Here is a 55,288-nt window from a genome sequence, read left to right on the forward strand (position 1 = left end):
GTTGGCGTCTGGGCCGTTGCGTAGGTCGGTCTGGGACTGAGTCATAGGACGCTCCAGGAAGGAATGGGTGTAGGAAACAATGACGGCCACTCTACCCCTGACGCAGTGGCCTGAAAACCGATAAGATCGCTGCAACATGTCAGGAAAACTCACATATGAGCCGCGACCTTCCGCCCCTTAACGCCCTGCGTGCGTTTGAAGCCACTGCGCGATTGAACAGCGTCAGCCAGGCAGCCGAGAGGTTGCATGTGACCCACGGCGCGGTCAGTCGCCAGTTGAAGGTGCTGGAAGAGCACTTGGGCGTGAGCCTGTTCGTCAAGGACGGGCGTGGCCTTAAACTCACAGATGCCGGTGTGCGCCTGCGCGATGCCAGTGCCGAGGCGTTCGAGCACTTGAGGGATGTGTGTGCAGAGTTGACCCAGGCCAGCGCCGACGCGCCGTTCGTGCTCGGTTGTTCAGGCAGTTTGCTGGCGCGCTGGTTGATTCCGCGCCTGGGCCGCCTGAATGCAGACCTGCCGGATCTGCGTCTGCACCTGTCGGCGGGTGACGGTGATCTTGACCCACGGCGTCCGGGCCTGGACGCCTTGCTGGTGTTCGCCGAACCACCGTGGCCGGCGGACATGCAAGTGTATGAACTGGCCAGCGAACGCATCGGCCCGGTGCTGAGCCCACGCTTTGCCGGCTACGAGCGGCTGCGGCATGCGCCCGCCTCGGCCTTGTGCGGCGAAGCGTTGCTGCACACGACTTCGCGCCCGCAAGCCTGGCCCAGTTGGGCACAGCAACACGGCATTGAGCCCGGCGCGTTGAAACACGGCCAGGGGTTTGAGCATTTGTATTATTTGCTGGAAGCAGCGGTGGCCGGGTTGGGCGTGGCGATTGCGCCGCAGCCGCTGGTGGCCGAGGATTTGCGCGCGGGTCGCCTGGTGGCGCCGTGGGGTTTCAGCGAAACCCCGGCGCACCTGGCGTTGTGGCTGCCCAAACGCGCCGCAGACGGGCGCGCCGGGAGACTGGCGCAGTGGCTCAAGGCTGAGCTTGAGCACCCGCCGGTTTAGTCACCGCGTTTGCACAGCAAGTAAGCAGCCAGCAGACCCAATGCACCTACCGCCACACCGGCTGTAGTCCATGGGTGCTCCTGCGCGTAGTCCCGGGTTGCAACACCGGTTTCGCGGATTTTCACTTTGCTTTCTTCGTAGGCATCGCTGATCAGGTGACGGGAATGCTTGAGGGCATTCTCGGCGTTGCTTTTCAGGGCCTTCAAGGTCTTGCGCGACTCGTCGGACGCGTCGTCCTTGAGGCTTTCCAGAGACTTGAGCAGGCTCGAAATCTCGGCTTCCATGCTTTCCAGCGACGCTTTGCGTAAAGAAGTGTTGGCCATGTGGATTCTCCTGAAGTGATTGAGTGGCGTGTGTAGATACCGACTCCAGCGCTTTCAGAAAGTGCAGTAAATCTGAACTTTCGCGTAGGAACGGTCGCCAGAAGCAGTATGAACATTGACTGCTAGGCTTTATTGACGACCCTCAGGAGAAACACCATGTCTGATCATCACACCTACAAAAAAGTGGAATTGGTGGGCTCGTCCACCTCCAGCATCGAAGACGCCATCAACAATGCGCTGGCCGAGGCCAACAAGAGCATCAAGCACCTGGAGTGGTTCGAGGTGGTCGATACCCGTGGGCATATCAAGGATGGCAAGGCCGCGCACTTTCAGGTCACGCTCAAGGTGGGGTTCCGAATCGCCAGTAGTTGATCGCCGCGGTTGAACTTGCCGACTGGCCGATTGCCATAACCTGCGCTACAACCAATGGGTGCCGACGCCATGCGCGTCGGCACGCTCTTTTTGAACAGCGCAAGGAAGGTAACGGATGAAGAAGTTTCTGCTAGCGGTAGGTTTGTTGAGCATTGCGGGTACGGCCCTGGCAGCGGGCAAGCCTTGTGACGAGCTGAAGAGCGAGATTGCAGCGAAACTGGATGCCAAGGGCGTTGCGCACTATTCCCTGGACGTTGTGGAGAAAGGTGCTGCGGGCGACGCCAAAGTAGTTGGCTCGTGTGAAGCCGGCACCAAGGAAATCGTCTACAAACGCGGTTGACCCCGTGTTGCCGGCACCTGTGGCGAGGGAGCAAGCTCCCTCGCCATAAGTGCGTTCTTCAGCCCTTCATCAACTGCGCCAGCAGTTCGTAGGAATGAATCCGGTCGGCGTGTTCGTACAGGTCGCAGGTAAAGATCAACTCGTCTGCACCGGTTTGTTCGATCAGCACTTCCAGTTTGGCGCGGATTTTTGCCGGGCTGCCGACCATCGCCAGGCCGAGGAAGCTGCCGACGGCATCTTTTTCATGGGGTAGCCACAGGCCGTCCATGCTGTTCACGGGTGGGCGCTGCACCAGGCTTTGCCCGCGCATCAGCGCGAGGATGCGCTGGTACACCGAGGTGGCCAGATAGTCGGCTTGCTCATCGGTGTCCGCCGCCACCAGCGGAATGCCGAGCATCACGTACGGTTTATCCAAGACGGCTGAAGGCTTGAAGTGATTGCGGTAGACGCGAATCGCCTCGTGCATCAAACGCGGTGCGAAATGGGAGGCGAAGGCGTAGGGCAAACCGCGCTCACCAGCCAGTTGTGCACTGAACAGGCTGGAACCGAGCAGCCACACCGGCACATTGGTGCCGGTGCCGGGTACGGCGATGATGCGTTGGTCCGGGGTGCGCGGGCCGAGGTACGCCATCAGTTCGGCGACGTCCTCGGGGAACTCGTCGGCGCTGCCGGAGCGTTCACGGCGCAGGGCGCGGGCGGTCATCTGGTCGGAGCCGGGCGCGCGGCCCAGGCCCAGGTCGATACGGCCGGGGTAGAGGCTTTCCAGGGTGCCGAACTGCTCGGCAATCACCAGCGGCGCGTGGTTGGGCAGCATCACGCCGCCAGAGCCGACGCGAATCGTCGAGGTGCCGCCGGCCAGGTAGCCGAGCAACACCGAGGTGGCCGAGCTGGCGATGCCGTCCATATTGTGGTGTTCCGCCACCCAGAAACGGTTGTAGCCGAACTTTTCCACGTGCTGGGCCAGGTCCAGGGAATTGCGCAACGACTGCGCCGGGCTGCCGTTGGCCCGCACGGGCACGAGGTCGAGGGTCGAGAATTTCACGTCGGACAGCGATTTCATAAGCCTGCTTCTCCAAGGGGGCGCGCAGGCTGTGTAGACGAACCAAGACCTGGCGCTTCATGTGCATGTTCTATGCAATGAGGGCATATACCCGAGATTCAATAGCGCGGCAGGAAATTTCCTACTTAATTGCTAGGTTTCTCCGACAGGATGAACTTTGCCTGTCCGACTATCCTCAGAACCCTTACTGACGCAAAACCATCGTTCGAGGAGACCGCTATGAGTATCGTGAAAAAAGCATCCGCACATTGGGAAGGTGATTTGAAGACGGGCCTGGGTTCCATTTCCACGGAAACCGGTGTACTGCGCGAAGCGCCCTACGGCTTCAAGGCGCGTTTTGAAGGTGGCAAGGGCACCAATCCGGAAGAGCTGATCGGCGCGGCCCACGCCGGATGTTTCTCCATGGCGTTCTCCATGATTCTCGGCGATGCCGGGCTCAAGGCTGACAGCATCGACACCCAGGCTGAAGTGACCCTCGATCAAGTCGATGGCGGCTTTGCGATCACGGCGGTGCATCTGATCCTCAAGGCCAAGATCCCGGGCGCGAGCCAGGCGCAGTTCGAAGAACTGAGCAAAAAGGCCAAGGAAGGCTGCCCGGTGTCCAAGGTACTGAATGCGAAAATCAGCCTGGATGCGACGCTGGTTAGCTGACACCGCAGGTCAAAAAATGTGGGAGCGGGCTTGCTCGCGAAGGCGCAGTGTCAGTCACCGAATGTGTTTCTGATACCGCGCCTTCGCGAGCAGGCCCGTTTCCATATTGGTTTTGCGTTAAATCAGAACCTGCGTGGGCAAACTATGGTCCTATAGCCATTGCAGCCTAGGCGCACACCCGTGCGCAGTGCATTCAGGGAGCTTCACACATGAAACGTTTTGCTTTGGCGATCATCTGCGGTGTGTTGGCCACTTCGGCCGTGGCCGCCCCCAAAGATTGTGAAGAGCTCAGGAAAGAGATCGAGATCAAGATCCAGGCGAACGCCGTGCCGTCCTACACCTTGGAGATCGTGACCAAGGAAGAAGCCGACAAGCACGATGTAGCCATGGTCGTCGGCAGCTGTGAGAACGGCACCAAGGCCATCATCTACCAGAAGAACAACGACTGATCAGAGGCAGTTGACGCTGCGCTCCTCGGCCAGCAGCTTGCGCGCGGCGTTGTACAGCCGGATGTTCGGGGTGTACGCCAGCGAGCGCCCTTCCAGCACATAGCGTTGGCCTGCCTGGAAGTGGTCGTACTGCAACGTTATGAAGCAGGTGCGCTCGGCAGTCTGCCCCAACCCGCCGAAACCGCCGCCAGTCGGCACCTCGAAATCAAAACGCACCATCAGTTCGTGGCGCCCGGGTGGCACTTGGAAGAAGCGCCCATCGTTGAGGTTTTTGCCGTCCAGGCGCTGTGCCATGAGCAGTTTGGCGCCCGGTGTCGGGGTGGTGAAATCGACCCAGGCCTGTTGCGGATCGACTGCCGGTAACGGCGTCGAGGTGCAGGCGCTGAGCAGCAGGACGGCGACGGGAAGCAAGAGCTGACGCATGGCGGGCACTCAATGAAAGAAATGAATTGAGCCTGACGCTGCAGACTCCCCATGAGTATAAACACCGCAGGCCATGGAAAAATTCCGTGCCGGCGCGATAGTCTTGCGAGCAAATCACCCAGGAGCGGTTGGGGCATGGTCAGGCGTTTTCTTCCGGGGTTGATGGTGCTGCTGCTCAGCGGCTGCTCAAGTGTCAGCTATTACGGCCAGTTGGCTAGCGGCCAGTGGCAATTGCTGCGCGCTCGCGAGCCGGTTTCCGCGGTCATTGCCGACCCCTCTCGCCCCCAACTGCTGCGTGAACACCTGGCGCAAGCGCAAAAGGCGCGGACCTTTGCCAGCGAACAACTGCATTTGCCTGACAACCAGAGCTACAGGTTGTACGCCGACATTGGCCGGCCCTATGTGGTGTGGAATGTCTTCGCCACGACAGAATTTTCCCTGTCGCCTGAAACCCACTGCTTTCCCATCGCCGGTTGCGTCGCCTATCGCGGCTACTACAACCAGGGCGCTGCACGGGGTGAAGCGGCGTTGTTGCGCCAGCGAGGCATGGACGTGTCGATTGGCGGCGTCGAGGCCTACTCGACCCTGGGCTGGTTCAACGACCCGATCCTGAATTCGATGATGAACTGGGGTGACGAGCGCCTGGCCACGCTGATCTTTCATGAGCTGGCGCACCAGCGTTTCTATGTGAAGGACGACACCGAATTCAACGAGTCATTTGCCAACTTCGTCGAGCAGGAAGGCACGCGCCAGTGGCGGGCCGCACGGGGGCTGGCGCCGCTCGGCGATGGGGCGTTGCAGCAACGTGACCAGTTTATCCGGCTGATTCTCGATACTCGCCAGCGTCTGGAAAAGCTCTACGCCCAACCGCTGTCGAAGGAGGCGATGCGGGCGGCCAAAGCGCTTGAGTTTGAGCGCTTGCGCAGCGATTACCGGCAGATGCGTGACAGCCAGTGGGCGGGCGACAAGCGTTATGACGCCTGGATCAACCAGCCGATGAACAATGCGCGGCTGTTGCCATTCGGGCTGTATGACCAGTGGGTGCCGGCGTTTGCGGCGTTGTTTCGGCAAGAAGGTGGGGATTGGCTGAGGTTTTATGCGGCGGTGGAGAGGATGGGGGCGTTGCCGGTGGAGCAGCGCAAGGTGGCGTTGAGGCAGTTGGAGATGGAGGGGCTTTAGGGCCTCATCGCGGGCAAGCCCGCTCCCACATTTTGATGTGTGAATACAGTCGGATGTGGGCGCTGGTTTGCCTGCGATGGCGGTTTCAAGGCTGCTGCAAAAACGCCTGATGCATCTCGGCCAACGTCTCGAAGTGCCAAGTCGGCGCCTCGGCATGCAACTCTTCAAAGCTGCCAAATCCATAGCCTACCGCCGCCGAATCCAGCCCGTTGCTACGCGCACCGATCAGGTCGTGCTTGCGGTCACCAATCATCAGGGTGGTCGCCGGGTCCAGGCTTTCTTCGCGCATCAAATGGGCAATCAGCTCGACTTTGTTCGTGCGCGTACCGTCCAGCTCGCTGCCGTACATCACCTTGAAGTGCTTGGCAAAGTCGAAATGCCGGGCGATCTCGCGGGCGAATTCCCACGGCTTGGAGGTAGCCACGTACAACTGGCGGCCCTGGCTGTTCAATTCTTCCAGCAACGGCATCACCCCGTCGAACACGCGGTTTTCATATAGGCCGGTGACTTTGAAGCGCTCGCGATAGAAGTTCACCGCTTCCCAGGCCTTGGCTTCGTCGAAACCGTAGAACTGCATGAAGGCTTGCAGCAATGGCGGGCCGATAAAGTGTTCGAGCCTGGTCAGGTCCGGCTCGTCGATACCGAGCTTGGCGAGGGCGTACTGGATCGAACGGGTAATGCCCTCACGCGGGTCGGTGAGGGTGCCATCCAGGTCGAACAGTACGGTTGGGTAATGCAGGGTCATTGATCGAATCCTTCAGCCAGGTGCAGGTCTTTGAGCTTCACGTAGTTCGCCGCACTGTAGGTGAAAAACGCGCGTTCCTTGTCAGTCAGTGGGCGGATTTGTTTAACCGGGCTGCCCACATACAAAAAGCCGCTTTGCAGTTTCTTGCCTGGCGGCACCAGGCTACCGGCGCCGATGATCACGTCATCCTCCACCACAGCACCGTCCATCACGATGCTGCCCATGCCGATCAGGACCCGGCTGCCCACCGTGCAGCCATGCAGCATGACCTTGTGGGCGATGGTCACGTCATCGCCGATCAGCAGCGGAAAACCGTCCGGGTTGAAAGGCCCGGCGTGGGTGATGTGCAACACGCAGCCGTCCTGCACGCTGGTGCGCGCACCGATGCGGATGCGGTGCATGTCGCCACGGATCACGGTCAGTGGCCATACGGAGCTGTCGGTGCCGATTTCGACATCGCCGATCACCACCGCCGAAATATCGACAAAAGCCCCGGCGCCCAGGGCTGGCGTGTGGTTCTGATAGGTGCGAAGGGTCACGATAGCTTCTCTCTCTTCTGCTGATAGCTGCGGTGGGCGTTGATTGTAATTAAGATGGCCCCATCTTTGTTCTTACATGTCTTCAGCCAAGGTACCCACCGTGAGCGCGAACAACCCTCTTCTGCAGCCCTACGACCTGCCGCCGTTCTCGGCGATCCGTGCCGAGCACGTACAGCCGGCCATCGAACAGATCCTCGCCGACAACCGTGTCGCCATCGAAGGCATCCTGCAAAGCCAGGGGAAAAATCCTACGTGGGCCGGGTTGGTCTTGGCCATGGACGAACTGAATGACCGCCTGGGCGCCGCCTGGAGCCCGGTCAGCCACCTCAACGCCGTGTGCAACAGCGCTGAACTGCGCGAAGCCTACGAAGGCTGCCTGCCGGCGTTGAGCGCCTACTCCACCGAGATGGGCCAGAACCGCGAGCTGTTCCAGGCTTTCGAAGCCCTGGCCAACAGCCCGGAAGCGGCCGGTTTCGACGTTGCGCAAAAAACTATCCTGGAACACTCCCTGCGCGACTTCCGCCTGTCGGGTATCGATTTGCCGCCGGAGCAGCAAAAACGCTACGCCGAAGTGCAGAGCAAGCTTTCCGAGCTGGGCAGCAAGTTCTCCAACCAACTGCTGGACGCGACCCAGGCCTGGACCAAACACGTTACCGATGAAGCCACCCTCGCCGGCCTGACCGACTCGGCCAAGGCGCAGATGGCTGCCGCTGCCCAGGCCAAAGGCCTCGATGGCTGGCTGATCACCCTGGAATTTCCGAGCTACTACGCGGTAATGACCTACGCCCAGGACCGCGCCCTGCGTGAAGAGGTCTACGCGGCCTACTGCACCCGTGCGTCAGACCAAGGCCCGAATGCCGGTCAGAATGACAACGGCCCGGTGATGGAAGAAATCCTCGACCTGCGTCAGGAGCTTGCTCAACTCTTGGGCTACGCCTCGTTCTCCGAACTGAGCCTGGCCACCAAGATGGCCGAGTCCAGCGACCAGGTGCTGAGCTTCCTGCGTGACCTGGCCAAGCGCAGCAAGCCGTTTGCCGCCCAGGACCTGCAACAGCTCAAGGCCTATGCTGCCGAGCAAGGCTGTGCCGACCTGCAAAGCTGGGACAGCGGTTTCTACGGCGAAAAACTCCGTGAGCAGCGTTACAGCGTGTCCCAGGAAGCGCTGCGCGCCTACTTCCCGATCGACAAGGTGCTGGGCGGCCTGTTCGCCATCGTGCAACGCCTGTACGGCATCGAGATCGCCGAACTGAAGGGCTTCGACACCTGGCACCCGGATGTGCGCCTGTTTGAAATCAAGGAAAACGGCCAGCACGTTGGCCGCTTCTTCTTTGACCTGTACGCCCGCGCCAACAAGCGTGGCGGTGCCTGGATGGACGGCGCGCGCGACCGTCGCCGCAAGATCGACGGCGTGCTGCAAAGCCCGGTGGCCAACCTGGTGTGCAACTTCACCCCGGCCGACAGTGGCAAGCCTGCCCTGCTGACTCACGATGAAGTGACTACGCTGTTCCACGAATTCGGCCACGGCCTGCATCACCTGTTGACCCGCGTCGAGCACGCTGGCGTGTCCGGCATCAACGGCGTGGCCTGGGATGCGGTGGAGTTGCCAAGCCAGTTCATGGAGAACTGGTGCTGGGAGCCGGAAGGCCTGGCGCTGATCTCCGGTCACTATGAGAGCGGTGAGCCGCTGCCCCAGGACCTGCTGGAAAAAATGCTCGCGGCGAAAAACTTCCAGTCCGGCCTGATGATGGTGCGCCAGTTGGAGTTCTCGCTGTTTGACTTCGAGCTGCACGCCACCCACGGCGACGGCCGCAGTGTGGCCCAGGTGCTCGAAGGCGTGCGCGATGAGGTGTCGGTGATGCGTCCGCCTGCCTACAACCGTTTTCCGAACAGCTTTGCGCACATTTTCGCCGGTGGTTATGCGGCTGGGTACTACAGCTACAAGTGGGCCGAAGTGCTCTCCGCCGATGCCTTCTCCAAGTTCGAAGAAGACGGCGTGCTGAATGCCGAAACCGGCCGCGCATTCCGTGAGGCGATCCTGGCACGCGGTGGCTCCCAGGCGCCGATGGTGCTGTTCGTCGACTTCCGCGGACGTGCACCGTCGATTGACGCACTCTTGCGCCACAGCGGCCTGAGTGAGGGCGCGGCAGCATGAGTGAAGGACCTGTGGTGACCAAAAAGCAATTTATCGCCGGCGCGGTCTGCCCGGCGTGCAGCGAGCCGGACAAGTTGAAGATGTGGACTGAAGACAGCGTGCCGCACCGTGAGTGTGTGGCCTGCGGTTATACCGACACGCTCAATGATCAGGGTCTGTCGGTACCCAAGGAATTGGGCACGCGGGTGAATACCTCGGCGCTGAAGGCGCCGGACCCGAAGGTGCAGGCGGTACAGTTTTTTCCTAACCCGAAACTGAAAAAAGACTGACGCCCACTCAGGGTTTTATCGCCAATCCCGTATCGTTCGTTGGTTCAACACGGCCGGTTCCAGCCGTGTTGAGCCAGCTCTTCATCGAGCACAGTGCAAATGCACTGGTGCTGCAATCGCCATTCGCCAGTGCTGTACGCAACTTGTCGATATCGGCCTTCATCATGTAGCGAACCCCGTCCTTGAAGCCATTGCTGGTGCCAAAGCCGCCCAGGGTCATCTCGTTCAGCGCCTCTTCCTTGCTCCATCCCTGCACCACCACGCGATACATCGCGGCCATCAGGCCGGTACGGTCGGAGCCGTGTTTGCAGTGCATCAGCACCGGGCCGTTGGCCTCGGCTTCCTTGATTGCTCTGAGTGCTGCCAGCACGTCGGAATCATCCACATGATTGGTGCGATAACTCAGTTGGACCTGACGGATGTCCGTCGCCTTCAGCCAGTTGCCATCCGACTCGGGCAGGAAGTTGATCACGGTGCCGATCTTGAGCTTTTGCAGGAGTGGCACGGCGCTGCTGTCCGGCAGAGCGCTGCGATACAGCGTCGGCGTCATCTGGTGCAGGTTGTATTGGCTGCCCACGGGCTGCGCCCACTCGGCTGAGCGTATGGAAGGGCTGTCATCGGCTTGGGCATAAACCGGAGCGAACAGTGCCGTAAGTGCCAGGCCGAGTGCTGGCAGCCAGCGATGCTTGAACATGGGTAACGTCACCGAATGGGCTGTGGGTAGATAGCGCGCAGATTGGTCTGCGGGGGGTCAATGGGGCGTGAGGCGCCCGTCAAAAAAGCGTGAATCCTCAGTCTTTAGTCGCTGAAACGATTCTGTTGATGGTTAGGCTGCTATCATTTGTAACTATTGATTGCCGCTGTGTTCTATCCAACACGCTGCCCGCACACCCCAAGCCGCTCCCAAGAAGCGGCTGTCGAACCCGTGACCACATGATGAGGTGCACCCATGTCTGATCAAGATCAAGACAACCCCCGGCGTGACTTTTTGCGCAAATCCTTGACCTTGATCCCGGTGGTCACGGTTGCCAGTACCGGCCTTGGCGGTTCGATGTTGATGGCTACGCCCGAGCCGGCACAGGCCAGCCCGGCTAAGGCGCCGGTCAACGAAAAGACCTACGAGCCAAGCTACTTCACTGCCGAAGAGTGGGCGTTTATCAACGCCGCCGTCGCGCAGTTGATTCCTACCGATGCCCAGGGCCCAGGCGCCGTGGAAGCCGGTGTGCCGGAATACATCGACCGTCAGATGAACACGCCTTACGCCAGTGGTGCGTTGTGGTTCATGCAGGGCCCGTTCAATGCCGACGCGCCGCCTGAGATGGGCTGGCAGAGCAAACTGGTGCCCAAGGACATCTATCGCCTGGGCATCGCCGCGACGGATGCATGGTCGAAAGCGTTCAACGGCAAAGTGTTTGCTGCGCAAGACAGCGCTACCCGAGACGATATGCTGCGTCGCCTGGAGGCTGGGGGCAGTGAGGTGACCGCGCATTTCGACGCGGTGCCGCCGAAGATTTTCTTCAACCTGCTGCTGCAAAACACCAAGGAAGGCTTCTTCTGCGACCCGATCCACGGTGGCAACAAAGGCATGGTCGGCTGGACCATGATCGGCTTCCCCGGCGCTCGCGCCGACTTCATGGACTGGGTTGAACGCAACGAGCAATACCCCTTCCCGGCAGTTTCCATCCGCGGCGAGAGGGCATAAACGTGGCGACCATCATGAAGAAAGTAGACGCTGTGATCGTAGGCTTCGGCTGGACCGGCGCGATCATGGCCAAGGAGCTGACTGAAGCGGGCCTCAACGTGGTAGCGCTGGAGCGCGGCCCGATGCAGGACACGTACCCGGATGGCAACTATCCGCAGGTCATCGACGAACTGACCTACAGCGTGCGTAAAAAACTCTTCCAGGACATCTCCAAAGAGACGGTGACCATTCGCCATAGCGTGAATGATGTGGCCCTGCCCAACCGCCAATTGGGTGCGTTCCTGCCGGGCAATGGCGTTGGCGGTGCGGGCCTGCACTGGTCGGGCGTGCATTTTCGGGTCGACCCGATCGAGCTGCGCATGCGCAGCCATTACGAAGAGCGTTACGGCAAAAACTTCATCCCCAAGGACATGACCATCCAGGATTTCGGCGTCAGCTATGAAGAGCTGGAGCCGTTTTTCGACTACGCGGAAAAAGTCTTCGGCACCTCCGGCCAGGCCTGGACCGTCAAAGGCCAGTTGGTCGGTGAAGGCCGTGGCGGCAACCCGTATGCGCCGGATCGCTCCAACCCGTTCCCGTTGGAGGCGCAGAAAAACACCGTCTCCGCACAGCTGTTTCAGAAAGCGGCTAGCGATGTGGGTTACAAACCCTACAACCTGCCGTCGGCCAACACCTCGGGGCCCTACACCAACCCCTACGGTGCGCAGATGGGCCCATGCAACTTCTGCGGGTTTTGCAGCGGCTACGTTTGCTACATGTACTCCAAGGCTTCGCCGAACGTGAACATCCTGCCGGCGCTGCGCCAGGTGCCGAACTTCGAGCTGCGGCCCAATTCCCACGTGCTCAAGGTCAATCTCGACAGCACCAAGAGCAAGGCCACCGGCGTGACGTATGTCGACGCCCAGGGCCGGGAAATCGAGCAGCCGGCGGACCTGGTGATCCTCGGCGCGTTCCAGTTCCACAACGTGCGGTTGATGCTGCTGTCGGGTATCGGAAAACCCTACGACCCGATTACCACTGAGGGGGTGGTGGGCCGGAACTTTGCCTACCAGAACATGGCCACCATCAAGGCGTTCTTCGACAAGGACACCCACACCAACAACTTCATCGGTGCGGGCGGCAATGGCGTGGCGATGGATGATTTCAACGCCGACAACTTCGACCATGGTCCCCATGGCTTCGTTGGCGGCTCGCCGATGTGGGTCAACCAGGCTGGCAGTCGGCCGATTGCCGGTACGTCCAACCCGCCGGGCACCCCGGCCTGGGGCAGTGCGTGGAAACGTGCCACCGCCGATTACTACACCCACCAGGTGTCGATGGATGCCCACGGTGCCCATCAATCCTACCGGGGCAACTACCTGGATCTAGACCCGGTTTACCGCGATGCCTACGGCCTGCCGTTGCTGCGGATGACGTTCGACTGGCAGGAAAACGACATCAAGATGAACCGCTTCATGGTCGAGAAAATGGGCAAGGTTGCCGAGGCGATGAACCCCAAGGCGATTGCCGTGCTCGGCAAAAAGGTCGGTGAGCATTTCAACACCGCGTCGTACCAGACCACCCACCTCAACGGTGGCGCGATCATGGGCACCGACCCGAAGACCAGTGCGTTGAACCGCTACCTGCAATGCTGGGATGTACACAACGTGTTTGTCCCGGGCGCTTCCGCTTTCCCACAGGGCTTGGGTTACAACCCTACCGGCCTGGTGGCGGCGTTGACCTACTGGTCGGCCCGCGCGATCCGCGAGCAGTACCTGAAAAACCCCGGCCCACTGGTTCAGGCATAAGGAGCGATGACCATGAAAGCACTTGTTATCGCGACGTTTGCACTGTTCGGCAGCTGCTCGGTGAGCGCCGCTGAAACCGACCTGGTCAAGCAGGGTGAATACCTGGCCCGCGCCGGTGACTGCGTGGCTTGCCACACCGCCAAGGGCGGCAAGCCGTTCGCTGGTGGCCTGCCGATGGAAACGCCGATTGGCGTGATCTATTCCACCAACATCACCCCGGACAAGACCGGCCTGGGCGACTACAGCTTCGAGGATTTCGACAAGGCCGTGCGCCATGGCGTCGCCAAGAGCGGTAGTACGCTTTACCCGGCGATGCCCTACCCGTCTTACGCGCGCGTCAGCGACAGCGATATGCAGGCGCTGTATGCGTACTTCATGAAAGGGGTGGAGCCGGTCGCTCAGGAGAACAAGGCGAGTGATATTCCCTGGCCGCTGAGCATGCGCTGGCCGCTGTCCGCGTGGCGTTGGATGTTCGCGCCGGAGGTTGCCGAGCCGCAGCCAACTGCGCAGGCCGACCCGGTGATCAGCCGTGGCGCCTATCTGGTGGAAGGCCTCGGCCACTGCGGCGCATGCCATACGCCACGGGCTCTGACCATGCAGGAAAAAGCCCTGAGTGCCACTGATGGCAGTGCATTCCTGTCCGGCAGTGCGCCGCTGGAAGGCTGGGTCGCGAAGAACCTGCGTGGCGATCACAAGGACGGCCTCGGCGGCTGGAGCGAGGAGCAACTGGTGCAATTTCTCAAGACCGGCCGCAGTGACCGTAGCGCGGTGTTTGGTGGCATGAGTGATGTTGTCGTCCACAGCATGCAGTACATGTCGGAAAACGACCTGACCGCCATCGCCCGTTACCTCAAGAGCCTGCCGGCGGTGGACCCCAAGGATCAGCCGCATCAGTACGACAAGCAGGTCGCCGACGCTTTGTGGAAAGGCGATGACAGCCGGCGCGGCGCGGCGGTGTACATCGACAACTGCGCGGCCTGCCACCGTACCGACGGCCATGGCTACACGCGGGTGTTCCCGGCGCTGGCGGGCAACCCGGTGCTGCAGACGGCGGACGCTACCTCGTTGATCAACATCGTGTTGAACGGCGGCACCTTGCCCGCTACGCACACGGCGCCCTCCACCTTCACCATGCCTGCGTTCGCCTGGCGTCTGTCGGACCAGGAAGTGGCGGATGTAGTCAGTTTCATCCGTGGCAGCTGGGGCAATAAAGGCGAGCCAGTGAAAGCGGGCGACGTGGCGCACTTGCGCCAGAAGCACTGATCCTTCCCTGGCCGCCAAACGGCACTGGTCAGAACCCGCGCGCCTCGATACTGTATATAAAAACAGTATCGAGGCGTTTTCATGTCTACTGCGCTGCCACCCCGTGGCCGAGGTACGGCCACCAACCTGCACAACCGCTTTGCGCCGACCGTCAGCGTGGCCGAGGACGACGGCTGGTATCAGGAAGTGCCGCCGACCCAGGGCACCGAGGTGCGGATCGAGACGGCCAAGACCATCATCACCCGCAACAACTCGCCGGACCTGCCGTTCGACCGTTCGATCAACCCTTATCGCGGTTGCGAACACGGCTGCATTTACTGCTATGCGCGGCCCAGCCATGCGTATTGGGACATGTCACCGGGGCTGGATTTCGAGACCCGGCTGATCGCCAAGAGCAATGCCGCAGACGTGCTGGAACAGCAACTGTCGAAACCGGGCTATGTCTGCGCGCCGATCAACCTGGGCTCCAACACCGACCCGTACCAACCCATCGAGCGCGAATACCGGATCACCCGGCAAACCCTTGAAGTGCTGCTGCGCTACCGGCACCCGGTGACAATCATCACCAAGGGCTCGCTGATCCTGCGCGACCTCGACCTGTTGACCGAATTGGCCAGGCAGCGCCTGGTGGCCGTGATGATCAGCCTCACCAGCCTGGACGACGAGCTCAAGCGCATCCTGGAGCCGCGTACGGCGGCGCCCAAGGCGCGATTGCGGGCGATCCGCGTAATGCGCGAGGCAGGCATCCCGGTGGGCGTGCTGTGCTCGCCGATGATCCCGATGATCAACGACAGCGAACTGGAGAGCCTGCTTACCGAAGCCCACGCTGCCGGGGCACAAAGCGCAGCGTACATGATGCTGCGCCTGCCGCTGGAGGTGGCGCCGCTGTTCGAGGAGTGGCTGGCGGCCCATTACCCGCAGCGCGCCGCCCATGTGATGAGCCTGGTGCGCCAGGTACGCGGTGGCGAGGTATACGACAGCCGCTTCGGTGTACGCATGCGTGGCGAGGGGCCGTTTGCCGAATTGCTGGCCCAGCGCTTCAGCAAGGCCATCAAACGCCTGGGGCTCAACCGTCGGGAAGGATTCAACCTGGATTGCACGGCGTTCTGCCCGCCGGGCAGGCAGATGGCGTTGTTGTAGAATGCTGGGAAAGGTGTACTTTTTCTGTAGGAATAGTCTCACTTTGACATCACTGAAACCCGCGATCTAGAGCGGTTCATTCAGTTTGAGTTAAGTTTCGGCGGCTACCTTGTTCAGCGAGTGACTGATGAGTCGGCAGTCTGATTTGTGGCATTTGCAACAAATTGCATTGGCCTGGCGTCGAACTGGCTTGAACACTCCCCTGCATTAACCAAGAGGATGAATCATGAGTGATAAGGATAAACAGCCGTTGGCTGCGTCGGCTTCAGCCCCTGAGGTGGCGGAATCCGCCGATGCAGCGCTAAAGCATATCGTTGACGGCTTTTTGCATTTCCATCACGACGTCTTCCCCCAGCAGGAAGAACTCTTCAAGAAACTCGCCACGGCCCAGAGCCCACGGGCGATGTTTATTACCTGCGCCGATTCGCGCATCGTCCCCGAGCTGATTACCCAGAGCTCACCGGGCGACCTGTTCGTGACCCGTAACGTCGGCAACGTGGTGCCGCCCTACGGCCAGATGAACGGGGGTGTTTCCACTGCCATCGAGTACGCCGTACTCGCCCTGGGCGTCCAGCACATCATTGTCTGCGGGCACTCCGATTGCGGTGCGATGCGTGCGGTGCTCAACCCCGACAGCCTGGAAAAAATGCCGACGGTGAAGGCCTGGTTGCGGCATGCCGAGGTCGCCAAGACCATGGTCCATGACAACTGCGACTGCGCCAACGAAGGCGAGAGCATGAAGGTGCTGACCGAAGAAAACGTCATCGCCCAGCTACAACATTTGCGCACCCACCCCTCCGTGGCTTCGCGCATGGCCAATGGTCATTTGTTTATCCATGGTTGGATCTACAACATCGAGACCAGCGAAATCCGCGCCTACGATGCCGATCAGTCCACGTTCAGACCGCTGAACGGCGAAGGGCCGATTCCTTGCGCGACGCCTAAAGCGCGCTTCTAAAACACTTCCCTGCCGGGTGATGCGGTGGCTGCCATGGATGCAGCCAGGCATTACCGCGCCCGGCGAATGCCTCGGGAGAGTCATCATGCGTGCTGCTCAATTGAAAGCTGTATTGCCACGGGAGCTGCTCGCCTCGGTGGTTGTGTTTCTGGTCGCCCTGCCCCTGTGCATGGGCATCGCGATTGCTTCCGGGATGCCGCCGGCCAAGGGGTTGATCACCGGGATTATCGGTGGCCTGGTGGTCGGTTGGCTGGCTGGCTCGCCGCTACAGGTCAGCGGTCCGGCGGCGGGTCTGGCGGTGTTGGTGTTCGAGTTGGTGCGCCAACACGGAATGATGATGCTGGGGCCGATCCTGCTGCTGGCGGGCTTCCTGCAACTGGTGGCTGGGCGTTTGCGCCTGGGCTGCTGGTTCCGCGTGACGGCACCGGCGGTGGTGTACGGCATGCTGGCGGGGATTGGCGTGCTGATTGTGCTGTCGCAGATCCATGTGATGCTCGACGGCGCGCCCAAACCCTCCGGGCTGGATAACCTGGCAGGTTTCCCGGCTGCGGTGGCGCAAGCGATTCCGAGCCTGGGCTGGCAAGCCGGCTTGCTTGGCTTGTCGACGATGCTGGTGATGTACCTGTGGGACAAATTCCGCCCGCAATCCCTGCGGTTTGTGCCCGGCGCGCTGTTGGGTGTGGGGCTGACCACGCTTGTCAGCCTGTTGCTGGTGTTGCAGGTCAAGCGGGTGGAGGTCCCGGAAAACCTCGCCGATGCCATCGATTGGCTGCGCCCCAGCGACCTGCTGAACCTGGCTGATCCGCAGCTGTTGATCGCCGCCTTTGCCGTGGCGTTTATCGCCAGTGCCGAAACCCTGCTCTCCGCAGCGGCGGTGGACCGCATGCACAGCGGCCAGCGCTCGGATTTCGACAAGGAGTTGTCGGCTCAAGGTGTCGGCAACATGCTGTGTGGTCTGGTTGGCGCCCTGCCGATGACTGGTGTGATCGTGCGCAGTTCGGCCAACGTGCAGGCCGGCGCCACCACGCGCTTGTCGGCCATGTTCCATGGCCTGTGGCTGCTGGCCTTCGTGTTGTTGCTGTCGAGTGTGCTGCAAAGCATCCCGGTGGCGAGCCTGGCGGGCGTGCTGGTGTACACCGGGATCAAGTTGGTGGACATCAAGGCGTTCAAGGCCCTGGGGCGTTACGGGCGGATGCCGATGTTCACCTATGCGGCGACTGCGCTGGCGATCATCTTTACCGACCTGCTGACCGGTGTACTGGTGGGGTTCGGGCTGACGCTGGTCAAGCTGGCGCTCAAGGCCTCGCGTCTGAAAGTGAGCCTGATCGACTTGCCGCAGGACGGTGAGATGGAGCTGCGTTTGAGTGGCGCGGCGACGTTCCTGAAAGTGCCGGCGCTGACCCAGGTGCTGTCGGCGGTGCCGGCGGGGACGACCGTACATGTGCCGCTGAACAACCTGAGTTACATCGACCATTCCTGCCTGGAGTTGCTGGAGGAGTGGGGGCGGGCCAATGCGGCGAAGGGGTCGAAGCTGGTGATCGAGGCGCGTGGGTTGAAGCGGCGGTTGGAGGGGCGGGTCAGAACGACGACGGGGATAGGCTCCGCACCCGCAACAGGCTGACGAAACCGAATCAAAAATGTGGGAGCGGGCTTGCCCGCGAATACGGTGGATCAGTCAATTATTCAGCAACTGACACGCCGCATTCGCGGGCAAGCCCGCTCCCACATTTGATCGTTTGCGTAGCAGGAAATCAGGCCGGCTGGTCCAGCGCCAACTCAACCCCCAACTGCCGCGACAGGCACGGCCAGCGTTTCCACGCAGCTTCCGTGTCCGGGCTCTTGAGGGTTTCGCGGTAAGCCTCCACCGACTCCAGCGCAAAGCTTTCTTCGTTGAGCATCTCATCCACCGCCAAATGCACGGCCTCATCCAGGCTGTTGGCAAATTCTTCGCCAATCAGCTGGTGCGCAATCACGTTGGCCACCGTGGTGTCGGCCGGGATCAGCGGCTGGCCGAAATGCTTGATATACAGATCGTTGACTTCTTCCACCAGGCGGTGCGCCAGGTAGGCCTCATCCAGCAGGCCGTCGAGCCCCTCGTGCCCGGCGAGGATCGCCGGCGGTTGCAGGAAGAACTGTTCGGCGATCTTCAGCACCGGCTTGATCTGGCTTTCGATGCCAGCCTCGCGGGCCACGTCATTGGCGGCTTCGAGCAGGTCCGGGACGAGTTCGATGTAGGCTGTGACGAAGCGCGTCATGACAATGTTGCGATCACCGTCGGCCAGGGCGATGGCCGAGTGCAGACGCGGCAATTGGCTTGCCAGTTGTTGGGCCAACTGGCCCGTGCTGGCTTCGTGTTGATGGGCACGGGAAATCTGCTCGCGCAATGCGGCGGTGTTCATGAGGGCTCCAGTGAAACAGGTGTAGGAAAAGGGAGATGACAAGGTAGCTCGTTTATACGAGCGCCTCAGACGCATTTGTCATAATTATTTCACGGTTATGCACCTGCGTTATATCGAAACGCCATCGTTCGTCGGATAAACGATTCTGCTCCCGGTTTTATTGGCTCCGCCTGTCCGTTTTTGCTGATTTGCCCCTACACATTGCGGGGTTGCAGACCCTGTCTATACTCGGATTTGTACGCAATTAGCTGATGACGCCAGACTGCATAAGCAGGTGAGGCTAAGCGGTTGTAAGCAGTATGGAAGCCGCTCCCTTCGACGCAGGTGCAAACCGGCGGGATAACAAGAACGATAAGGGGAACCCGCAATGACGCGACATCCACATGTTTGGATGGGCCTTCTGTTGTGGTCGGTATTCGGTCAGGCGCACGCCGCCTGGACAACGAATATGGCGCCAGGGGCGACTGAAGTCAGCCACGCTGTGTTTGACCTGCACATGACCATTTTCTGGATCTGTGTGGTGATCGGCATCATCGTGTTTGGCGCGATGTTCTGGTCGATGATCCTGCACCGGCGCTCTACAGGCCAGGTGGCGGCCAAGTTCCACGAGAGCACGACCGTGGAAATCCTCTGGACCGTGGTGCCCTTGCTGATCCTGATCGCGATGGCCATCCCGGCGACCAAGACCCTGATCAATATCTACGACAGCACCGAGTCGGACATCGATATTCAGGTCACCGGCTACCAGTGGAAGTGGCATTACAAATACCTGGGCCAGGACGTGGAGTTCTTCAGCAACCTGGCCACTCCCGCCGAGCAGATCCACAACAAGGCGACCAAGGGCGAGCATTACCTGCTGGAAGTCGACCAGCCGCTGGTGCTGCCGGTGGGGGCGAAAGTTCGCTTCCTGGTGACCGCCGCCGACGTGATCCATTCCTGGTGGGTGCCGGCCTTCGCGGTCAAGCGCGACGCCATCCCCGGGTTCGTCAACGAGGCCTGGACCCGCATCGAGAAGCCCGGCATCTACCGTGGCCAGTGCGCCGAACTGTGCGGCAAGGACCACGGCTTCATGCCCATCGTGGTCGAGGTCAAATCCAGGGCCGACTACGACACTTGGCTCGGTGAGCGCAAGGAAGAGGCTGCCAAACTCAAGGAGCTGACCTCCAAAGAGTGGACCCTGCAAGAGCTGGTGGCCCGTGGCGACAAGGTCTACCACACCACCTGCGTGGCCTGTCACCAGGCCGAAGGCCAGGGCCTGCCGCCGATGTTCCCGGCGCTCAAGGGCTCGCCAATTGCCGTCGGGCCCAAGGAGGACCACCTGCATCGCGTCTATTTCGGCAAGCCCGGCACCGCCATGGCGGCGTTTGGCAAGCAGCTCTCGGAAGTGGACATCGCCGCCGTGGTCACCTACGAACGCAACGCCTGGGGCAACAACAAAGGCGACATGGTGACGCCCAAGGATGTGCTGGCTCTGAAACAGGCGGAAAGCAAATGACTTCCTTCATTGCATCTGCCCTGAACCACCCCGCCCACTCGTTTGCAGGAGAACGGCCATGAGCACTGTGATCGATGACCATGGTCACGCCGACCACGCCCACGGTCCCGCCAAGGGCCTGATGCGCTGGGTGCTGACCACCAACCACAAAGACATCGGCACCATGTACCTGTGGTTCGCCTTCACCATGTTTTTGCTCGGCGGCTCGTTCGCCATGGTGATCCGTGCCGAGTTGTTCCAGCCCGGCCTGCAGATCGTCGAGCCGGCGTTCTTCAACCAGATGACCACCATGCACGGCCTGATCATGGTGTTCGGCGCGGTGATGCCGGCGTTCGTCGGCCTGGCCAACTGGATGATCCCGCTGATGATCGGCGCGCCCGACATGGCCCTGCCGCGCATGAACAACTTCAGCTTCTGGCTGCTGCCGGCGGCGTTCCTGCTGCTGGTGTCCACCTTGTTCACCCCCGGCGGCGGGCCGAATTTCGGCTGGACCTTCTACGCCCCGCTCTCCACCACCTATGCGCCGGAAAGCGTGACGTTCTTCATCTTTGCCATCCACCTGATGGGCATCAGTTCGATCATGGGCGCGATCAACGTGGTCGCCACCATCCTCAACCTGCGTGCCCCGGGCATGACCTTGATGAAAATGCCGCTGTTCGTCTGGACCTGGCTGATCACCGCGTTCCTGCTGATTGCGGTGATGCCGGTGCTGGCCGGCTGCGTGACCATGATGCTGATGGACATCCACTTCGGCACCAGCTTCTTCAGTGCGGCCGGTGGCGGTGACCCGGTGCTGTTCCAGCATGTGTTCTGGTTCTTCGGCCACCCCGAGGTGTACATCATGATCCTGCCGGCCTTCGGTGCCGTCAGCTCGATCATCCCGACCTTTTCGCGCAAGCCGCTATTCGGCTACACCTCGATGGTCTACGCCACGGCAAGCATCGCGTTCCTGTCGTTTATCGTGTGGGCTCACCACATGTTCGTGGTCGGCATTCCGTTGGTGGGCGAACTGTTCTTCATGTACGCCACACTGCTGATCGCGGTGCCGACGGGGGTGAAGGTGTTCAACTGGGTCAGCACCATGTGGCAGGGCTCGCTGACGTTCGAGACGCCGATGCTGTTTGCCGTGGCCTTCGTGATCCTGTTCACCATCGGCGGTTTCTCCGGGCTGATGCTGGCGATCGCGCCGGCGGACTTCCAGTACCACGACACCTACTTCGTGGTGGCGCACTTCCATTACGTACTGGTACCCGGTGCGATCTTCGGCATCTTCGCTTCCGCCTACTACTGGCTGCCGAAATGGACCGGCCACATGTACGACGAAACCCTGGGCAAGCTGCACTTCTGGCTGTCTTTCGTGGGCATGAACATGGCGTTTTTCCCGATGCACTTCGTCGGGCTGGCCGGCATGCCGCGCCGGGTGCCGGACTACAACCTGCAGTTCGCCGACTTCAACATGGTCTCGTCGATCGGCGCGTTCATGTTTGGCGCCACGCAGATCTTCTTCCTGTTCATTGTGATCAAGTGCATCCGTGGCGGCCCGCCAGCGCCGGCCAAACCGTGGGATGGTGCCGAAGGCCTGGAGTGGAGCGTGCCCTCGCCCGCGCCGTACCACACCTTCACCACGCCGCCGGAGGTCAAATGAGCACTTCGGCCACCCAGCCACCGCAAATCCCCTGTGGGAGCGGGCTTGCTCGCGAAAGTGGTGTATCAGTCGCCACATGCAGTGCCTGGCACACCGCATTCGCGGGCAAGCCCGCTCCCACATTGATCGCGTTCACTTTGGGTGGTCGTTATGGCTGAGTCCGTACCGATCAGGCGGCTGGTGACGCGCCTGTTGATCCTGGTGGTCGCCATGTTCGCCTTCGGCTTCGCCCTGGTGCCGATCTACGACGTGATGTGCAAGGCGTTCGGCATCAACGGCAAGACCGCCGGGCAGTACGAGGGTGAGCAGGTAGTGGACCCCTCGCGGCAGGTGCGGGTGCAGTTCCTGTCGACCAATGCCATCGATATGGTCTGGGAGTTCCACGCCAAGGCGGATGAGGTGGTGGTCAACCCGGGCGCCGTCACCGAGATGCTGTTTGTCGCCTACAACCCCACTGACAAGGCGATGACCGCCCAGGCGGTGCCGAGCATTTCCCCGGCCGAAGCGGCGATGTATTTCCACAAGACCGAGTGTTTTTGCTTCACCCAGCAAGTGCTGCAACCCGGCCAGCGCATCGAAATGCCAGTACGTTTTATCGTCGATCGCGACATGCCCAAGGATGTGAAGCATTTGACCCTGGCGTACACGCTATTTGATATCACTGCGCGCCAACCGCCGGTGGCTGTCCACACCGGGGGCTAGCTACTGTTTGCCCCCTCAATCAGGAGAGCGAATACATGTCGACTCATGATACGTACTACGTACCAGCACAAAGCAAATGGCCGATAATTGCCACGTTTGGCATGTTGGTCACCGTGTACGGCCTGGGTGTGTGGTTCAACGATCTCAAGGCTGCACGCCCGGAATCCCACGGCCCGTGGATCTTTTTCGTCGGCGGTCTACTGCTGGCCTACATGCTGTTCGGCTGGTTCGGGGCGGTGATCAAGGAAAGCCGCGCCGGTTTGTACAGCCCGCAGATGGACCGCTCGTTCCGCTGGGGCATGACCTGGTTCATCTTTTCCGAAGTGATGTTCTTCATCGCGTTCTTCGGTGCGCTGTTTTATGTGCGGCACATGTCGGCGCCCTGGTTGGCGGGCGAAGGTTCAAAGGGCATTGCGCACATGCTGTGGCCGAATTTCGAGTTTGCCTGGCCGTTGCTCAACAACCCTGATCCAAAACTGCATCCCGCGCCCGAGGGCACGATCAGTCCGTGGGGGCTGCCGTTGGTCAACACCATCCTGCTGGTCAGCTCCAGTGTGACCATCACCATCGCCCACCACGCCCTGCGCAAGGGCCATCGCGGCGCGCTGAAAATCTGGCTGGCGCTGACCGTGTTGCTGGGCTGGGCGTTTCTGGGCTTCCAGGCCGAGGAATACATCCACGCCTACAAAGAACTGGGCCTCACGCTGGGCTCTGGGGTGTACGGCGCAACGTTCTTCATGCTCACAGGCTTTCATGGCGCCCACGTGACCATCGGGACGATCATTTTGTTTGTGATGCTGATGCGCATCCTCAAGGGGCACTTCAATGCCGAGCACCAGTTCGGTTTCGAGGCGGCCAGTTGGTATTGGCACTTTGTGGATGTGGTCTGGATCGGGTTGTTTTTCTTTGTCTATGTGCTGTGAGGCGAATTACCACGGCGCGTGAGAAACCAACTGGCCACTGAAGAAGCCCCAGGTGATCAGCGCCAGGGTGATCACGGCCAGCACCACACGCACGGTCAGGGCGGTGACGAGGCGATTGGAGTGGCCCTCGTCCTTGACCAGGAAGAACAGACCACTGAACAGGCTCACGACAGTCGCGATCAGCATCAGGGCAATGGCTGCTTTGAGCATGGTCGGGCTCCTGGGGTTCAAGGGGGAGGCGGGCAATGAAAACAAGTATAGCCAGCGCCAGGAAACGCTTTCATCCAGGGATCGCCCCCACGTTGGTGGTGCTGGTGCTGCTGCCGTTGATGGTGGGATTGGGGTTTTGGCAGCTGTCCCGTGGCCATGAAAAACAGCTGTTGGTGGACAGCTACGTCGAGCGGCGTGCGGCTGAGCCGATCAGCAGCGCGCAGCTGGTGGATATGGCTGATCCGGCTTTCCGCCGCGTGCGCCTGCGCGGCCAATTCGATGCCGAGCACAGCGTGCTGCTCGACAACCGCATGCGTGACGGCAAGGCCGGTGTCGAGCTGTTGCAACCTTTCCACGACAGGGCCAGTGGTCTATGGCTGTTGCTCAATCGTGGCTGGCTGCCCTGGCCGGACCGCCGTACCCCGCCCGCCTTCACCACCCCGGACCAGCCGGTGAACCTTGACGCCTGGGTGTATGTCGCCCCTGGCGAGACCTTCCAACTGCATGCCGACCCCGCGACCGCGCAATGGCCGCGTCTGCTCACCGCCCTGCACCCTGCCGTGTTGTGGGCCGAGTTGGGTCGCAGCGGCTTTGCCTACGAACTGCGTGCAGAAGCCGGCCCTGGTACGTACGACACCTCTTGGGCCGTAGTCGCCATGGGCCCGGAAAAACACCTCGGCTACGCCGTGCAGTGGTTCGCCATGGCGTGCGCACTGCTGGCGCTTTACCTCTATCTCGGCTGGCACAACACAAAGGAGAAGTCCCATGGGAGCGGCCATGAATCCACCAGACATGTCTGAGGCACCGGACCGCCGCAAAGGCCGCTGGCAACTGATCCTGATCTTGATGATGGTGATCGGCCCGATGGCGCTGGCCACTTTCATGTACAAGCTGCAGTTCTGGGTGCCGGACAGTCGCAGCTATCACGGCGAGATGATCGGCAACGGCCAGACTCGCGCCGACATCGGCGTGCAGGCCGATGAACAGCGCTGGCAACTGCTGGTCACCGCCCCCGCTGCCTGCGCTGCTGATTGCCAGCAACTGGTGTACCTGGCGCGCCAGCTGCAAATCAGCCTGGGGCGTGATGCGTCCCGTGCCAGCCATGCCTTGGCCAGTGCGCAACCGGTGAGTGTCGACTACGAAGCCAAGCTGAAAGCCGAATACCCGCAGCTGCAACGCTACCCGCTGGACCTGTCGACCTTTACCAAAGGCGCCGCCGCGCCGGGTGATGCGCAGCTATGGATTGTCGATCCCCACGGCAACCTGGTGTTGCGTTACGACGCCACGGTCAAGGGCAAGGACTTGCTCAACGACCTGCGCCACCTGTTGAAACTGTCGAATATCGGATAAGGGCATCGTCATGGCCAAACCAGGATTTCGCCTCGCGTTGTTTGCCACCCTGCTGGCGCTGATTGTCGTGCTGCTGGGCGCATATACCCGCCTGACCCACGCCGGGCTCGGTTGCCCGGATTGGCCGGGTTGCTACGGTTTTATCAGCGTGCCGCAAAGCGAAACCCAGCTGGCCCATGCCGAGTTGCACTTTCCCGACACGCCGGTCGAGGCGGACAAAGGCTGGAGCGAGATGATCCATCGCTACTTCGCCGGCACCCTGGGGCTGTTGATCGTGGTGTTGGCGGCGCGCTCGTGGAGCCACCGGCGCGATCCGGGCCAGCCGGTGAAACTGCCGCTGTTCCTGCTGGCGGTGGTGTTCGCCCAGGCGGCGTTTGGCATGTGGACGGTCACGTTGAAGCTGTGGCCGCAGGTGGTCACGGGGCATCTGTTGGGTGGGTTTGCCACGTTGAGCCTGTTGTTTCTGCTGACGCTGCGTTTGTCCGGGGTGTTGCCCGCGCTGATCGTGCCCAAGCGCCTGCAATATTGGGCGACGGCCGGGTTGGTGCTGGTGATCGGCCAGATTGCCCTGGGCGGCTGGGTCAGTTCCAACTATGCCGCAGTGGCCTGTATCGATCTGCCGACCTGTCATGGCCAGTGGTGGCCGGCGGCGGATTTTGCCAACGGCTTTCATCTTACCCAGCACATTGGGCCCAACTACCTGGGTGGGCAGTTGGATAGCGAGGCGCGCACGGCGATTCATCTGACTCACCGCATCGGCGCGGTCGTGGTCACCCTGGTGCTGCTGGGCCTGGCCTGGCAACTGCGTGCGGTGGGCATGAGCCGTCTGGCGGGCCTGCTGCTGAGCGCCCTGGGCGCACAAATCTGCCTGGGCCTGAGCAACGTATATTTCCATCTGCCGCTGCCGGTCGCGGTGGCCCATAACGCGGGCGGTGCCGCGCTGTTGCTGAGCCTGGTGCTGGTCAATTATCACGCGCGCACCAGCCTGGTCCGCGTGCGCAACCAGTTGCCGTTCGGCTGGCGTTTCATCCCGCGCAAACATGTCTCGGGCCTCATCACCCTTAAAGGAGAGATGCCATGGCGACCTTGATCGGCGCGCACCGCGGGCGGGCAATCTGGCGTGACTACCTGGAGCTGACCAAGCCGAAAGTGGTGGTGCTGATGCTCATCACCTCGCTGGTGGGGATGTTCCTTGCGACCCGCGCCGGGGTGCCGTGGACGGTGCTGGTATTCGGCAACCTGGGGATCGCCCTGTGTGCGGGCGGTGCGGCGGCGGTCAACCATGTGGTGGACCGGCGTATCGATGCCGTGATGGCGCGCACCCATAAACGGCCGCTGGCAGAGGGGCGTGTGTCGCCCTTGGCGGCGCTGGCCTTTGCATTGTTGCTGGCGGTGGCCGGGTTGGCGCTGTTGCTGGCGTTCACCAACCCACTGGCCGCGTGGCTGACGCTGGCTTCGCTGTTGGGCTACGCCGTGATCTACACCGGTTTTCTCAAGCGTGCGACGCCGCAGAACATTGTGATCGGCGGTCTCGCGGGGGCGGCGCCGCCGTTGCTGGGCTGGGTGGCTGTCACCGGGCATGTCAGCGCCGAGCCGTTGTTGCTGGTGCTGATCATCTTCGCCTGGACCCCGCCGCACTTCTGGGCCCTGGCTATCCATCGCAAGGAGGAGTACGCCAAGGCCGACATTCCCATGCTGCCGGTCACTCACGGCGAGCACTACACCAAGGTGCATATCCTGCTCTACACCTTCGCCCTGCTGGCGGTGAGCCTGATGCCCTACGTCATCCATATGAGCGGCCTGCTGTACCTCGCCTGCGCGCTGGTATTGGGTGGGCGCTTTCTGCATTGGGCCCTGGTGTTGTACCGTGGCGGTCGGCCGCACGCGGCGATCAACACCTTCAAGTACTCTATCTGGTACTTGCTGCTGCTGTTTATCGCCTTGCTCCTAGACCACTACCTATTGTTGAACCTATGACCCGAACTCAAAAAACCGTCTTTATCCTGGTGGCCATCGTCGCGTTGATCATGGGCCTGACCGTTAATAAAGTGCTCAACGGCAAAGGCCAGGGCGACCCTACTGCGCTGATCGATGCTGGCATCATCCTGCTGCCCCAGAGCCGCCAACTGCCGGCGGTGAGCATGACAAACCAGGACGGCCAGCCTGTATCGGTCAATGAGTTGAAGGGCAAGTGGAGCCTGCTGTTCTTCGGTTACACCTTCTGCCCGGACATCTGCCCGACCACCCTGGCCCAACTGCGCCAGATCAAGAGTGAGCTGCCCAAGGAGGCGGTGGACAAGTTGCAGGTGATCCTGGTCAGCGTTGACCCGCACCGCGACACGCCGACCCAGCTCAAGCAATACCTGGGCTACTTCGACCCGCAGTTTGTCGGCCTGACCGGCGCGAATGTGGAGGAGGTGCAGAAGGTGTCGAATGCGGTGAGCATCCCGTTCATTCCGGCGGACACCAGCAAGCCGAACTACACGGTGGATCACAGCGGCAACCTGGCGCTGATCGGGCCGGATGGGATGCAGCGTGGGTTTATCCGGGCACCGTTGAATAACCAGAAGCTGGTGGTGCAGTTGCCGGTGTTGTTGCAGCGCAACTAAGTCGTACGCAGATCTGGCTAGCAATACATAGCAAATGTGGGAGCGGGCTTGCTCGCGAATGCAGTGGGTCAGTCAATATCGTCATCGACTGCTACACCGCATTCGCGAGCAAGCCCGCTCCCACATTTGTTTGATCTCCGGTGTCTGGGAGATCGGGTTGGATCAGAACGCCGGCTTGATCGCGCCTTTGTACTTCTCTTCGATGAATTTCTTCACTTCAGGCGTGTGCAGTGCTGCGACCAGCTTCTTCACTGCATCCGAATCCTTGTTGTCTTCGCGGGTCACCAGGATGTTCACGTAAGGCGAGTCGCTGCCTTCGATGACCAGGGCGTCCTTGGACGGGTCCAGTTTGGCTTCCAGGGCGTAGTTGGTGTTGATCAGCGCCAGGTCGACCTGGGTCAGCACGCGCGGCAGGGTGGCGGCTTCCAGTTCGCGGAACTTCAGGTGTTTCGGGTTGGCGGTGATGTCCTTGATGGTCGACAGGATGTTGTTCGGCTCCTTCAAGGTGATCAGGTCGTGCTTGGCCAGCAGCAACAGCGCGCGGCCGCCGTTGGTGGCGTCGTTCGGGATTACCACGTTGGCGCCGTCAGGCAACTCGGCCAGGGTCTTGTACTTGCTGGAGTACGCGCCCAGGGGTTCCAGGTGCACGGCGCCGACGCTCACCAGGTGAGTGCCCTTGGTTTTGTTGAACTCGTCCAGGTACGGCTGGTGCTGGAAGAAGTTGGCGTCCAGGCGCTTTTCAGCCACCTGTACGTTGGGCTGCACGTAGTCGGTGAAGACCTTGACCTGCAAGTCCACGCCTTCTTTGGCCAGGGCAGGTTTCACGAATTCGAGGATTTGCGCGTGCGGCACCGGCGAGGCGGCGACCTTGATGGTCTCGGCGTGGGCGGAAAACGCGGCGACCGCAGCGAAAGCAACCAGTAGTTTTTTCATCCAGCAAGCTCCTTGTTCGGGCATCTGCCGACTGATAGTCGGCAATGGCCGTTATTTTCGAGAGTAATGTGTCACCAGCTTGTCGCCGATGGTCTGCAGAATTTGTACAAGCACAATCAACATCACCACGGTGACGACCATGACGTCGTCCTGGAAGCGCTGGTAACCATAGCGTATCGCCAGGTCCCCGAGCCCGCCGGCGCCCACTACGCCAGCCATGGCGGTATAGCCCACCAGGGCGATAGCGGTCACGGTGATTGCGGCAATGATGCCTGGCTTCGCCTCTGGCAGAAGCGCCTTGGTGATGATCTGGCGAGTGGTGGCGCCCATGGCTTGGGTCGCCTCGATGATGCCGCGATCGACTTCGCGCAAAGCGGTTTCCACCAGTCTTGCGAAGAATGTCGAAGCGCCGACCACCAGCGGTGGAATCGCGCCGGCTACACCCAGCGAGGTGCCAGTAATGAAGATCGTCGTCGGAATCATCACAATCAGCAGGATGATAAATGGCAGCGAGCGTATGGCGTTGACCACGAAGGCCAGCACGCCATAGGTGGTTTTCTGCTCCAGCAACTGGCGGGGGCTGAACAGGAACAGCAGGATGCCCAGCGGCAGGCCTACCACTACGGTGAAGAACAGCGAAGTGCTGAGCATCAGCATGGTGTCGCCTGTGGCGACCCAGATGTCGGCCCAGTCAACGTTGTCGAAATAATGCAGTAATACGTCCATTAGCGCAGAACCTCCATGTGGACATCCGCCGCAACAAAGCGCGCGAATGCCGCTTCCATGTCGCCGCCGGTAATGGCCAGAGTCAGTTGCCCGTAGGGGATGTCTTTGATGCGGTCGATACGACCGGCGAGGATGCTGTAGTCCACACCCGTTTCGCGGGCGACGGTGCCCAGCAGCGGCGCGTAGGTCGCATCGCCCTGGAACGTCAGGCGCACGATGCGGCCTGGGACGTGGGCGAAGTCGTCGCGTTGCTCGTTTTCGTCGACCTGCTCGGACTCTTGCACGAAGCGTTTGGTGGTCGGGTGCTTGGGATGCAGGAACACATCGGCCACCGTGCCTTGCTCGACGATCACGCCGGCATCCATCACGGCCACCTGGTCGCAGACGCGGCGGATCACGTCCATTTCATGGGTGATCAGCACGATGGTCAGCTTCAGCTCGCGGTTGATCTCGGCCAGCAGTTGCAGGACCGAAGCGGTGGTCTGCGGGTCGAGGGCGCTGGTGGCTTCGTCGCACAACAGGATCTTGGGCTTGGTCGCCAGGGCGCGGGCGATGCCGACGCGCTGCTTCTGGCCGCCAGACAACTGCGCCGGGTACTTCTTGGCGTGGTCCGACAGGCCGACACGGGCGAGCAGTTCGGCGACGCGCAGGTCGATGTCCTTGCGCGACAATTCGCCGGCCAGGGTCAGCGGCAGCGCCACGTTGTCGGCGACGGTCTTGGATGCAAGCAGGTTGAAGTGTTGGAAGATCATCCCGACCTGCTGGCGGAAACGGCGCAGGCCGTTGGCGTCCAGCGCGGTGACTTCTTCACCATCAACCGTGATCTGACCGCCGCTGGGTTGTTCCAGGCGGTTGATCAGACGCAGAAGGGTACTTTTTCCCGCACCGGAGTGACCGATCAGGCCAAACACCTGGCCGTTTTCGACACGCAGGCTGGTGGGGTGCAGCGCGGGGATCTCCCTACCGGCGACGCGGTAGGTTTTATGGACGTTTTGAAACTCGATCACGTAGCGAACCTTGTGGGGCGCATGAAATAGGGATCAGCGGTTAGCCGGGCGCGCATTTTAGCCTGTCCGTCCAGCGTTTCTTAGCATTTATTTCGCAATCAACCAGTGATTTGGCAATAACGCGATCAAAGGTCATAAAAAAGGAACGGCCCAAAACCTCATCAGTCACTACTTAGGTAACGCGACTTCCCGGGTGCCGTGCCTGGGTCTGAATAAGGAGTTTTGACTGATGAGTACGAAAAAGCCCCAGAGCGAACTCGCCGGAACCGACACCCTGGACCGCAAGAACACCAACGCCAAACTAGAGGCTTTGGAAACGTTCCGCTCCGACGCCACCGGCCAAGCGCTGCGTACCAACCAGGGCGTGAAGATTTCGGACAACCAGAACAGCCTGAAGGTCGGCGCGCGCGGGCCTTCGTTGCTCGAAGACTTCATCATGCGGGAAAAGATCACGCATTTTGACCATGAGCGCATCCCCGAACGCATCGTGCATGCGCGTGGTACCGGCGCCCATGGCTATTTCCAGACCTATGAAAACCATTCGGCACTGACCAAGGCCGGTTTCCTACGCGACCCTGGCCATAAAACCCCGGTATTCCTGCGCTTTTCCACGGTGCAGGGCCCGCGCGGCTCCGGCGACACGGTTCGCGATGTGCGCGGCTTTGCCGTCAAGTTCTTCACCGAGGAAGGCAACTTCGACTTGGTGGGCAATAACATGCCGGTGTTTTTCATCCAGGATGCGATCAAGTTTCCCGACTTTGTCCATGCCGTGAAGCCCGAGCCCCATAACGAGATTCCTACAGGTGGTTCGGCTCACGATACGTTCTGGGACTTTGTGTCGCTGCAGCCAGAGTCGGCGCACATGGTGATTTGGGCAATGTCCGACCGGGCGATCCCAAAAAGCCTGCGGGCCATGCAGGGCTTTGGTGTACATACCTTTCGCTTTATCAACGCGCAGGGGCAGTCCAACTTCGTTAAGTTCCACTGGCGGCCTACGGCCGGCACCTGCTCTTTGGTGTGGGACGAAGCGCAAAAGCTCGCCGGTAAAGATACCGACTACCACCGTCGCGATCTCTGGGAAGCCATTGAGATGGGCGATTATCCCGAGTGGGAGCTGGGCGTGCAGGTGATTCCCGAAGATAAGGAGCATGCGTTCGATTTCGACATTCTCGATCCGACCAAGCTGATCCCCGAAGAGTTGGTGCCGATTACTCCGCTGGGCAAAATGGTGCTGAACCGTAACCCGGACAACTTCTTTGCCGAGGTCGAGCAGGTTGCCTTCTGCCCAGGCCATATCGTGCCGGGGATCGACTTCTCCAATGATCCGCTGCTGCAGGGGCGCCTGTTTTCCTACACCGATACTCAGATCAGCCGTCTGGGTGGCCCGAATTTTCATGAGTTACCCATCAATCGCCCGGTAACGCCGCTGCATAACGGCCAGCGTGATGCCATGCACCGGACCACCATCGATAAGGGGCGTGCGGCGTACGAGCCCAACTCCATTGATGGCGGCTGGCCCAAGGAAACCCCGCCTGCGGCGCAGGACGGTGGTTTCGAGTCTTATCACGAGCGCATCGATGCCCATAAGGTGCGTGAGCGCAGTGAGTCGTTTGGCGATCATTTTTCTCAGGCGCGCCTGTTTTTCCGCAGCATGAGCAAGCATGAGCAGGAACACATCATTTCGGCCTACAGCTTTGAGCTGGGCAAGGTGGAGCGTGAATTCATTCGTGTGCGCCAGGTGAATGAGATCCTCGCCAATATCGACCTGGAACTGGCCAAGCGTGTGGCGCAGAACCTTGGCTTGCCGGTGCCGAAAACAGGTACGGTGCCGGAGCGCAAGACTTCGTTGTCACGCTCGCCGGCCTTGAGCCAGGCGAACCTGCTGTCGGGTGACATCAAAACGCGCAAAGTGGCGATCCTGGCGGCGGACGGTGTGGACGGCGCGGCAATTGCGGCGCTGCAAAAGGTGCTGAAGGAGGAAGGTGCCCATGCCAAGTTGCTCGGGCCGACCTCGGCGCCGGTGACCACGGCGGATGGCAAGAGCCTTGCGGTGGACGCATCCATGGAGGGCTTGCCGTCGGTGGCCTTTGACGCGGTGTTTGTGCCGGGCGGCGCCAAATCGGTAAAAGCCCTGAGCGAAGACGGCGTGGCGCTGCATTACCTGTTGGAGGCTTATAAGCACTTGAAGGCGATTGCAGTGGTGGGTGAGGCCAAGCAGTTGCTGGAGTTGTTGAAGCTGGAGGTGGATGCGGGATTGATCGTGGGTGGCGATGCCAAGGCGTTGAAGGCTTTTGTCGCCGCGATTGCGCAGCATCGGGTGTGGGATCGGGAGCCGAAGGCTAAGGCGATTCCGGCTTAAGTCATCTGTTGTTGGTTGGATAGCTATCGCGGGCAAGCCCGCTCCCACATTTTGACTTGTGGATACATTCAAGTGTGGGGGCGGGCTTGCTCGCGATTGCTTTATTCCGTCTTGCGCGGAATCAACACAACCTGCGCCGGGATCTTCTTCAGGATCTGCCGGTGGATTTTCAGGTCATACGCCGAATCCATGCGTTTGACCCGCTTGGTCAGCAGCGTGGCCAGCCAAGGGTAATCCTGGGTGCGCGGCACCTGGAGGCTCACGTCGCACTGATAATTCACCACGTCGGTGGCGATGGCATCGAGCTGATGACGCAACGCCTGGATGTCCGTGAGGTTCAGCGCCACGGTGGTGCTCTCGGCCGCCGGGTCGATGACCTTGGCCTGGGGCTTGGCTTCGGCGGCTTTCAGCGCGGCTTCGGCTTTATCCAGCTCGGCCTTGCGGGCGTGGCTGATGGCGCTGTTCACGCCGCCGGTCAGCGCCGGGGCCTTGGGCATCAGTGCGCGGGCGCGGCTGAGGGCAGTGGCGGCGGCGTTGACGTCACCTTTTTGCAGCACGATCTGGCTGCGCTGCAGGTAGGCTTCGGCCAATTGCCGCTGGTAGGGCTCCAGCGCCGGGTCGTTGGGCGACTGCGCTTGCAGCGCCGCAAGCTGGTCTTCGGCGGTGGCCAGCTCACTGCTGGCGAGGTTTTGCTGCAGCTGCGCGATGGCCGCAGCGCGAGCGTCCGGGGCCTCGGGGGCGGCGGGCGGCGTGCTTTGACAGGCGCCCAGCAGCAAGGAAAATGCGGCAAGGAGCAGATAACGGGAGGTGAACGGCTTCATTCCTGCGACTCTCTATTTGCGCAAAAAGCGAGCAAGTCTACACCCCTCGACGGGGCAGGACAAAACTCAGCAGAAACAGCGCGGCGGCCGTGACCACAATTGACGGCCCGGCCGGCGTGTCCTTGAACCAGGACAACGCCAGGCCCCCGCATACCGCGAGCATTCCCAGCAAGCTGGCGCCAATCGCCATCTGCTCCGGTGAACGGGCATGGCGCTGGGCGGCGGCGGCGGGAATGATCAGCAGCGATGTGATCAACAATACGCCGACAATCTTCATCGCGACAGCAATCACCACCGCGATCAACAACATCAGGGTCATGCGCAGGGCCGGCACGGGCAAACCTTCCACCGTGGCCAACTCTTCATGCACGGTGATCGCCAGCAGCGGCCGCCACAGGGCCAGCAGCAACACCAACACGGCCGCGCTGCCGCCGAGGATCCAGCCCAGGTCGGTGGTGCTGATGGCCAGCAGGTCGCCGAACAGGTAGGCCATCAGGTCGATGCGCACTTCGTGCATGAAACTCAGCACCACCAGCCCCAGGGACAAGGTGCTGGGCGCGAGGATGCCGAGCAGGGTGTCGGACGCCAGCGGCTGGCGCTGTTGCAGGGTCACCAGCAGCACCGCCAGCAGCAGGCAGCCGACGGTGACTGCAATGGTCGGGCTGACATCCAGCAGGAAGCCCATGGCCACGCCCAGGAGCGCGGCGTGGGACAACGTGTCGCCAAAATAGGCCATGCGCCGCCAGACGACGAACGAGCCCAGCGGGCCCGCTACCAACGCCAAAGCCAAGCCTGCCAGCAGGGCGTAAAGCAGAAAATCAGCCATGCTTGCAGCTATCTCCATGAACGTGGGTGTGAGGTGTCGCGGGGTCGTCGACGACTTCGCCATGTAAATCGTGGGCGTGGTCGTGATGGTGATGGTAGATCGCCAGGCTTTGCGCGTTCTTGCCGAACAGCTCGACGAACGCCGGGTCGCCGCTGACTTGTTCCGGGTGGCCGGAGCAGCACACGTGGCGATTGAGGCATACCACCTGATCGGTGGTGCTCATCACCAGGTGCAGGTCGTGGGAAACCATCAGCACGCCGCAGCCATGGCGGTCGCGCAGCCGGGTGATCAGGCTGTACAGCTCGGCCTGGCCGGCGACGTCCACACCTTGTACCGGTTCATCCAGCACCAGCAGTTCCGGTTCGCGCAACAGGGCGCGGGCCAGCAGCACGCGCTGCATTTCGCCGCCGGAGATGCTTTGTACCGGGCTGTCGATCACCTGCTCGGCGCCGACCTCCTTGAGCGCGGCCTGGGCGCGAGCGCGGTCGACACCGGGCACCAGGCGCAGGAAGCGCAGCACAGACAGTGGCAGCGTCGGGTCGACGTGCAGTTTTTGCGGCATATAGCCGACACGCAGCTTGGGCTTGCGCCACACGCTGCCCGTGTCGGGCTTGAGCAGGCCGAGCACGGCGCGTACCAGGGTGGTCTTGCCGGCGCCGTTGGGGCCGATCAGAGTGACGATCTGCCCCGGTTCGACGCTCAGTGCGATGTTGTCCAGCACGTTTTGCCCGGCGAACGTGACACCGACCTGTTCCAGGCGGATTAACGCATTGCTCATCAAGCCCCCTGGCAGCCCGAGCACAGGCCGACGACTTCGACCGTTTGCCCTTCGACTTTGAAGCCTACGTCGGCAGAGCTCTTGATGATGGCGTCGCTGATGCTTTTTTGCTCAAGCTCGATGGCGGCGTGGCATTCGCGGCAGATCAGGAACTGGCCCTGGTGCGCGTGTTCCGGGTGGTTGCAGCCGACAAACGCGTTGAGCGAAGCGATGCGGTGCACCAGGCCGTTTTCCAGCAGGAAATCCAGCGCGCGGTACACGGTTGGCGGCGCGGCGCGGCGGCCGTCCTGCTCGCTGAGCACGCCAAGAATGTCATAGGCGCCCAGCGGCTTGTGGCTCTGCCACACCAGTTCCAGCACGCGGCGACGCAGGGCGGTCAGGCGCAAACCCTTCTGCGCACACAGGGTGTCGGCTTCCGACAGCGCGGTGTGTACGCAGTGAGAGTGGTCGTGGGGACGGCTGGCAAGCGGTGTTATAGGCATGAGCGGCGACAGATATTTGATAGAGACGTTATTATGTTACCCGTTCCTACGCCATTGAGTGGTCATCGTGTCCCGACTTTTTCCTGTTTTTGTCGTATTCATCACCAGTTTGTTTATCGCGGGTGCCGCCCAGGCCGAGGTCAAAGTGCTGACCAGCATCAAGCCGCTGCAGTTGATCGCCGCCGCTGTGCAGGACGGCGTGGCGGTTCCGGAGGTGTTGTTGCCGCCGGGGGCGTCGCCGCATAACTACGCGCTGCGTCCATCCGACGTACGGCGCGTGCAGTCGGTGGATCTGCTGTATTGGATCGGACCGGATATGGAGAGCTTCCTGCCTCGCGTGCTCAAAGGTCGTACAGCGCCGACGGTTGCGGTGCAGGATCTTCCAGGCATGAAATTGCGTCGTTTCGCCGAAGATAGCCACTCCCACGCCGATGAAGCCGACGAACACGACCATGATCACCGTCCAGGCAGCCTGGATGCGCACTTGTGGCTGTCCACCGTGAATGCGCGTGTGATTGCTGCACGAATGGCGTCGGACCTGGCGGCTGCCGACCCGGCGAATGCGGCGCGTTACCAGAGCAACGTCAAGGCCTTCAATGAGCGTCTGGATGCGTTGGATGCACGTTTGAAAGCGCGTCTGGCGTCGATTGGCGACAAGCCTTACTTCGTTTTCCATGAGGCCTTCGATTACTTCGAAGATGCCTACGGGCTCAAGCACACCGGCGTGTTCAGCGTTGCCGCCGAAGTACAACCCGGCGCCCAGCACGTAGCGGCGATGCGTACGCGTCTGCAGGAAGTGGGCAAGACCTGCGTGTTCAGTGAGCCGCCGTTGCGTCCGCGGTTGGCGGAAACGCTGGTGACTGGCCTGCCAGTGAAGTTGGCGGAGTTGGATGCGTTGGGTGGGTACACGCCGGCTACGGCTCAGGGGTATGAGCAGGTGCTGGAGAAGTTGGGGAATGATCTGGCGGGTTGCCTGGAGTCGCTCTGACAGTCAACACAAGGCCCATGTGGGAGATTCTATGGTGGAGGGCAATATCTCCACCAGGGGATGGCAGTGCCTGGGCGATCTCCAGCCGAACACTCACTATCCATCAACACCAATCAACTGTGGGAGCGGGCTTGCCCGCGAAGGCGGTGTTTCAGTACCAGATGTACTGGCTGACACACCGCCTTCGCGAGCAAACCCGCTCCCACATTTTTTTGACCGAGTTGAGCCCTTAGAGGGCGAACGGCAGTTGTATCGTGACCTGCTGGCGTTGCGCCAGGCGGTGTTCGAACTCCGCCGGGTCATGAATCAACACATCCTGACCCGCAAACGACTCAGCCGCGATCAGGCGTGACAGCCAGAACCGCACGCATGCCACTCGCAGCATCGTCGGCCACAATTCGGCTTCCTTCGCCGTGAATGGCCGCAGCCCCGCGTAGGCACCCAGCAGTGCACGGGCGCGTTGTCCATCAATCACGCCGTCCTCGTCCGAACACCAGTCGTTCAAGGCGATCGCCACGTCGTACAGCATCGGGCCGGAGCAGGCGTTGTAGAAGTCGATCAGGCCTGTCAGATGCGTGCCTTCGAACATGGCGTTATCGCGAAACAGGTCCGCATGAATGTTCGCGCGCGGCAGGGCGAGGATCTGCGCCTTGTGGGCTTCGATCTCGTCCAGTGCGTCTTGCAGCAGGCGCTGCGGTGCTGCTTCCAGGTGTGAAATAAGTTGCGCACCTTCACTGAGCATCCAATCCAGGCCGCGATCGGTTTTACGCTCCAGTACTTTGTCGCCCTGGGTGGCCAGGTGCAGATGGCCGAGCAGGTCGCCGACCTGGGCGCAATGTTGCGCGTTGGCGTCCTTGATGTGCTTGCCGGCCAGGCGCGGTTGCAACAGCGCCGGTTTGCCTTTCAGCTCGTGCAGGGCCACGCCGTCGGTGGTGCGCAGGGCGTAAGGTACGGGCAGGTCGGCGTCGTGGAGCACGTCGAGCAGTTCGATGAAGAACGGCATTTCGGCGACGGGGCCACGTTCAACCAGGGTCAGGACGAACTCGCCCTGTTCCAGGCTGATAAAGAAGTTGGTGTTTTCGCTACCGGCGGCAATTCCCTGGAAATCAAGCAGGCGGCCGAGCCCGTAAGGGGCGAGAAAGGTTTCCAGCTCGGGCCGAGCCAGGGGGGTGAACACAGACATGGTTAAAACTGCCAGTACGGGCGCCGCGGTGCGCGGCGCCAATTTAAGTTAAGAAATCATTTCCATTCGAAAATCTTCCATGACGGGATCAGCATATCCGGCTGGTCAGAGCGGATGAAGTTCGCATCGGTTCCGTCCGCGCGTACCAGGAAATACGGAGGCGCGCCCTTGGGCGTTACCTTGATCGCGTACAGGAAGCCATTTTGGCGGTATTCCTGGATGGTCTTGTCGCCTTCGGTGCGGATCGTGACCTCAGGGTCACCACCGGGGGCGCTGTCGGCTGCCGTGGCGGCCAGCGGCAGGAGTGCAATCAAGCCGGTCAACAACAAGCGATTCGCTGTACGCATGATAACCTTGTCCCTTTGTCGTCATTGGTCCGGCTATTCTAGCGCCTGACCCGCCGAAAAGGTTGATCCTGCTCATGAGCCAAGCCCCCCTCGTCCTGGTGGACGGTTCTTCATATCTGTACCGCGCCTTCCACGCGTTGCCACCGCTGACCACCTCCAAAGGCCTGCCGACCGGTGCGGTCAAGGGCGTGTTGAACATGCTCAAAAGCCTGCGCAAGCAGTACCCGGGCAGCCCATTCGCAGTGGTGTTCGACGCCAAGGGTGGGACCTTTCGCGACGACATGTACGCCGAATACAAGGCCAACCGCCCGAGCATGCCCGATGACATGCGCGTGCAGATCGAGCCGCTGCACCAGAGTGTGATCGCCCTGGGCTTCCCGTTGCTGTGTGTCGAAGGCGTCGAGGCCGATGACGTGATCGGCACCCTGGCCCGCAGCAGTGCGGCTGCCGACAGGCCGGTGGTGATTTCTACCGGCGACAAAGACATGGCTCAACTGGTCGACGGGCACATTACCTTGGTCAACACCATGACCGGTAGTTCGATGGACATCGACGGCGTAAAGGAGAAATTTGGCGTCGCTCCGGAGCAGATCATCGATTATCTGGCGTTGATGGGCGACTCGTCCGACAACATCCCGGGCGTTCCGGGTATAGGTCCGAAGACCGCATCCGGCTTGCTGGTGGGCGTGAATGGCGGGATCAAAGAGCTTTATGAGCAGCTGGACATCGTGCCGAGCCTGCCGATCCGGGGTGCCAAGACCCTGCCGGCCAAGCTCGAAGAGCATCGTGAGATGGCGTTTCTTTCCCACCAGTTGGCGACGATCAAGTGCGATGTGCCGCTGGACGTGGGCCTGGATGACCTGCACCTGAACGAGCCGGACCGCGACAAGCTGCTGGAGCTGTACGCGCTGCTGGAGTTCAAGAGCTGGTACGACGATATTCAGCGTGATACCAAGCGTGTCGAGCTCAAGGCCGCACCTGTTGCCGAAGATGAAGTGGTGGAGGAGGTTCCCGCTGCGCCGCTGCAAGCGTCCTACACCACCATCCGCGACCAGGCCACGTTCGATCTCTGGCTGAAAAAACTCAATGACGCGAAGTTGTTCGCTTTTGACACCGAAACCACCGGTATCGACGCCCAGCAGGCGCAACTGGTCGGGGTTTCCTTCGCCGTTCAGTCCCATGAAGCAGCCTACATCCCGCTGACTCACTCCTACATCGGTGTGCCTGAGCAACTGGATCGCGACACCGTGTTGCTGGCTCTCAAGCCGCTGTTGGAAGATCCGACCAAGCTCAAGGTCGGCCAGCACGCCAAGTTCGACATGAATATCCTGGCCAACTGCGCCATTGGCGGTGACCCGGCCCACGGCATCACCGTGCGTGGCATCGCCTTCGACACCATGCTCGAATCCTACGTGCTGAACTCCACTGCGACCCGGCACGACATGGACAGCCTGGCCAAGAAGTACCTGGACTACGACACCGTCAGCTTCCAGGACATCGCCGGCAAGGGGGCCAAGCAACTGACGTTCGACCAGATCGCACTTGAGCAGGCCGGCCCCTACGCGGCTGAAGATGCCGACGTGACCTTGCGCCTGCACCAGGCGCTGCACGCCCAACTCACCGCCATCCCGAGCCTCGCCAGCGTGCTGACCGACATCGAGATGCCGCTGGTGCCGGTACTGGCGCGTATCGAGCGCCAGGGCGCGCTGGTAGATGCGGATTTGCTTGGCGTCCAGAGCATTGAGCTGGGTAACAAGATGGTTGAGCTGGAGCGCCAGGCGTTCGAGATCGCTGGCGAGGAGTTCAACCTCGGTTCGCCCAAGCAGCTCGGGGCTATTCTGTACGAAAAGCTCGGTTTGCCTGTGCTGAAAAAGACCGGCAAGGGTCAGGCGTCTACCGCCGAGGAAGTGCTGGCCAAGCTGGCCGAAGATGACTACCCGCTGCCCAAGGTGCTGATGCAGTACCGCAGCATGAGCAAGCTGAAAAGCACTTACACCGATCGCCTGCCAGAGCAGATCAACCCGCGTACCGGGCGTATCCACACGTCCTACCACCAGGCGGTGGCGGCGACCGGGCGGTTGTCGTCCAGCGATCCGAACCTGCAGAACATCCCGGTGCGTACTGCTGAAGGGCGTCGGATTCGTCAGGCGTTTGTCGCGCCAAAAGGCTACAAGCTGCTGGCGGCGGACTACTCGCAGATCGAACTGCGGATCATGGCGCACCTGTCCAAGGACGAAGGCTTGATGAATGCCTTCCGCGATAACCTGGACGTGCACACGGCCACCGCGGCCGAAGTGTTCAAGGTTGAGCTGGGTGAGGTCACGTCCGACCAGCGCCGCAGCGCCAAGGCGATCAACTTCGGCCTGATCTATGGGATGGGGGCGCAGAAGCTCGGCAAGGACATTGGCGTGGATACCAAGACCGCCAAGGCTTACATCGACGTGTACTTCGCCCGCTACCCCGGGGTTCGCGAGTACATGGAGCGCACCCGCGCCCAGGCTGCCGACCAAGGCTATGTCGAGACCTTCTTCGGCCGCCGCTTGTATTTGCCGGACATCAACTCCAACAAACCCCAGGAGCGTGCCGCGGCGGAACGCACGGCGATCAACGCGCCGATGCAGGGCACGGCCGCTGACATCATCAAGAAAGCCATGGTGCTGGTGGACAACTGGCTGGCCGACTCGGGCCTGGATGCCAAGGTAATCCTGCAGGTGCACGATGAATTGGTACTGGAGGTGCGTGAGGATCTGGTCGCCGAAGTCAGCGAGAAAATTCGCCAGCACATGAGTGCTGCGGCGCAGTTGGATGTGCCGCTGCTGGTGGAGGTGGGCGTGGGCAATAACTGGGACGAAGCGCACTGATTTACAGGGCCTTGCCGCCACAAGCCGTGGTGGCAGAGTGCTTTAGATCAGATATTGCCGTTAGTTATTTCCAATAGTTTTTCGCACCGCCCGGAACTTAACCCGTGAAGTGCCACTCAGAGTTACTGAATGGGTGGTGAAGCCCTTCAATGCTCCTATGTTGTGTTAAGTGTTGGCAGATATCTGGACCCCGCCCTAGCGGTCCGGAACTTGAACCCCGAACTTCCCCTCCCCATACGAAGTCCGGGGTTTTTTTTGCCCGCAGGAAAGTTACTCGGCGATTTCCGCGCCTTTGTCGGCCAATTCCATCCAACCGGCCAGCACGGTGTAGGCCTCTTCCAGGCCCATGCGTTTCGGCGCCGAGAACAGCTGGATAGTGATCGCGTCACCCCAACCCTTGCGGATTTCCGCCTGCACTTTGAGCAGGGTGTTCTTGGCTGCGCCATAGGTCAGCTTGTCGGCCTTGGTCAGCAGGATATGCATCGGCATGCCGCTGGCCACGGCCCAGTCGAGCATCAACAGGTCGAAGTCGGTCATTGGATGACGGATGTCCATCATCAGGATCAGACCCTTCAAACTCTCGCGGCCACCCAGGTACGCCTCCAGGTGACGCTGCCAGTGCAGCTTCAACGGGATAGGTACTTTCGCGTAACCGTAGCCCGGCAGGTCGACCAGACGCCGATCATCGTCTAGCTTGAAGAAATTGAGAAGTTGCGTGCGCCCCGGGGTTTTCGACGTACGTGCCAGGCTGGCGTGGGTCAGTGTGTTCAGCGCGCTGGATTTACCGGCGTTGGAACGGCCGGCAAAGGCAACTTCAAAGCCTTCGTCATCGGGGCATTGGTCAACTTTGGCGGCGCTGAGCATGAACGTGGACTGTTGGCACAGACCGAGGATGGGATTCTTGAGTTGCATGAGGTTTCCGATGTGGGCGATGCCGAGAAAGGGTGCGGCAAGCGGTGTCGTTTCCGTTTCAGTAGCGCCAGTATATAATGCCGCAGATTTTGTGTGTGCTTTGTCCCAGCGAAGGATGAAGTTCACGGGAGCGATAGACCTTTATTGCGCATTAGAACGCAAAACGCTCTCAAGCCCTGAAATGGTCGACGTATGACCAGATGGTTGCTCGCTTTTGGTGTCCTGGTTCCGCTTTACGGCGCTCAGGCTACACAGGATCCGGAGGCGGTGTACAACCGAGTTTGCGTGGCTTGCCATGCCGGCCAACTGCCCAACGCCCCCAAACGGGGTGATCAGGCAGCCTGGGCGCCAAGACTGGCGCAGGGCATGGACACGCTGGTGCAGCACGTGACCCAGGGTTTCAAGGCAATGCCGCCGCGTGGTTTGTGCATGGACTGCAGTACTGAGGATTACCAGGCCGTCATTCATTTGATGGTGAGTAAACCCGGTAGATAACTCTTAAACCCCTTAGCCGTAGTTGGATTAGCTGATGAACAAACTGATCGTGAGTCTGCTGTTGACCCTGGGCATCACTGGTGTTGCCCATGCTGCAGGCGACGCTACAGCGGGCCAGGCGAAAGCCGCCGTGTGTGGTGCTTGCCACGGACCGGATGGCAACAGCCCGGCGCCGAACTTCCCTAAACTGGCCGGCCAGGGTGAACGCTACCTGACCAAGCAGATGCACGACATCAAGGATGGCAAGCGCACGGTGCTGGAAATGACCGGCTTGCTGACCAACCTCAACGATCAGGACCTGGCAGACATTGCGGCATATTTTGCCAGCCAGAAAGGCAGCGTGGGAGCGGCCGATCCGAAGCAGGTCGCCCGTGGCGAAGAACTGTTCCGCGGCGGCAACCTGGAAAAAGGCATGCCTTCGTGCATCGGTTGCCACTCGCCCAACGGCGCAGGCCTCGCCGCTGCAGGCTTCCCGCACTTGAGTGGGCAGCATGCACAGTACGTTGCCAAACAGCTGACGGACTTCCGTGAAGGTAATCGCGTCAACGATGGCGACACCAAAATCATGCAAAGCATCGCCGGCAAGTTGAGCAACAAGGACATCGAAGCGGTGTCGCAGTACATCCAGGGTCTGCACTGATCCAGGCGCTACGTTAACGCTCGATTAATCCGTCGATGCAAGCATAAAAAGGGTGGCCCAGGCCGCCCTTTTTTGTGGCCGGTGCCGTTACACTAACGAACTCATGTCCGCGTAGACCTGTCACAACAAAGGTCGCGTGAGGCGACTTTATTTGTCCAGGAGTAAAGCATGCGTAATCTGATCCTCAGCGCCGCTCTCATCACTGCCAGCCTCTTCGGCATGACCGCGCAAGCTGCCGATGTGCCGCTTGAAGCCGGTAAAACCTATGTTGAATTGACCAATCCCGTACCGGTTTCGGTACCTGGCAAGATCGAAGTGGTGGAGCTGTTCTGGTACGGCTGCCCGCATTGCTACGCTTTTGAGCCGACCATCAATCCATGGGCCGAAAAACTGCCTTCAGACGTAAATTTCAAACGCATTCCGGCCATGTTCGGCGGCCCATGGGATGCCCACGGCCAGTTGTTCCTGACCCTGGAAGCCATGGGCGTGGAGCACAAGGTCCACAATGCGGTATTCGATGCCATCCAGAAACAAGGCAAGCGCCTGACCAAACCAGACGAAATGGCTGACTTCGTCGCCACCCAAGGTGTCGACAAGGACAAGTTCCTGGCTACCTTCAACTCCTTCGCCATCCAGGGCCAGATCAAACAGGCCAAAGAACTGGCGCAGAAGTATGGCGTGCAAGGTGTACCGACCCTGATCGTCAACGGCAAATACCGCTTTGACCTGGGTACTGCCGGTGGTCCTGAAGCTGTCCTCAATGTCGCCGACCAGCTGATCGCCAAAGAGCGCGCAGCCAAGTAAGGGGCTCGCCATGCGCCGCTGGGGTACTGAACGGGTTGTTGGCCTGCATGATCCGCAGGTCAACGAGCATCACCTGGAATCCACGGGCCTGCCGGCAGACAGCCGGCTGCGCCTGCTCAGCTTCAATATCCAGGTAGGTATCAGTACCGAGAAGTACCGGCACTACCTCACCCGTGGCTGGCAGCACCTGCTGCCCCATAATGGGCGCGCCGGCAACCTGCAGAAAATCGGCAACCTGCTGAGCGACTTCGACTTGGTCGCCTTGCAGGAAGCTGACGGCGGCAGCCTGCGCTCCGGCTACATCAACCAGGTTGAACACCTGGCCCAGCTCGGGGCGTTTCCGTACTGGTATCAACAACTCAATCGCAACCTCGGGCGCCTGGCGCAGCACAGCAATGGCGTGCTCAGCCGCTTGAGGCCGTGGGCGATCGAAGATCACCCGCTGCCCGGGCCCAAGGGCCGTGGCGCGATCCTCGTGCGCTTCGGTGAAGGCCCTGAAGCCCTGGTAGTGGTGATGATGCATCTGGCGCTGGGTGCACGCACCCGCACGATGCAACTGGCCTACATCCGCGAGCTGATCGGCAATTACAAACACCAAGTGCTGATGGGGGACATGAACACCCACGCCAGCGACTTGTTGAACAATTCCCCGCTGCGGGACCTCGGGCTACTGGCGCCGCAAGTCGAAGCCACGTTTCCCAGCTGGCGCCCGCAACGTTGTCTGGACCATATCCTGCTCAGCCCGACCCTCACGCTCGAAAGCGTGCAGGTACTGGCGCAGCCCATCTCCGATCACCTGCCGGTCGCGGTAGAGATTCGTCTGCCGGGTTCGCTCACGGCTGATGCATTGCCCGCGTTGAGCCCTGGCCCCCGCGGACCCCTTGCATGAGCGACGACGCCCAGCGCTGGAAAGAAAAATACCTGCTAAGCATCGAACAACAAGAAAAGCTCGAGCGCCGTTGGGCCGCTCGCCTCGACTTGTTGCGTCGAGGGCTGGTGCGCAGCACGCTGGCGGCTGAAGGGACCGACCGTGCGGTCGACCAATGCATGAAGGAAATGCGCGATGTGGTGCGCACCGACGACATGGACGCCGCCCTCGCCGCCCTGTTGCCGCGCCTGGAAAAGGCCGTGCTGGATTCCGAGCAGCGCCGCGAAACCCGTGTCGACCAGATGAGTACCGCGTTGGCCTCCCTGGTCGCGCAGTTGCAGAAACTGCCACTGCCCCGTGAGGTCGCGCGCCCGCTGAAGACCTTCGCCAAGCAATTGGACGGCCGTGTGAGCCAGGCCCGCGAGATCCCGTTGCTGCTCAGCGAGTTGAGCAGCCTGCAAGGGCAGGCGCTGGAAAACCTGGAGCCGGATGGCGAAACCCCACGCCCGGGGCCGGGACTGTTGCAACGTTTGTTTGGTGGCAAGGAGGTTGCCAGTGAGGCGCAGGTGAGTGAGCCTGTGCCGGTTGCTGCGCCGCAGCCGCAGCCGCAGCCTGCCGCCGCCAAGCCCGTGCCCGTGCCCGAGCAGCCCGCGCAGTCTGATGAGTTGGCCGAGGCACTGCGGGCTTTTGCGCCACTTGCACCACTTGCGCCGGCTGCACCCGAGCCCGCGCCATTGCCGCCCGCCCCTGTGCAGGCAGTCGCCAGCCCAGCGGTTGCAGCCGCAGCACCGCTACCCGCTGCCGCGGTGCCAGAGCCCAAGACTCCTGCGCCCGAAGAGGCTGCCCCGCAGAGCGCACTCGCCACCTTTGTCGAAGCGCCATCGGTGCCCGTCGATACCCCGGCGCTCACCGTCATCGGCAGCCTGTCGCTGCCGCCGGTACTCGAGCGTGCCGACCCCGACGAGCTGCAATCGGACGGTATCTACGCCCTGCCCGATTCGCCCGAGCCGTCCTACAGCTCCGTGGCCAAACATATCGAAGACACCCTGCTCGGCCTGCTCGAGGACCTGTCGCTGCCCGAACGCCATCGGCCCCAGGCCGAAGCCATGCGTGAACGCCTTGCCCATGGCTTGAACTGGTACGAACTGCTGCCAATCCTCGATGACCTGGCGGTGTTGATGCTGGCGATCACCGACAGCGGCCAGCACGAGTTCGAGGCTTATCTCAAGCAGCTCAACGAACGCCTCGAGGCGTTCCAGGGGCATCTGCAAGTAGCCAGCGATGGTCATGCAGACAGCCGCGACGCTGCCCGCGAGCTGGATACGCAGATCCGCGAACAAGTCGATGGCCTGCAAAGCAGCGTCCAGGACGCGGCCGACCTCGACAGTCTCAAGCACGTTCTGGAAAGCCATCTTGAAGGCTTGCTCGGCACCATGGACCAACACCAGCAGCAGCGCGACCAGCGTGAGCAGGAGGTCGCGGCGCGTTTGAAAGGCCTCGCCGAGCGTGTTGCGAACATGGAACAGGAAGCCCAGGGCTATCGCGAGCACCTGGAGGTGCAACGCCAGAAAGCCCTGATCGACCCGCTCACCGGGCTGCCCAACCGTGCGGCCTGGAGTGAACGCCTCGACCATGAGGTCAATGCCTGGCACCAGCAGGGCAACAGCCTGTCGCTGGCCATGCTCGACCTGGATCACTTCAAGCGGATCAACGACGGTTACGGCCATTTGGCCGGCGACAAAGTGCTGAAAATCATCGCCAATGTGCTGCGCAAGCGTCTGCGCTCGAGCGATTTTATCGCGCGGTTTGGCGGTGAAGAGTTTGTGTTGCTGATGCCCAACTCATCGCTGACGGATGCGCTGGCGGCTGGCGAGGTGTTGCGCGCGGCCATCGAGGCGTGCCCGTTCCACTTCAAAGGCGAGCCGGTGACGATCACGGTATCCATGGGCGTGGCGCAGTTCCTGCCAGGTGAGCGCAGCGACCTGGCACTCAAGCGCGCCGATGCAGCGTTGTACCGGGCCAAGGCGGCGGGGCGCAACCAAGTGCAGGCGGCGTAAAAGATGTTCCATTTTGTGATTTGACCGTCTGGTTGCAGTCGGTACGTTACACTGTTGCATTATCGTCTTCAGCGTACTGCCTTCTGCCATGAAATCCTTATCCATCGCCTTTGTGTTTCTCCTCATCGCCGGCTGCGCCAGTGGCCCGCGCCTGGACACCAGCCATCCCTCGTCGAACCACGACAACCGCGTGCAGTTCGTGATCGTCCACTACACCTCCACCGACCTTGAGCGCTCCCTGGCGCTGCTGACCCACGGCCAGGTCAGCAGCCATTATCTGATCGGCGATGACGCCTCAGGCAGGATCTACAAGCTGGTGGATGAGAGCCAGCGCGCCTGGCACGCCGGGGAAAGCGAGTGGATGGGGCGCACCTGGCTCAACTCCAGCTCCATCGGCATCGAAATCGTCAATCCAGGCTATCGCGACACGCCGACGGGGCGCGTGTGGTATCCGTATTCCGAAGCGCAGGTGCAGTCGCTGGTGGTGTTGCTCAAGGACATCAGCAAGCGCAACGGCATCGACCCGAAGAACATCATCGGTCACAGCGACATTGCCCCGCTGCGCAAACTGGACCCGGGCCCGCTGTTCCCGTGGAAGCGCCTGGCCGAGCAAGGCCTGGGGGTATGGCCGGACGCCCAGGCGGTAGCGCGGTTCCAGGTGCAATATGCCGCTGAGCTGCCAAGCATCATCTGGTTCCAGCAGGAGCTGGCACGTCTGGGCTACCAGACACCGCAGACCGGCGAGCTGGACGTGGCCACGCGCCATGTGATCGCAGCGTTCCAGATGCACTTCCGTCCGGCATTGTTTGATGGCACTCCCGATGCCGAGAGTGCCGCGATCCTGCGGGCGCTGAACCGCCGCTAATCCGTGGCGAGCGGGTTTGCTGCGGCAACGCAGCTTTTTGTGGCGAGGGAGCTTGCTGTGGCCAACCCCCTCGCCACAGGCTACAGCGGCAGCGCCATGTAGAACTGCGTCCCCTGCCCCGGCCGCGAATACACACCCATGCGGCCACCGTGCAGTTGCACGATCTCCTTGCACAGCGCCAGCCCCAGGCCGGCACCGCCTTTCTTGCGGCCGACCTGCACGAACGGCTCGAAAATGCGCCCTTGCTGGCCATAGGCGATCCCCTCGCCGTTATCCTCGACGCTGATAATCACCCGCTCCCCATGGCGTCGCGCCTGCAGGCGAATCTGCCCACCTTCGGCGGTATGGCGCAGGGCGTTGGCCAGTAGGTTGTCGAGTACGCGCTCCAGTTGCGGCTGGTCGGCGTACAGGCGGGGCAGGTTGGGTTGGGCTTCTACCAGCAGTTCGATGTTTTGAGCATTGGCCGGTTCGGTGAACCGTCCACGGGCGTGTTCCAGCAGATCGGTCACGTCGCACGGCCCCAGGGTGAGTTTTTGCAGGCCGTTCTGGTAGCGCGAGAAGTTGAGCAAGTCGTTGATCAACTGCATCAGGCGCTGCATTTCTTCGTTGACCGTATCCAGCAGGTCCGCTTCGCGGGACTCCGCCGGAAATTTCGCGCGCTCGCGAAATAGCCCGAAAGCCATGTGCATGCCGGTCACCGGAGTGCGCAGCTCATGGGAGGCACGCAACACAAACTCGCTGCGCACGCGTTCGAAGGCGCGCTGCTCAGTGACGTCATGCAGCACCATGACCGCGCCAAGGATGTGCCCTTGGGTATGGCTCACCGGCGTGAGGCTATAGGTCAGCAGGCGCAGTTCACCCTCGACTTCCACTTCCAGGTCATCCGGTGCGCGCTCCAGGTTGCCGCCGCGCAGCACCAATTGCAGTTGTTCATCCAGCTCGGGGCGCATCAAGGCTTCACCCAGGCCCTGGCCGAGGCGTTCCTCATCCCAACCCAGTTGGCGCTGTGCCACCGGGTTGAGGTGCTCCAGACGGCCTTGGCGGTCGATCATCAGCAGGCCGTCGTCAATGCTGTCGAGTACCGCCTGCAGACGCTGCTGGCCGGCGAGCAGTTCGTCGACATTGGTTGCCTGGTGCTGGCGCAATGCCTCGGCCATGATGCCGAAACGCCGTGTCAGCTGGTTCATCTCGGCTGCTGAGGAAATCGGCAGTGTCACCTCGAAATCACCCTGGCCGATCTTGTCCGCCGCCTTGGCCAGCGCTTCAATCGGTCCGCCAAATCGCCGGGCGATACCGTGGGCGGTGACAAAACCGATGATCAGCACCGCCAGCCCCACCAGCCCCAGCAGGCCGGCGATGAGCAAGGCGCGCTCGCGGGATTTGTGTTCGCTGGTGCTGATGTTTTCAAGGGCCTGCTTGTGTTCGACGATCAGGCCGTTACGCAGCACATTGAAGGTTTCGGTGAGTTTTTCCTTGCTGCCCGGCGGTGGCGAGGCTTGCTGGAACTGGTCAAACGCGTCCAGCAGATTCTGGTAATCGCTCCGGGCCTGGACGAAGCCCGTGCCTTGTCCGTTGCGCTGTTCGTGGGCGATGCCCTGGTCCAGCAGCTCGAAGTAGTGCTGCTTCGACGCTTGCAGGGCCACGGGGTCGGGACGCTGCTCCAGCATCATGATCAGTTGGTCGCCAAGGCTCTGGCGCAGCTTGAGGCCCAGGTCCAGGGTGATGAAGTTGCTGCGGATCAGCGACTCCTGGGTCTTGGCCATTTGCATGACGCTGACCAGGCCGAGGATCAAGCCCAGCAGGGCGACGGTGATCAGCGCTGAGATACTCAGGAACAAGCGAGTACGCAGCTTCATCGCTAACTTCATAAGGTGCAGCTCACAGGTTGTACTGTTTGCGTTTGCGGTACAGGGTCGATGCGTCGATGCCGAGGGTGCGGGCCGCTTGGTCCAGGGTGTCGCTGGTGGCCAGTACCGCGCCGATGTGGGCCTTCTCCAGCTCATCCAGGCTCAGCGCCGCGCCGATGCGCGGGGCATTGTTGGTCGGTTGCTCAGCCATGCCGAGGTGGCTGATCTCGACCTTCTCCTGTGGGCAGATGATGCTCGCGCGCTCTACCACGTTGCGCAGCTCGCGGATGTTGCCCGGCCAGCGATAGTTGAGCAGCGCCTCGCGTGCTTCGTCGCTGAAGCCGCGTGCCGGACGCGCGTACTCCTTGACGAAGCGCGCCAGGAAGCGGTCGGCCAGGGTCAGGATGTCTTCGCTGCGTTCGCGCAATGGCGGCAGGTGCAAGGTGATGACGTTGAGGCGGTACAGCAGGTCCTCACGGAAGCGGCCGTCGCGCACCATGTCTTCCAGGTTCAGGTTGGTGGCGGCGAGGATGCGCACATCGGCGCGGCGGGTGACCGGGTCGCCGACGCGCTCGTATTCCTTGTCCTGGATGAATCGCAATAATTTTGGTTGCAACGTGAGCGGAAAATCGCCGATCTCGTCGAGAAACAGCGTGCCGCCGTCGGCCTGGTTGACCCGCCCCAATGTGCTTTCACTCGCGCCGGTGAACGCGCCGCGGCTGTGGCCGAACAATTCGCTCTCCATCAGCTCCGCCGTCAGCGACGGGCAGTTGATGGTCACGCAGGATTTCTTCGCGCGTTTGCTCCAGCCGTGGATGGCCCGGGCCAATTCACCTTTACCCGTGCCGGACTCGCCGAGGATCAAGATATTGGCGTCGGTCCCGGCGACTTGGCGCGCGGTTTCCAGCACGACCATCATGGCCGGGCTATGGGAATCGAGGCCGTCTTTGGGCTGGCGCACTGCGCCTTCCAGCGCTTCCAGGCGCGCGGACAATTGGCGCACTTCCAGTTGTTTGGCTGTGGCCAGGCGCAATTGGTCCGGGCTGCACGGTTTGACCAGATAGTCCGCCGCGCCTGCCTGGATCGCATCCACGGCGGTATCCACGGCGGAATGCGCGGTGACGATCACCACGCGCATCCATGGCGCCTGGATGCGCATTTGGGCCAGCACATCGAGGCCGTTGTCTTCACCCAGGCGCAGGTCGAGGAAGCACAGATCGAACACCTGGCGTTGCATCAGGGTATCGGCCTGGGCGGCGCTGTTGGCAGTGGCGACGGTGTAGCCTTCATCTTCCAGGCAATAACGGAAGGTGCGGAGGATCGCGGATTCGTCATCCACTAAAAGAATGCGGCCTTGAAGTTCCTTGGCTGATTCCATCTGTCCCGCGCTCCTTAACTATGAATGATGGTGATTAGTCCCGGAATAATCGGGCAAGTTGCATGGTTTATTCTGATCGATAAAAGGAGGTGCCGTGCAGGTATCTGCGCTGCTTCCTACAAAGCCCTGCCTGATGGCGTTTTCATGCCGTCTTGCCACTTCGGCAACTCACCGACAGCTTTCTATCCATTGATCCGACCGCTGGTGATCGTGCAATTCGCACGGCTCCCTTGGGGGCATCGTGCAGGATGCTGTGCCAACCAGCCTTGGCGTATATCTAACTAATTGATTTTACTGAGTTTTATTTTGTAAAAAAACTGGCATGGGCCCTGCAATACCTCTCCCAACGAATAATCAGAATGCGGGAGAACATCAGCATGACTCGCCAAAGCCTCAGCCAATTGCATGTATCGCCACTGCGCTTGCAGCAAGGTCTGTTTGCCAGCCTGGCCCTGATGGTCACGCTGATTGGCGGCCAGCAGATGCAGCATTGGCAGCAGAGTCAGCAACAAGTCCCGCACTTCGAGCGTCCGCTCATGACGCAGACCCATTTCAGTTCCATCAGCAGCGTTTCCGCCGGTGTAACCGCACCCCAATTGAGAGTGGCTGACCAGGATTCGACCCCTGGCGAGCTGCCTACCCAAGAGCGTTGGGTGTTTTAGGCAATACATACGCTCGCTCATCTTGAGCGTCCGTACCGCACGACCTCTATAAAAGCGTAAGGAGAATCACCATGTTGAGTTGGGCAATCACGTTTCTGATCATCGCCATTGTGGCTGCAGTCCTGGGCTTCGGTGGTATCGCGGGCACCGCCACGGGGATCGCCAAGATCCTGTTTGTTGTCTTCCTGGTGATGTTCATCGCTTCGTTCTTCTTTGGTCGTCGCGGCCGAGGCTGAAAATGACCACTTTGTCCTTTAAAACCCTGGCTGCCGCCCTGCTCTTGGGCGGTAGCGGCTTGGTGATGGCCGCCAATGACGGCCAATCCCGCGCCAACGAATTGCTCGCGGCGGACCCGCAATACCGCGAAACCTGGCAAGGCGTGGTGAAGAAAGAAGAGCGTCTGCCGGAGTGGGTACTGAACCTGTCGGGCACGGCCGAGCAAATGAATGCCGTGCAGGAAGATGGGGACAAATACCTGGTCGGGCCGCTCTGCGAAACGGCCGACACTTGCCTGAAGAAGCGTCTGATCGTTGCCTTCAGCCTCGACAAGGAAGATGCCTACGCCCTGTTGGTGGAAGTCCCGGCCGGTTTGCCGGCGGACAAGTCGCCAACGCGGCACGCTGACTACCGTTTTATCGGTAAGCCGGATGAAGGCATGCAGAAGCTGTTGATGGAGCAGTTGAAGAAAGATCCGAATTGGTACTAGACCCTGTCTGGCGAGCCGAGTCAGGTTGCAAAGCGTCGACGCAGGTTCACAAGCTCACCGCTTGCTGAACTTGCGACGGGCTTGTGACATTCATCCGCTGCCTCTCATGCCGCTCGTAGTCGCAAATTTCCTTTTCGCCCGACTCCAACCATTACTTGGTGTGTCGGCGTGACCATCTATCGATAAAATTTGTTCGGTGCCATAGGCCATTTCTGACATGGCACCCGCGTAATCCCAGGTATTTCTGCCATCCCTTCCAAGTTGTCCTGAATCTCTGAGCGAGCCGAGTTTGGCAGGTTCACGGCATATTCAACGGGCAATTTGTCGCATTTGAACTGACCGTTCGGACAGTTATTATGAAAAAAAGCCATGCCGATTCGGCATAGGGTAGGCGTTTACGGCATTAGACGCCGCTCCCTTGCATCGGAATAGTTGCGCCTTTTTTCGCCTGCCAGTAAGCCATTTCGGCCACGCTGCGGTGACCTTTCATGGAGGCAGATGCTCACACTTTTTCGCTTTCGAGCGTTGCGGCTGGCGCATTTGCCTTGAGTTCACTTGAAGTAAGGGTAATGACATGAAGAAGGCAAAGCTAAGCCTCGCCTGGCAGATCCTCATCGGTTTGGTATTGGGGATCGCGATCGGTGCAGTGCTCAACCATTTCAGTGCTGAAAAGGCCTGGTGGATCAGCAATGTGTTGCAGCCAGCGGGCGATATCTTTATTCGCCTGATCAAGATGATCGTGATCCCGATTGTGATTTCCTCGCTGATCGTCGGCATTGCCGGTGTCGGTGACGCGAAGAAACTCGGGCGTATCGGCGTCAAAACCATCCTTTACTTCGAAATTGTCACGACCATCGCCATCGTGGTCGGGCTGCTGCTGGCCAACGTGTTCCATCCGGGTGCCGGCATCGACATGAGTACCCTGGGTACGGTCGATATTTCCAAATACCAGGCCACGGCTGCCGAAGTGCAGCACGAGCATGCGTTCATCCAGACCATCCTCAACCTGATCCCGTCGAACATCTTCGCCGCCGTCGCCCGTGGCGAAATGCTGCCGATCATCTTCTTCTCGGTGCTGTTCGGCCTGGGCCTGTCGAGCCTCAAGCCTGAACTGCGCGAGCCGCTGGTGACCATGTTCCAGGGCGTGTCCGAGAGCATGTTCAAAGTCACCCACATGATCATGAAGTACGCGCCTATCGGCGTATTCGCACTGATCGCGGTGACTGTCGCCAACTTCGGCTTCGCCTCGCTGCTGCCGCTGGCCAAGCTGGTGATCCTGGTTTACGTCGCCATCCTGTTCTTCGCCTTTGTAATCCTCGGCCTGATCGCCCGCCTGTTCGGCTTCTCGGTGATCAAGCTGATGCGCATCTTCAAGGATGAGCTGGTGCTGGCCTACTCCACCGCCAGCTCCGAGACCGTGCTGCCGCGTGTGATCGAGAAGATGGAAGCCTACGGCGCGCCAAAAGCGATCTGCAGCTTCGTGGTGCCGACCGGCTACTCCTTCAACCTCGACGGTTCGACCCTGTACCAGAGCATCGCGGCGATCTTTATCGCCCAGCTGTATGGCATCGACCTGTCGGTCGGCCAGCAACTGATGCTGGTGCTGACCCTGATGGTCACCTCCAAAGGCATCGCCGGTGTACCGGGCGTGTCCTTCGTGGTGCTGCTGGCCACCCTGGGCAGCGTCGGCATTCCGCTGGAAGGCCTGGCATTCATCGCCGGTGTCGACCGCATCATGGACATGGCACGTACCGCCCTGAACGTGATCGGCAACGCCTTGGCCGTGTTGGTCATCGCCCGTTGGGAAGGCATGTACGACGACGCCAAGGGCGAACGCTACTGGAATTCCCTGCCGCACTGGCGCAGCAAGGAAGCCGCTCCGGCCGCACAAGCGACCCGCAGCTGATAGCGCAAGCGCTTCAAGACAAACCCCGGGAAATCCGGGGTTTGTCGTTTCTGCCAGCCCCGTTATCATTCGGCCCATCTTCTGGGGGATTTAACTGATGCTCAATGGCCTATGGCTTGGCTTCTTTGTCGTGGCAATGGTGTCAGCGCTGGTGCAGTGGCTGGTGGGCGGCAACGCCGGGATTTTTTCGGCGATGGTCGAAAGCATTTTCGCCATGGCCAAACTGTCGGTGGAAGTCATGGTGCTGCTGTTCGGCACCCTGACCTTGTGGCTGGGCTTCCTGCGTATCGCGGAAAAAGCCGGGATCGTCGATTGGCTGGCCAAGGCCCTTGGCCCGCTGTTCCGCCGCTTGATGCCGGAAGTGCCCGCCGGCCACCCCGCCATCGGCTTGATCACCCTCAACTTCGCCGCCAACGGCCTGGGCCTGGACAACGCCGCCACGCCCATCGGCCTCAAGGCCATGAAGGCGCTGCAAGAGCTCAACCCCATTCCCAGCACTGCAAGCAACGCGCAGATCCTGTTCCTGGTGCTCAATGCGTCCTCGCTGACGCTGTTGCCGGTGACCATCTTCATGTACCGCGCCCAGCAAGGCGCCGCTGATCCGACGCTGGTGTTCCTGCCGATCCTGCTGGCCACCAGCGCCTCGACCCTGGTCGGCCTGCTGTCGGTGGCGATCATGCAGCGCCTGCGCCTGTGGGACCCTGTGGTGCTGGCCTACCTGATTCCCGGCGCGTTGGTGCTGGGTGGCTTCATGGCGTTGCTGGCCACCCTGTCCGCCACTGCGCTGGCCAGCCTGTCGTCGATCCTTGGCAACCTCACCTTGTTTGGCTTGATCATGCTGTTCCTGATCATTGGTGCGCTGCGTAAGGTCAAGGTGTACGAAGCGTTTGTCGAAGGCGCCAAAGAAGGCTTCGACGTGGCCAAGAACCTGCTGCCGTACCTGGTGGCGATGTTGTGTGCGGTCGGTGTGTTGCGCGCCTCGGGGGCGCTGGAGTTCGGCCTGGAAGGGATTCGCCACCTGGTGGCCTGGACCGGCATGGACACGCGCTTCGTGGATGCCTTGCCGACCGCGATGGTCAAGCCGTTCTCCGGCAGTGCTG

The 55,288-nt window shown here is 61.1% G+C and carries 58 protein-coding genes (2 of these 58 cut by a window edge); 37 read left to right on the plus strand and 21 right to left on the minus strand.

Features of this window, described 5'->3' with window-relative positions:
* Positions 1-45, minus strand: partial view of a tryptophan synthase subunit beta gene (gene trpB / locus IB241_RS09610; protein ID WP_192298164.1) — the beginning only. The gene continues 1,182 nt to the left of window position 1, outside the view; the window shows 45 of its 1,227 coding nt (coding positions 1-45); the start codon lies at positions 43-45; the stop codon falls past the left edge of the window.
* A 110-nt stretch (positions 46-155) separates the two neighbouring features.
* Here trpB and IB241_RS09615 point away from each other — a divergent pair, with 110 nt between their 5' ends.
* On the plus strand, positions 156-1,052 hold the full coding sequence (locus IB241_RS09615) for a LysR family transcriptional regulator (RefSeq protein WP_192298165.1): 897 nt from the start codon (positions 156-158) through the stop codon (positions 1,050-1,052).
* On the opposite strand, the gene IB241_RS09620 is transcribed toward IB241_RS09615, so the two are convergent.
* The gene (locus IB241_RS09620; RefSeq protein WP_003170746.1) at positions 1,049-1,375 is read right to left on the minus strand and encodes a DUF883 family protein; all 327 of its coding nucleotides are present in this window, start codon (positions 1,373-1,375) and stop codon (positions 1,049-1,051) included. The two genes, IB241_RS09615 and IB241_RS09620, sit on opposite strands and share 4 nt — an antisense overlap.
* A 156-nt stretch (positions 1,376-1,531) precedes the next feature.
* Here IB241_RS09620 and IB241_RS09625 point away from each other — a divergent pair, with 156 nt between their 5' ends.
* Both IB241_RS09625 and IB241_RS09630 read left to right on the plus strand, forming a co-directional pair.
* Positions 1,532-1,747, plus strand: coding sequence for a dodecin (locus IB241_RS09625; RefSeq protein WP_003220389.1), 216 nt, complete (start codon positions 1,532-1,534; stop codon positions 1,745-1,747).
* Positions 1,748-1,862: 115 nt separating this feature from the next.
* Complete coding sequence (locus tag IB241_RS09630) at positions 1,863-2,087, plus strand: DUF1161 domain-containing protein (RefSeq protein ID WP_192298166.1); 225 nt, start codon at positions 1,863-1,865, stop codon at positions 2,085-2,087.
* Between the two features lie 58 nt (positions 2,088-2,145).
* Here the strand turns inward: IB241_RS09630 and IB241_RS09635 are convergent, their stop codons facing one another.
* The gene (locus tag IB241_RS09635; protein ID WP_192298167.1) at positions 2,146-3,147 is read right to left on the minus strand and encodes an LLM class flavin-dependent oxidoreductase; all 1,002 of its coding nucleotides are present in this window, start codon (positions 3,145-3,147) and stop codon (positions 2,146-2,148) included.
* Between the two features lie 219 nt (positions 3,148-3,366).
* On the opposite strand from IB241_RS09635, the gene IB241_RS09640 reads away from it, so the two are divergent.
* The gene (locus IB241_RS09640; protein ID WP_192298168.1) at positions 3,367-3,798 is read left to right on the plus strand and encodes an OsmC family protein; all 432 of its coding nucleotides are present in this window, start codon (positions 3,367-3,369) and stop codon (positions 3,796-3,798) included.
* A gap of 209 nt (positions 3,799-4,007) precedes the next feature.
* A complete protein-coding gene (locus IB241_RS09645) occupies positions 4,008-4,247 on the plus strand; it encodes a DUF1161 domain-containing protein (RefSeq protein WP_192298169.1) in 240 nt (79 codons plus the stop codon).
* Here the strand turns inward: IB241_RS09645 and IB241_RS09650 are convergent, their stop codons facing one another.
* The gene (locus IB241_RS09650) at positions 4,248-4,670 is read right to left on the minus strand and encodes a hypothetical protein (RefSeq protein WP_192298170.1); all 423 of its coding nucleotides are present in this window, start codon (positions 4,668-4,670) and stop codon (positions 4,248-4,250) included.
* Positions 4,671-4,805: 135 nt separating this feature from the next.
* On the opposite strand from IB241_RS09650, the gene IB241_RS09655 reads away from it, so the two are divergent.
* Positions 4,806-5,849 carry an aminopeptidase gene (locus IB241_RS09655; RefSeq protein WP_192298171.1) on the plus strand — a complete coding sequence of 348 codons (1,044 nt, stop codon included), beginning with the start codon at positions 4,806-4,808 and terminating at the stop codon, positions 5,847-5,849.
* Between the two features lie 85 nt (positions 5,850-5,934).
* Here IB241_RS09655 and IB241_RS09660 read toward each other — a convergent pair whose 3' ends face one another.
* Together IB241_RS09660 and IB241_RS09665 are read right to left on the minus strand one after the other, a co-directional pair.
* Positions 5,935-6,594 (minus strand): HAD family hydrolase, encoded by a 660-nt coding sequence (locus tag IB241_RS09660; RefSeq protein WP_192298172.1) that lies wholly within the window; start codon positions 6,592-6,594, stop codon positions 5,935-5,937.
* Positions 6,591-7,133, minus strand: coding sequence for a gamma carbonic anhydrase family protein (locus IB241_RS09665; protein WP_192298173.1), 543 nt, complete (start codon positions 7,131-7,133; stop codon positions 6,591-6,593). The genes IB241_RS09660 and IB241_RS09665 overlap by 4 nt, the downstream gene beginning before the upstream one ends.
* A 76-nt stretch (positions 7,134-7,209) precedes the next feature.
* Between IB241_RS09665 and prlC the strand changes: the two genes are divergently transcribed.
* Entirely contained in the window at positions 7,210-9,285 is a 2,076-nt protein-coding gene (prlC, locus tag IB241_RS09670) for an oligopeptidase A (protein WP_192298174.1), read from the plus strand.
* A complete protein-coding gene (locus tag IB241_RS09675; RefSeq protein ID WP_192298175.1) occupies positions 9,282-9,554 on the plus strand; it encodes a YheV family putative zinc ribbon protein in 273 nt (90 codons plus the stop codon). Before prlC ends, IB241_RS09675 begins: the two co-directional genes overlap by 4 nt.
* Positions 9,555-9,561: 7 nt before the next feature.
* On the opposite strand, the gene IB241_RS09680 is transcribed toward IB241_RS09675, so the two are convergent.
* On the minus strand, positions 9,562-10,248 hold the full coding sequence (locus tag IB241_RS09680) for a dual specificity protein phosphatase family protein (RefSeq protein WP_192298176.1): 687 nt from the start codon (positions 10,246-10,248) through the stop codon (positions 9,562-9,564).
* A 255-nt stretch (positions 10,249-10,503) separates the two neighbouring features.
* Here IB241_RS09680 and IB241_RS09685 point away from each other — a divergent pair, with 255 nt between their 5' ends.
* From IB241_RS09685 to IB241_RS09710, 6 genes are all read left to right on the plus strand, one after another.
* Positions 10,504-11,256 carry a gluconate 2-dehydrogenase subunit 3 family protein gene (locus tag IB241_RS09685; RefSeq protein ID WP_192298177.1) on the plus strand — a complete coding sequence of 251 codons (753 nt, stop codon included), beginning with the start codon at positions 10,504-10,506 and terminating at the stop codon, positions 11,254-11,256.
* Between the two features lie 2 nt (positions 11,257-11,258).
* On the plus strand, positions 11,259-13,043 hold the full coding sequence (locus tag IB241_RS09690) for a GMC family oxidoreductase (protein WP_192298178.1): 1,785 nt from the start codon (positions 11,259-11,261) through the stop codon (positions 13,041-13,043).
* A 12-nt stretch (positions 13,044-13,055) separates the two neighbouring features.
* Positions 13,056-14,306 (plus strand): cytochrome c, encoded by a 1,251-nt coding sequence (locus IB241_RS09695; RefSeq protein ID WP_192298179.1) that lies wholly within the window; start codon positions 13,056-13,058, stop codon positions 14,304-14,306.
* Positions 14,307-14,387: 81 nt separating this feature from the next.
* On the plus strand, positions 14,388-15,446 hold the full coding sequence (locus IB241_RS09700) for a PA0069 family radical SAM protein (protein ID WP_192298180.1): 1,059 nt from the start codon (positions 14,388-14,390) through the stop codon (positions 15,444-15,446).
* Between the two features lie 226 nt (positions 15,447-15,672).
* The gene (locus IB241_RS09705) at positions 15,673-16,404 is read left to right on the plus strand and encodes a carbonic anhydrase (RefSeq protein ID WP_192298181.1); all 732 of its coding nucleotides are present in this window, start codon (positions 15,673-15,675) and stop codon (positions 16,402-16,404) included.
* 85 nt (positions 16,405-16,489) lie between these two features.
* Positions 16,490-18,025 carry a SulP family inorganic anion transporter gene (locus IB241_RS09710; RefSeq protein ID WP_192298182.1) on the plus strand — a complete coding sequence of 512 codons (1,536 nt, stop codon included), beginning with the start codon at positions 16,490-16,492 and terminating at the stop codon, positions 18,023-18,025.
* A 130-nt stretch (positions 18,026-18,155) separates the two neighbouring features.
* Here IB241_RS09710 and IB241_RS09715 read toward each other — a convergent pair whose 3' ends face one another.
* Positions 18,156-18,803: a hypothetical protein gene (locus IB241_RS09715; protein WP_192298183.1), complete on the minus strand. Its 648-nt coding sequence runs from the start codon at positions 18,801-18,803 to the stop codon at positions 18,156-18,158.
* A 367-nt stretch (positions 18,804-19,170) separates the two neighbouring features.
* Here IB241_RS09715 and coxB point away from each other — a divergent pair, with 367 nt between their 5' ends.
* The 4 genes from coxB (at position 19,171) to IB241_RS09735 (ending at position 23,568) form a co-directional block, all read left to right on the plus strand.
* Positions 19,171-20,298: a cytochrome c oxidase subunit II gene (gene coxB, locus IB241_RS09720; protein WP_192298184.1), complete on the plus strand. Its 1,128-nt coding sequence runs from the start codon at positions 19,171-19,173 to the stop codon at positions 20,296-20,298.
* A 58-nt stretch (positions 20,299-20,356) separates the two neighbouring features.
* Positions 20,357-21,943 carry a cytochrome c oxidase subunit I gene (gene ctaD, locus IB241_RS09725; protein WP_017734710.1) on the plus strand — a complete coding sequence of 529 codons (1,587 nt, stop codon included), beginning with the start codon at positions 20,357-20,359 and terminating at the stop codon, positions 21,941-21,943.
* 150 nt (positions 21,944-22,093) lie between these two features.
* Entirely contained in the window at positions 22,094-22,645 is a 552-nt protein-coding gene (locus IB241_RS09730; protein WP_192298185.1) for a cytochrome c oxidase assembly protein, read from the plus strand.
* Between the two features lie 35 nt (positions 22,646-22,680).
* Positions 22,681-23,568, plus strand: a complete 888-nt coding sequence (locus tag IB241_RS09735; protein WP_192298186.1) for a cytochrome c oxidase subunit 3 — start codon at positions 22,681-22,683, stop codon at positions 23,566-23,568.
* A 6-nt stretch (positions 23,569-23,574) separates the two neighbouring features.
* Here the strand turns inward: IB241_RS09735 and IB241_RS09740 are convergent, their stop codons facing one another.
* Complete coding sequence (locus tag IB241_RS09740; RefSeq protein ID WP_017528731.1) at positions 23,575-23,778, minus strand: twin transmembrane helix small protein; 204 nt, start codon at positions 23,776-23,778, stop codon at positions 23,575-23,577.
* 35 nt (positions 23,779-23,813) lie between these two features.
* Between IB241_RS09740 and IB241_RS09745 the strand changes: the two genes are divergently transcribed.
* From IB241_RS09745 to IB241_RS09765, 5 genes are read left to right on the plus strand one after another with little or no spacing between them, the layout of a single operon-like run.
* Positions 23,814-24,578 (plus strand): SURF1 family protein, encoded by a 765-nt coding sequence (locus tag IB241_RS09745; RefSeq protein ID WP_192298187.1) that lies wholly within the window; start codon positions 23,814-23,816, stop codon positions 24,576-24,578.
* A complete protein-coding gene (locus tag IB241_RS09750; protein ID WP_192298188.1) occupies positions 24,544-25,128 on the plus strand; it encodes a hypothetical protein in 585 nt (194 codons plus the stop codon). Before IB241_RS09745 ends, IB241_RS09750 begins: the two co-directional genes overlap by 35 nt.
* 10 nt (positions 25,129-25,138) lie before the next feature.
* Positions 25,139-26,218 (plus strand): COX15/CtaA family protein, encoded by a 1,080-nt coding sequence (locus IB241_RS09755; RefSeq protein WP_192298189.1) that lies wholly within the window; start codon positions 25,139-25,141, stop codon positions 26,216-26,218.
* Positions 26,206-27,105 carry a heme o synthase gene (gene cyoE / locus IB241_RS09760; RefSeq protein WP_192298190.1) on the plus strand — a complete coding sequence of 300 codons (900 nt, stop codon included), beginning with the start codon at positions 26,206-26,208 and terminating at the stop codon, positions 27,103-27,105. Before IB241_RS09755 ends, cyoE begins: the two co-directional genes overlap by 13 nt.
* Positions 27,102-27,737, plus strand: a complete 636-nt coding sequence (locus IB241_RS09765; protein WP_192298191.1) for an SCO family protein — start codon at positions 27,102-27,104, stop codon at positions 27,735-27,737. The genes cyoE and IB241_RS09765 overlap by 4 nt, the downstream gene beginning before the upstream one ends.
* A gap of 162 nt (positions 27,738-27,899) precedes the next feature.
* Here the strand turns inward: IB241_RS09765 and IB241_RS09770 are convergent, their stop codons facing one another.
* The 3 genes from IB241_RS09770 to IB241_RS09780 are packed head-to-tail and all read right to left on the minus strand — an operon-like array spanning position 27,900 to position 30,403.
* Positions 27,900-28,670 carry a MetQ/NlpA family ABC transporter substrate-binding protein gene (locus IB241_RS09770; protein WP_192298192.1) on the minus strand — a complete coding sequence of 257 codons (771 nt, stop codon included), beginning with the start codon at positions 28,668-28,670 and terminating at the stop codon, positions 27,900-27,902.
* Between the two features lie 51 nt (positions 28,671-28,721).
* Positions 28,722-29,396, minus strand: coding sequence for a methionine ABC transporter permease (locus IB241_RS09775; RefSeq protein ID WP_192298193.1), 675 nt, complete (start codon positions 29,394-29,396; stop codon positions 28,722-28,724).
* A complete protein-coding gene (locus IB241_RS09780) occupies positions 29,396-30,403 on the minus strand; it encodes a methionine ABC transporter ATP-binding protein (protein WP_192298194.1) in 1,008 nt (335 codons plus the stop codon). The genes IB241_RS09775 and IB241_RS09780 overlap by 1 nt, the downstream gene beginning before the upstream one ends.
* A 229-nt stretch (positions 30,404-30,632) precedes the next feature.
* On the opposite strand from IB241_RS09780, the gene katE reads away from it, so the two are divergent.
* Positions 30,633-32,762: a catalase HPII gene (gene katE, locus IB241_RS09785; protein WP_192298195.1), complete on the plus strand. Its 2,130-nt coding sequence runs from the start codon at positions 30,633-30,635 to the stop codon at positions 32,760-32,762.
* Positions 32,763-32,863: 101 nt separating this feature from the next.
* Here katE and IB241_RS09790 read toward each other — a convergent pair whose 3' ends face one another.
* The 4 genes from IB241_RS09790 to IB241_RS09805 are packed head-to-tail and all read right to left on the minus strand — an operon-like array spanning position 32,864 to position 35,669.
* Positions 32,864-33,583: a PA5502 family lipoprotein gene (locus IB241_RS09790; RefSeq protein WP_192298196.1), complete on the minus strand. Its 720-nt coding sequence runs from the start codon at positions 33,581-33,583 to the stop codon at positions 32,864-32,866.
* Positions 33,584-33,620: 37 nt separating this feature from the next.
* Complete coding sequence (znuB, locus tag IB241_RS09795) at positions 33,621-34,409, minus strand: zinc ABC transporter permease subunit ZnuB (protein ID WP_192298197.1); 789 nt, start codon at positions 34,407-34,409, stop codon at positions 33,621-33,623.
* Entirely contained in the window at positions 34,402-35,187 is a 786-nt protein-coding gene (znuC, locus tag IB241_RS09800; protein WP_192298198.1) for a zinc ABC transporter ATP-binding protein ZnuC, read from the minus strand. Before znuC ends, znuB begins: the two co-directional genes overlap by 8 nt.
* Positions 35,187-35,669, minus strand: coding sequence for a Fur family transcriptional regulator (locus tag IB241_RS09805; RefSeq protein WP_192298199.1), 483 nt, complete (start codon positions 35,667-35,669; stop codon positions 35,187-35,189). The genes znuC and IB241_RS09805 overlap by 1 nt, the downstream gene beginning before the upstream one ends.
* Positions 35,670-35,727: 58 nt before the next feature.
* On the opposite strand from IB241_RS09805, the gene IB241_RS09810 reads away from it, so the two are divergent.
* Positions 35,728-36,657, plus strand: coding sequence for a zinc ABC transporter substrate-binding protein (locus tag IB241_RS09810; protein WP_192298200.1), 930 nt, complete (start codon positions 35,728-35,730; stop codon positions 36,655-36,657).
* A 229-nt stretch (positions 36,658-36,886) separates the two neighbouring features.
* Here IB241_RS09810 and IB241_RS09815 read toward each other — a convergent pair whose 3' ends face one another.
* Both IB241_RS09815 and IB241_RS09820 read right to left on the minus strand, forming a co-directional pair.
* Positions 36,887-37,840 (minus strand): homoserine kinase, encoded by a 954-nt coding sequence (locus IB241_RS09815; protein WP_192298201.1) that lies wholly within the window; start codon positions 37,838-37,840, stop codon positions 36,887-36,889.
* 56 nt (positions 37,841-37,896) lie between these two features.
* A complete protein-coding gene (locus IB241_RS09820) occupies positions 37,897-38,187 on the minus strand; it encodes a DUF2782 domain-containing protein (protein WP_017734691.1) in 291 nt (96 codons plus the stop codon).
* Between the two features lie 74 nt (positions 38,188-38,261).
* Between IB241_RS09820 and polA the strand changes: the two genes are divergently transcribed.
* Positions 38,262-41,048 carry a DNA polymerase I gene (gene polA / locus IB241_RS09825; RefSeq protein ID WP_192298202.1) on the plus strand — a complete coding sequence of 929 codons (2,787 nt, stop codon included), beginning with the start codon at positions 38,262-38,264 and terminating at the stop codon, positions 41,046-41,048.
* A 270-nt stretch (positions 41,049-41,318) separates the two neighbouring features.
* Here polA and yihA read toward each other — a convergent pair whose 3' ends face one another.
* Entirely contained in the window at positions 41,319-41,960 is a 642-nt protein-coding gene (yihA, locus tag IB241_RS09830) for a ribosome biogenesis GTP-binding protein YihA/YsxC (RefSeq protein WP_192298203.1), read from the minus strand.
* 192 nt (positions 41,961-42,152) lie between these two features.
* Between yihA and IB241_RS09835 the strand changes: the two genes are divergently transcribed.
* The 6 genes from IB241_RS09835 (at position 42,153) to IB241_RS09860 (ending at position 47,689) form a co-directional block, all read left to right on the plus strand.
* A complete protein-coding gene (locus IB241_RS09835; RefSeq protein ID WP_192298204.1) occupies positions 42,153-42,455 on the plus strand; it encodes a c-type cytochrome in 303 nt (100 codons plus the stop codon).
* A 34-nt stretch (positions 42,456-42,489) separates the two neighbouring features.
* Entirely contained in the window at positions 42,490-43,095 is a 606-nt protein-coding gene (locus tag IB241_RS09840; RefSeq protein ID WP_192298205.1) for a c-type cytochrome, read from the plus strand.
* A 168-nt stretch (positions 43,096-43,263) separates the two neighbouring features.
* Positions 43,264-43,899: a thiol:disulfide interchange protein DsbA gene (dsbA, locus tag IB241_RS09845; RefSeq protein ID WP_192298206.1), complete on the plus strand. Its 636-nt coding sequence runs from the start codon at positions 43,264-43,266 to the stop codon at positions 43,897-43,899.
* Positions 43,900-43,909: 10 nt separating this feature from the next.
* Positions 43,910-44,788, plus strand: a complete 879-nt coding sequence (locus IB241_RS09850) for an endonuclease/exonuclease/phosphatase family protein (RefSeq protein WP_192298207.1) — start codon at positions 43,910-43,912, stop codon at positions 44,786-44,788.
* Entirely contained in the window at positions 44,785-46,824 is a 2,040-nt protein-coding gene (locus tag IB241_RS09855; RefSeq protein WP_192298208.1) for a GGDEF domain-containing protein, read from the plus strand. The genes IB241_RS09850 and IB241_RS09855 overlap by 4 nt, the downstream gene beginning before the upstream one ends.
* A gap of 88 nt (positions 46,825-46,912) precedes the next feature.
* Positions 46,913-47,689 carry an N-acetylmuramoyl-L-alanine amidase gene (locus tag IB241_RS09860; protein WP_192298209.1) on the plus strand — a complete coding sequence of 259 codons (777 nt, stop codon included), beginning with the start codon at positions 46,913-46,915 and terminating at the stop codon, positions 47,687-47,689.
* Positions 47,690-47,769: 80 nt separating this feature from the next.
* On the opposite strand, the gene IB241_RS09865 is transcribed toward IB241_RS09860, so the two are convergent.
* Both IB241_RS09865 and algB read right to left on the minus strand, forming a co-directional pair.
* On the minus strand, positions 47,770-49,557 hold the full coding sequence (locus IB241_RS09865; RefSeq protein ID WP_192298210.1) for an ATP-binding protein: 1,788 nt from the start codon (positions 49,555-49,557) through the stop codon (positions 47,770-47,772).
* 10 nt (positions 49,558-49,567) lie between these two features.
* Positions 49,568-50,914, minus strand: a complete 1,347-nt coding sequence (gene algB, locus IB241_RS09870) for a sigma-54-dependent response regulator transcription factor AlgB (RefSeq protein WP_192298211.1) — start codon at positions 50,912-50,914, stop codon at positions 49,568-49,570.
* Positions 50,915-51,291: 377 nt separating this feature from the next.
* On the opposite strand from algB, the gene IB241_RS09875 reads away from it, so the two are divergent.
* From IB241_RS09875 to IB241_RS09895, 5 genes are all read left to right on the plus strand, one after another.
* A complete protein-coding gene (locus IB241_RS09875; RefSeq protein WP_192298212.1) occupies positions 51,292-51,576 on the plus strand; it encodes a hypothetical protein in 285 nt (94 codons plus the stop codon).
* 71 nt (positions 51,577-51,647) lie between these two features.
* Positions 51,648-51,812 (plus strand): DUF1328 domain-containing protein, encoded by a 165-nt coding sequence (locus IB241_RS09880; RefSeq protein WP_003170804.1) that lies wholly within the window; start codon positions 51,648-51,650, stop codon positions 51,810-51,812.
* A 2-nt stretch (positions 51,813-51,814) separates the two neighbouring features.
* Complete coding sequence (locus IB241_RS09885; RefSeq protein ID WP_192298213.1) at positions 51,815-52,282, plus strand: inhibitor of vertebrate lysozyme family protein; 468 nt, start codon at positions 51,815-51,817, stop codon at positions 52,280-52,282.
* 574 nt (positions 52,283-52,856) lie between these two features.
* Entirely contained in the window at positions 52,857-54,188 is a 1,332-nt protein-coding gene (gltP, locus tag IB241_RS09890; RefSeq protein WP_192298214.1) for a glutamate/aspartate:proton symporter GltP, read from the plus strand.
* Positions 54,189-54,285: 97 nt separating this feature from the next.
* Positions 54,286-55,288, plus strand: partial view of a nucleoside recognition domain-containing protein gene (locus IB241_RS09895; protein WP_192298215.1) — the 5' portion only. Its footprint extends 227 nt past the window's final position; only the first 1,003 of its 1,230 coding nucleotides appear in the window; its start codon is at positions 54,286-54,288; its stop codon lies off the right edge, out of view.

Source organism: Pseudomonas sp. PDM05, from assembly GCF_014851685.1.
In the GTDB taxonomy this organism is placed as follows: Bacteria; Pseudomonadota; Gammaproteobacteria; order Pseudomonadales; family Pseudomonadaceae; genus Aquipseudomonas.

Bases quoted from the DNA above. Each gene is read 5' to 3' on its own strand.
- IB241_RS09615 (WP_192298165.1), top strand. From the start codon at position 156: ATGAGCCGCGACCTTCCGCCCCTTAACGCCCTGCGTGCGTTTGAAGCC.
- IB241_RS09620 (WP_003170746.1), bottom strand. From the start codon at position 1,375: ATGGCCAACACTTCTTTACGCAAAGCGTCGCTGGAAAGCATGGAAGCC.
- IB241_RS09625 (WP_003220389.1), top strand. From the start codon at position 1,532: ATGTCTGATCATCACACCTACAAAAAAGTGGAATTGGTGGGCTCGTCC.
- IB241_RS09630 (WP_192298166.1), top strand. From the start codon at position 1,863: ATGAAGAAGTTTCTGCTAGCGGTAGGTTTGTTGAGCATTGCGGGTACG.
- IB241_RS09635 (WP_192298167.1), bottom strand. From the start codon at position 3,147: ATGAAATCGCTGTCCGACGTGAAATTCTCGACCCTCGACCTCGTGCCC.
- IB241_RS09640 (WP_192298168.1), top strand. From the start codon at position 3,367: ATGAGTATCGTGAAAAAAGCATCCGCACATTGGGAAGGTGATTTGAAG.
- IB241_RS09645 (WP_192298169.1), top strand. From the start codon at position 4,008: ATGAAACGTTTTGCTTTGGCGATCATCTGCGGTGTGTTGGCCACTTCG.
- IB241_RS09650 (WP_192298170.1), bottom strand. From the start codon at position 4,670: ATGCGTCAGCTCTTGCTTCCCGTCGCCGTCCTGCTGCTCAGCGCCTGC.
- IB241_RS09655 (WP_192298171.1), top strand. From the start codon at position 4,806: ATGGTCAGGCGTTTTCTTCCGGGGTTGATGGTGCTGCTGCTCAGCGGC.
- IB241_RS09660 (WP_192298172.1), bottom strand. From the start codon at position 6,594: ATGACCCTGCATTACCCAACCGTACTGTTCGACCTGGATGGCACCCTC.
- prlC (WP_192298174.1), top strand. From the start codon at position 7,210: ATGTCTTCAGCCAAGGTACCCACCGTGAGCGCGAACAACCCTCTTCTG.
- IB241_RS09675 (WP_192298175.1), top strand. From the start codon at position 9,282: ATGAGTGAAGGACCTGTGGTGACCAAAAAGCAATTTATCGCCGGCGCG.
- IB241_RS09680 (WP_192298176.1), bottom strand. From the start codon at position 10,248: ATGTTCAAGCATCGCTGGCTGCCAGCACTCGGCCTGGCACTTACGGCA.
- IB241_RS09685 (WP_192298177.1), top strand. From the start codon at position 10,504: ATGTCTGATCAAGATCAAGACAACCCCCGGCGTGACTTTTTGCGCAAA.
- IB241_RS09695 (WP_192298179.1), top strand. From the start codon at position 13,056: ATGAAAGCACTTGTTATCGCGACGTTTGCACTGTTCGGCAGCTGCTCG.
- IB241_RS09700 (WP_192298180.1), top strand. From the start codon at position 14,388: ATGTCTACTGCGCTGCCACCCCGTGGCCGAGGTACGGCCACCAACCTG.
- IB241_RS09705 (WP_192298181.1), top strand. From the start codon at position 15,673: ATGAGTGATAAGGATAAACAGCCGTTGGCTGCGTCGGCTTCAGCCCCT.
- IB241_RS09710 (WP_192298182.1), top strand. From the start codon at position 16,490: ATGCGTGCTGCTCAATTGAAAGCTGTATTGCCACGGGAGCTGCTCGCC.
- IB241_RS09715 (WP_192298183.1), bottom strand. From the start codon at position 18,803: ATGAACACCGCCGCATTGCGCGAGCAGATTTCCCGTGCCCATCAACAC.
- coxB (WP_192298184.1), top strand. From the start codon at position 19,171: ATGACGCGACATCCACATGTTTGGATGGGCCTTCTGTTGTGGTCGGTA.
- ctaD (WP_017734710.1), top strand. From the start codon at position 20,357: ATGAGCACTGTGATCGATGACCATGGTCACGCCGACCACGCCCACGGT.
- IB241_RS09730 (WP_192298185.1), top strand. From the start codon at position 22,094: ATGGCTGAGTCCGTACCGATCAGGCGGCTGGTGACGCGCCTGTTGATC.
- IB241_RS09735 (WP_192298186.1), top strand. From the start codon at position 22,681: ATGTCGACTCATGATACGTACTACGTACCAGCACAAAGCAAATGGCCG.
- IB241_RS09740 (WP_017528731.1), bottom strand. From the start codon at position 23,778: ATGCTCAAAGCAGCCATTGCCCTGATGCTGATCGCGACTGTCGTGAGC.
- IB241_RS09745 (WP_192298187.1), top strand. From the start codon at position 23,814: ATGAAAACAAGTATAGCCAGCGCCAGGAAACGCTTTCATCCAGGGATC.
- IB241_RS09750 (WP_192298188.1), top strand. From the start codon at position 24,544: ATGGGAGCGGCCATGAATCCACCAGACATGTCTGAGGCACCGGACCGC.
- IB241_RS09755 (WP_192298189.1), top strand. From the start codon at position 25,139: ATGGCCAAACCAGGATTTCGCCTCGCGTTGTTTGCCACCCTGCTGGCG.
- cyoE (WP_192298190.1), top strand. From the start codon at position 26,206: ATGGCGACCTTGATCGGCGCGCACCGCGGGCGGGCAATCTGGCGTGAC.
- IB241_RS09765 (WP_192298191.1), top strand. From the start codon at position 27,102: ATGACCCGAACTCAAAAAACCGTCTTTATCCTGGTGGCCATCGTCGCG.
- IB241_RS09770 (WP_192298192.1), bottom strand. From the start codon at position 28,670: ATGAAAAAACTACTGGTTGCTTTCGCTGCGGTCGCCGCGTTTTCCGCC.
- IB241_RS09775 (WP_192298193.1), bottom strand. From the start codon at position 29,396: ATGGACGTATTACTGCATTATTTCGACAACGTTGACTGGGCCGACATC.
- katE (WP_192298195.1), top strand. From the start codon at position 30,633: ATGAGTACGAAAAAGCCCCAGAGCGAACTCGCCGGAACCGACACCCTG.
- IB241_RS09790 (WP_192298196.1), bottom strand. From the start codon at position 33,583: ATGAAGCCGTTCACCTCCCGTTATCTGCTCCTTGCCGCATTTTCCTTG.
- znuB (WP_192298197.1), bottom strand. From the start codon at position 34,409: ATGGCTGATTTTCTGCTTTACGCCCTGCTGGCAGGCTTGGCTTTGGCG.
- znuC (WP_192298198.1), bottom strand. From the start codon at position 35,187: ATGAGCAATGCGTTAATCCGCCTGGAACAGGTCGGTGTCACGTTCGCC.
- IB241_RS09805 (WP_192298199.1), bottom strand. From the start codon at position 35,669: ATGCCTATAACACCGCTTGCCAGCCGTCCCCACGACCACTCTCACTGC.
- IB241_RS09815 (WP_192298201.1), bottom strand. From the start codon at position 37,840: ATGTCTGTGTTCACCCCCCTGGCTCGGCCCGAGCTGGAAACCTTTCTC.
- IB241_RS09820 (WP_017734691.1), bottom strand. From the start codon at position 38,187: ATGCGTACAGCGAATCGCTTGTTGTTGACCGGCTTGATTGCACTCCTG.
- polA (WP_192298202.1), top strand. From the start codon at position 38,262: ATGAGCCAAGCCCCCCTCGTCCTGGTGGACGGTTCTTCATATCTGTAC.
- yihA (WP_192298203.1), bottom strand. From the start codon at position 41,960: ATGCAACTCAAGAATCCCATCCTCGGTCTGTGCCAACAGTCCACGTTC.
- IB241_RS09835 (WP_192298204.1), top strand. From the start codon at position 42,153: ATGACCAGATGGTTGCTCGCTTTTGGTGTCCTGGTTCCGCTTTACGGC.
- IB241_RS09840 (WP_192298205.1), top strand. From the start codon at position 42,490: ATGAACAAACTGATCGTGAGTCTGCTGTTGACCCTGGGCATCACTGGT.
- dsbA (WP_192298206.1), top strand. From the start codon at position 43,264: ATGCGTAATCTGATCCTCAGCGCCGCTCTCATCACTGCCAGCCTCTTC.
- IB241_RS09850 (WP_192298207.1), top strand. From the start codon at position 43,910: ATGCGCCGCTGGGGTACTGAACGGGTTGTTGGCCTGCATGATCCGCAG.
- IB241_RS09855 (WP_192298208.1), top strand. From the start codon at position 44,785: ATGAGCGACGACGCCCAGCGCTGGAAAGAAAAATACCTGCTAAGCATC.
- IB241_RS09860 (WP_192298209.1), top strand. From the start codon at position 46,913: ATGAAATCCTTATCCATCGCCTTTGTGTTTCTCCTCATCGCCGGCTGC.
- IB241_RS09865 (WP_192298210.1), bottom strand. From the start codon at position 49,557: ATGAAGTTAGCGATGAAGCTGCGTACTCGCTTGTTCCTGAGTATCTCA.
- algB (WP_192298211.1), bottom strand. From the start codon at position 50,914: ATGGAATCAGCCAAGGAACTTCAAGGCCGCATTCTTTTAGTGGATGAC.
- IB241_RS09875 (WP_192298212.1), top strand. From the start codon at position 51,292: ATGACTCGCCAAAGCCTCAGCCAATTGCATGTATCGCCACTGCGCTTG.
- IB241_RS09880 (WP_003170804.1), top strand. From the start codon at position 51,648: ATGTTGAGTTGGGCAATCACGTTTCTGATCATCGCCATTGTGGCTGCA.
- IB241_RS09885 (WP_192298213.1), top strand. From the start codon at position 51,815: ATGACCACTTTGTCCTTTAAAACCCTGGCTGCCGCCCTGCTCTTGGGC.
- gltP (WP_192298214.1), top strand. From the start codon at position 52,857: ATGAAGAAGGCAAAGCTAAGCCTCGCCTGGCAGATCCTCATCGGTTTG.